40 protein-coding genes and 1 riboswitch (1 of these 41 running past the window's edge) are annotated in these 57,671 nt (G+C 34.6%); of the genes, 9 read left to right on the top strand and 31 right to left on the bottom strand.

Translation table 11 applies throughout. The annotated features are described in order from the left end of the window. The 7 genes from SPD89_RS04420 to SPD89_RS04390 form a co-directional block, all read right to left on the bottom strand. Nucleotides 1–823 carry the 5' portion of an acetyl-CoA C-acetyltransferase gene (locus SPD89_RS04420; RefSeq protein ID WP_336260754.1) on the bottom strand. 353 nt of this gene lie to the left of the window's left edge, so the window shows 823 of its 1,176 coding nt (coding positions 1–823); its start codon is at nt 821–823; its stop codon lies beyond the left edge, outside the window. 55 nt (nt 824–878) lie between these two features. Beyond that, complete coding sequence (locus SPD89_RS04415; RefSeq protein WP_336260753.1) at nt 879–3,278, bottom strand: 3-hydroxyacyl-CoA dehydrogenase/enoyl-CoA hydratase family protein; 2,400 nt, start codon at nt 3,276–3,278, stop codon at nt 879–881. A gap of 176 nt (nt 3,279–3,454) precedes the next feature. Continuing rightward, the gene (locus SPD89_RS04410) at nt 3,455–4,024 is read right to left on the bottom strand and encodes a DJ-1/PfpI family protein (protein WP_336260752.1); all 570 of its coding nucleotides are present in this window, start codon (nt 4,022–4,024) and stop codon (nt 3,455–3,457) included. A 39-nt stretch (nt 4,025–4,063) separates the two neighbouring features. After that, nucleotides 4,064–5,152, bottom strand: a complete 1,089-nt coding sequence (meaB, locus tag SPD89_RS04405) for a methylmalonyl Co-A mutase-associated GTPase MeaB (protein WP_336260751.1) — start codon at nt 5,150–5,152, stop codon at nt 4,064–4,066. Further along, nucleotides 5,149–7,299, bottom strand: coding sequence for a methylmalonyl-CoA mutase (scpA, locus tag SPD89_RS04400; RefSeq protein WP_336260750.1), 2,151 nt, complete (start codon nt 7,297–7,299; stop codon nt 5,149–5,151). The genes meaB and scpA overlap by 4 nt, the downstream gene beginning before the upstream one ends. Further along, nucleotides 7,286–8,998, bottom strand: coding sequence for a methylmalonyl-CoA mutase family protein (locus tag SPD89_RS04395; RefSeq protein WP_336260749.1), 1,713 nt, complete (start codon nt 8,996–8,998; stop codon nt 7,286–7,288). The genes scpA and SPD89_RS04395 overlap by 14 nt, the downstream gene beginning before the upstream one ends. 154 nt (nt 8,999–9,152) lie before the next feature. Further along, nucleotides 9,153–9,359 (bottom strand): cation transporter, encoded by a 207-nt coding sequence (locus SPD89_RS04390; RefSeq protein ID WP_336260748.1) that lies wholly within the window; start codon nt 9,357–9,359, stop codon nt 9,153–9,155. A gap of 466 nt (nt 9,360–9,825) precedes the next feature. On the opposite strand from SPD89_RS04390, the gene SPD89_RS04385 reads away from it, so the two are divergent. Together SPD89_RS04385 and SPD89_RS04380 are read left to right on the top strand one after the other, a co-directional pair. Continuing rightward, nucleotides 9,826–10,191 carry an IS110 family transposase gene (locus tag SPD89_RS04385; protein WP_336260747.1) on the top strand — a complete coding sequence of 122 codons (366 nt, stop codon included), beginning with the start codon at nt 9,826–9,828 and terminating at the stop codon, nt 10,189–10,191. Beyond that, nucleotides 10,160–10,567: a transposase gene (locus SPD89_RS04380; protein ID WP_336260746.1), complete on the top strand. Its 408-nt coding sequence runs from the start codon at nt 10,160–10,162 to the stop codon at nt 10,565–10,567. The genes SPD89_RS04385 and SPD89_RS04380 overlap by 32 nt, the downstream gene beginning before the upstream one ends. 1,277 nt (nt 10,568–11,844) lie before the next feature. Here the strand turns inward: SPD89_RS04380 and SPD89_RS04375 are convergent. From SPD89_RS04375 to SPD89_RS04345, 7 genes are all read right to left on the bottom strand, one after another. Next, nucleotides 11,845–13,266: a PTS transporter subunit EIIC gene (locus SPD89_RS04375; RefSeq protein ID WP_336260745.1), complete on the bottom strand. Its 1,422-nt coding sequence runs from the start codon at nt 13,264–13,266 to the stop codon at nt 11,845–11,847. Beyond that, nucleotides 13,263–15,407: a BglG family transcription antiterminator gene (locus SPD89_RS04370; protein ID WP_336260744.1), complete on the bottom strand. Its 2,145-nt coding sequence runs from the start codon at nt 15,405–15,407 to the stop codon at nt 13,263–13,265. Before SPD89_RS04370 ends, SPD89_RS04375 begins: the two co-directional genes overlap by 4 nt. A 76-nt stretch (nt 15,408–15,483) precedes the next feature. Beyond that, nucleotides 15,484–16,992: a xylulokinase gene (gene xylB, locus SPD89_RS04365; protein ID WP_336260743.1), complete on the bottom strand. Its 1,509-nt coding sequence runs from the start codon at nt 16,990–16,992 to the stop codon at nt 15,484–15,486. Nucleotides 16,993–17,063: 71 nt separating this feature from the next. Further along, the gene (locus SPD89_RS04360) at nt 17,064–18,071 is read right to left on the bottom strand and encodes a zinc-dependent alcohol dehydrogenase family protein (protein ID WP_336260742.1); all 1,008 of its coding nucleotides are present in this window, start codon (nt 18,069–18,071) and stop codon (nt 17,064–17,066) included. A gap of 443 nt (nt 18,072–18,514) precedes the next feature. Continuing rightward, nucleotides 18,515–19,330, bottom strand: a complete 816-nt coding sequence (locus tag SPD89_RS04355) for a carbohydrate ABC transporter permease (protein WP_336260741.1) — start codon at nt 19,328–19,330, stop codon at nt 18,515–18,517. Nucleotides 19,331–19,332: 2 nt separating this feature from the next. Next, complete coding sequence (locus SPD89_RS04350) at nt 19,333–20,232, bottom strand: carbohydrate ABC transporter permease (protein ID WP_336260740.1); 900 nt, start codon at nt 20,230–20,232, stop codon at nt 19,333–19,335. Nucleotides 20,233–20,465: 233 nt separating this feature from the next. Next, entirely contained in the window at nt 20,466–21,863 is a 1,398-nt protein-coding gene (locus SPD89_RS04345; protein WP_336260739.1) for an ABC transporter substrate-binding protein, read from the bottom strand. Between the two features lie 299 nt (nt 21,864–22,162). Between SPD89_RS04345 and SPD89_RS04340 the strand changes: the two genes are divergently transcribed. From SPD89_RS04340 to crcB, 6 genes are all read left to right on the top strand, one after another. After that, nucleotides 22,163–23,080, top strand: coding sequence for a metal ABC transporter solute-binding protein, Zn/Mn family (locus tag SPD89_RS04340; RefSeq protein ID WP_336260737.1), 918 nt, complete (start codon nt 22,163–22,165; stop codon nt 23,078–23,080). Nucleotides 23,081–23,515: 435 nt separating this feature from the next. Beyond that, the gene (locus SPD89_RS04335) at nt 23,516–24,274 is read left to right on the top strand and encodes a metal ABC transporter ATP-binding protein (protein WP_336260736.1); all 759 of its coding nucleotides are present in this window, start codon (nt 23,516–23,518) and stop codon (nt 24,272–24,274) included. A 12-nt stretch (nt 24,275–24,286) separates the two neighbouring features. Then, nucleotides 24,287–25,132, top strand: coding sequence for a metal ABC transporter permease (locus tag SPD89_RS04330; RefSeq protein ID WP_336260735.1), 846 nt, complete (start codon nt 24,287–24,289; stop codon nt 25,130–25,132). Next, nucleotides 25,129–25,542, top strand: coding sequence for a Fur family transcriptional regulator (locus SPD89_RS04325; RefSeq protein WP_336260733.1), 414 nt, complete (start codon nt 25,129–25,131; stop codon nt 25,540–25,542). The genes SPD89_RS04330 and SPD89_RS04325 overlap by 4 nt, the downstream gene beginning before the upstream one ends. 14 nt (nt 25,543–25,556) lie before the next feature. Continuing rightward, nucleotides 25,557–25,940 (top strand): fluoride efflux transporter FluC, encoded by a 384-nt coding sequence (locus SPD89_RS04320; RefSeq protein WP_336260732.1) that lies wholly within the window; start codon nt 25,557–25,559, stop codon nt 25,938–25,940. Next, nucleotides 25,937–26,281, top strand: coding sequence for a fluoride efflux transporter CrcB (crcB, locus tag SPD89_RS04315; protein ID WP_336260731.1), 345 nt, complete (start codon nt 25,937–25,939; stop codon nt 26,279–26,281). The genes SPD89_RS04320 and crcB overlap by 4 nt, the downstream gene beginning before the upstream one ends. 213 nt (nt 26,282–26,494) lie before the next feature. Here the strand turns inward: crcB and SPD89_RS04310 are convergent, their stop codons facing one another. From SPD89_RS04310 to SPD89_RS04230, 16 genes are all read right to left on the bottom strand, one after another. Beyond that, nucleotides 26,495–27,073 (bottom strand): nitroreductase family protein, encoded by a 579-nt coding sequence (locus tag SPD89_RS04310; RefSeq protein ID WP_336260730.1) that lies wholly within the window; start codon nt 27,071–27,073, stop codon nt 26,495–26,497. Between the two features lie 107 nt (nt 27,074–27,180). After that, nucleotides 27,181–29,598, bottom strand: a complete 2,418-nt coding sequence (locus SPD89_RS04305) for a transglutaminase-like domain-containing protein (protein WP_336260729.1) — start codon at nt 29,596–29,598, stop codon at nt 27,181–27,183. A 14-nt stretch (nt 29,599–29,612) separates the two neighbouring features. Next, a complete protein-coding gene (locus tag SPD89_RS04300) occupies nt 29,613–30,503 on the bottom strand; it encodes a DUF58 domain-containing protein (RefSeq protein ID WP_336260728.1) in 891 nt (296 codons plus the stop codon). A gap of 295 nt (nt 30,504–30,798) precedes the next feature. Further along, the gene (locus SPD89_RS04295) at nt 30,799–31,746 is read right to left on the bottom strand and encodes an AAA family ATPase (RefSeq protein ID WP_336260727.1); all 948 of its coding nucleotides are present in this window, start codon (nt 31,744–31,746) and stop codon (nt 30,799–30,801) included. A 12-nt stretch (nt 31,747–31,758) separates the two neighbouring features. Then, nucleotides 31,759–32,442 carry an ECF transporter S component gene (locus tag SPD89_RS04290; RefSeq protein WP_336260726.1) on the bottom strand — a complete coding sequence of 228 codons (684 nt, stop codon included), beginning with the start codon at nt 32,440–32,442 and terminating at the stop codon, nt 31,759–31,761. Beyond that, on the bottom strand, nt 32,423–34,117 hold the full coding sequence (locus SPD89_RS04285; RefSeq protein WP_336260725.1) for an ABC transporter ATP-binding protein: 1,695 nt from the start codon (nt 34,115–34,117) through the stop codon (nt 32,423–32,425). Before SPD89_RS04285 ends, SPD89_RS04290 begins: the two co-directional genes overlap by 20 nt. Next, nucleotides 34,090–34,971, bottom strand: coding sequence for an energy-coupling factor transporter transmembrane component T (locus SPD89_RS04280; RefSeq protein ID WP_336260724.1), 882 nt, complete (start codon nt 34,969–34,971; stop codon nt 34,090–34,092). The genes SPD89_RS04285 and SPD89_RS04280 overlap by 28 nt, the downstream gene beginning before the upstream one ends. 1 nt (nt 34,972) lies before the next feature. After that, the gene (locus SPD89_RS04275) at nt 34,973–35,515 is read right to left on the bottom strand and encodes a DUF4430 domain-containing protein (RefSeq protein ID WP_336260723.1); all 543 of its coding nucleotides are present in this window, start codon (nt 35,513–35,515) and stop codon (nt 34,973–34,975) included. Nucleotides 35,516–35,548: 33 nt separating this feature from the next. Further along, nucleotides 35,549–37,495, bottom strand: coding sequence for a prenyltransferase/squalene oxidase repeat-containing protein (locus SPD89_RS04270; RefSeq protein WP_336260722.1), 1,947 nt, complete (start codon nt 37,493–37,495; stop codon nt 35,549–35,551). 2 nt (nt 37,496–37,497) lie between these two features. Next, on the bottom strand, nt 37,498–39,549 hold the full coding sequence (locus tag SPD89_RS04265; protein WP_336260721.1) for a DUF4430 domain-containing protein: 2,052 nt from the start codon (nt 39,547–39,549) through the stop codon (nt 37,498–37,500). A 92-nt stretch (nt 39,550–39,641) separates the two neighbouring features. After that, entirely contained in the window at nt 39,642–42,878 is a 3,237-nt protein-coding gene (locus SPD89_RS04260) for a DUF4430 domain-containing protein (protein ID WP_336260720.1), read from the bottom strand. A gap of 74 nt (nt 42,879–42,952) precedes the next feature. Further along, nucleotides 42,953–46,420, bottom strand: a complete 3,468-nt coding sequence (locus tag SPD89_RS04255; RefSeq protein ID WP_336260719.1) for an InlB B-repeat-containing protein — start codon at nt 46,418–46,420, stop codon at nt 42,953–42,955. Nucleotides 46,421–46,635: 215 nt separating this feature from the next. Beyond that, nucleotides 46,636–46,826: riboswitch (cobalamin riboswitch) on the bottom strand. A gap of 188 nt (nt 46,827–47,014) precedes the next feature. Beyond that, the gene (locus tag SPD89_RS04250) at nt 47,015–48,133 is read right to left on the bottom strand and encodes a murein hydrolase activator EnvC family protein (RefSeq protein ID WP_336260718.1); all 1,119 of its coding nucleotides are present in this window, start codon (nt 48,131–48,133) and stop codon (nt 47,015–47,017) included. A 438-nt stretch (nt 48,134–48,571) separates the two neighbouring features. Beyond that, the gene (locus SPD89_RS04245) at nt 48,572–49,882 is read right to left on the bottom strand and encodes a C40 family peptidase (protein WP_336260717.1); all 1,311 of its coding nucleotides are present in this window, start codon (nt 49,880–49,882) and stop codon (nt 48,572–48,574) included. Nucleotides 49,883–50,346: 464 nt separating this feature from the next. Then, nucleotides 50,347–51,621 carry an isocitrate lyase gene (aceA, locus tag SPD89_RS04240; protein ID WP_336260716.1) on the bottom strand — a complete coding sequence of 425 codons (1,275 nt, stop codon included), beginning with the start codon at nt 51,619–51,621 and terminating at the stop codon, nt 50,347–50,349. Nucleotides 51,622–52,319: 698 nt separating this feature from the next. Then, the gene (locus tag SPD89_RS04230) at nt 52,320–54,503 is read right to left on the bottom strand and encodes a malate synthase G (protein WP_336260715.1); all 2,184 of its coding nucleotides are present in this window, start codon (nt 54,501–54,503) and stop codon (nt 52,320–52,322) included. Nucleotides 54,504–54,660: 157 nt separating this feature from the next. Here SPD89_RS04230 and SPD89_RS04225 point away from each other — a divergent pair, with 157 nt between their 5' ends. Then, on the top strand, nt 54,661–55,545 hold the full coding sequence (locus tag SPD89_RS04225; RefSeq protein WP_336260714.1) for a LysR family transcriptional regulator: 885 nt from the start codon (nt 54,661–54,663) through the stop codon (nt 55,543–55,545). 485 nt (nt 55,546–56,030) lie between these two features. Here the strand turns inward: SPD89_RS04225 and dprA are convergent, their stop codons facing one another. Continuing rightward, entirely contained in the window at nt 56,031–56,984 is a 954-nt protein-coding gene (gene dprA / locus SPD89_RS04220; RefSeq protein WP_336260713.1) for a DNA-processing protein DprA, read from the bottom strand. Nucleotides 56,985–57,671: the final 687 nt, after the last annotated feature.

The following is a 57,671-nucleotide window of genomic DNA, read 5'->3' as shown; positions in this document are numbered from 1 at the left end:
GGAATTTTAATAGTGGTGTCAATCCTTCAGCAACCGCTTTTTCACGATCCATTAATAAAACTGAAGCCGCTCCATCACTCATTTGCGAGGAATTTCCAGCCGTCACCGACCCAGTAACAGAAAATGCTGGACGTAATTTTGCAAGTACTTCCATTGTAGTTCCGGGACGAACTCCTTCATCTGTATCAAATATAATCGTACTTTCTTCAATTTTATTGTTTTTACCAACGAAACGTTCAGTCACTTCCACTGGTACGATTTCGTCTTTAAATTTATCTTCTTTAATCGCTTGTGCCGCTCGCTTATGGCTTTCTACTGCAAAAGCATCTTGTTCCTCTCGGGAAACGCCGTACCTATTTGCAACTTCTTCTGCTGTATGTCCCATCGACATATAATATTCAGGTGCCTCTTCTACTAATCTAGAATTAGGTTTAATCACATGTCCTGGCATTGGAACTAGACTCATCGATTCCGCTCCACCAGCTAGAATTGTGTCACTTTGTCCTAACATAATGCGTTCAGCTCCATAGGCGATTGATTGAAGTCCAGATGAACAATAACGGTTTATCGTAATTGCTGGAGTTTCTTTCTTCAATCCGGCAAGTCCAGCGATATTATTCGCTAGATTCATCCCTTGCTCCGCTTCCGGTATGGCATTTCCAAAAATGACATCATCAATATTCCCATCATAATTATCTGCACGTTTTAACGTCTCTTTAACAGTTAATGCAGCTAAGTCATCAGGTCTCACATTTTTTAACGTTCCTCTCTTGGCCCTTCCAACAGGAGTTCTTGCCCCTGCAACAATGACTGCTTCCCTCAATCTAATTCCTCCTTCTTCCATCACTAAGGTTTCTTCGATTTGCTAATTATTTACACTAGTTTCTTAACGGTTTTCCTTTTAACAACATATGTTGCATGCGCATTTGAGTCTTTGGCTCACCGATTAAACTTAAGAAAGCTTCTCTTTCAAGATCAAGCATTACTTGTTCATCGATTACTGTTCCTTCTTTTATCCGACCACCTGATAACACATATGCTAATTTTTCAGCAATTTTCATATCATGTTCAGATGCGTAACCACTTAACTGCAGTTGTTTTGCTCCAAGCATCATCGCCGCATACCCTGCATCTCCAACAACAGGAATTTTTTCACGTTTAGGAGCTTTGTATCCTAACTGTGCTAGAGCTAAAACTCGTTGTTTGGCATCGTAAAGTAAATGATCTGGGTTTACACTAATCCCATCATAATTATTTAAAAAGCCATTTTCTCTTGCTTCCTCAGCTGAAGTAGAAACTTTTGCCGTTGCAACTCTTTCAAAGACAGTATTCGCTACTTTTATTAAGTCAAAATCTACTCCTTGAGGCAGATCACGTAACATTTTTAAGTAGAGTTCTTTCATTCCACCGCCTCCAGGAATTAGTCCAACGCCAACCTCTACTAAACCAATATATGATTCTGCTGACGCTTGAACGGAAGCTGCCGGTAGTGTTACTTCTGCACCGCCACCTAATGTCATATTAAAAGGTGCAGTAACGACAGGTTTCTCAGAGTATTTAATTTTCAATGTCATGTTCTGAAACTGTTTAACAACCATATCAAGTTCAAAGAAATTATCATCTTGAGCTTCCATTAGCATAAGCGCTAAGTTTGCACCAACACAGAAATTTGTTCCTTGATTACCAATCACAAGACCTTCGTAATTTTTTTCTACCTCATCAATAGCGCTATTCACCATTTGCACGACGTCAAGACCAAGGGAATTATTCGGTGAAGTAAACTCAAGTAATGCTACTCCGTCTCCTAAATCTACTAAACTAGCGCCAGTATTCTTTTTGATCACTCCATTTGTACTCTTCAGTCGTTTTATATTAATTTCTTTTTTATTAAAATCTACTTGGTTATATTCACCATTATCATAGAAGTAAACATTGCCATTATCTTCTTTATAAAAAGTTTCATTTCCTTCATCAAGCAGTTTTTCGATCCATGAAGGTACGGTTGTTCCTTCCTTTTTCATTCGTTCAACCGATTTACGAAGACCAATTGCATCCCAAGTTTCAAATGGTCCCATCTTCCAGCCAAATCCCCATTTCATTGCATTATCAATTTGGGTGATATCATCAGCTATTTCCCCTAAGAGCTCCGCTGAGTATAGTAAAGTAGGTTTAAATATATTCCATAAAAAGTCACTTGCTTTGTCACCTGGTTGAGATAGAAGTGCCTTTAATTTTTTTCTCGATCCTTTTTGCTGTTTTGCCATTTCAACAGCTGCAGTTTTTAGCTTTTTACGTTCCTCATATTCCATTGTTTCTGGATTTAATTGTAAGATAGTGCTTCCATCTTTACCTTTTTGTTTCAAATAAAAACCTTGTTTCGCCTTAGCACCAATCCAACCTTTTTCATTCATCTCCTGCATGAAGGATGGAATTTCAAAAACTGCTTTTTCTTCCCCCTCCACTTGATCATAAACAGTTTTGGCAACGTGGATAAAAGTATCTAATCCTACAACATCCAATGTGCGGAAAGTTGCACTCTTTGGCCTTCCAATCAATGGGCCAGTTATCGAGTCCACTTCCCCAACAGATAAGCCTGCTTTTGTCATTTCATGAACAGTGACCTGGAGTCCATATGTTCCAATTCTATTTGCTATAAAATTAGGTGTGTCTTTTGCTTCAACTACTCCCTTACCCAAAACATTCTCACTAAACTCTTTCATAAAAGAAACAATTTCATCATCCGTATGTTTTGTGGGAATGATTTCTAATAATTTCAAATATCTTGGCGGGTTAAAAAAATGTGTTCCCAAAAAATGTTTTTTCATGTCATCTGAACAATCTTCTATCATTCTTTCAACTGAAATACCAGATGTATTAGAACTGACAATTGTTCCTTCTTTTCGAAATTTATCTACTTGGGCAAAAACTTGCTTCTTTACTGCTAAATTTTCAACGACTACCTCAACAATCCAATCTACATCTGCTAATTTTTCTAAATCATCTTCCATGTTGCCGACTTCAATTAGATCAAGACTCCTTTTCGATGTTATTGGGGAAGGTTTCTGTTTTAACAATGCTTGTTTATTGTTACTTACAATTCGATTTCGTACAGATTTATCTTCCAAAGTTAAACCTTGTTTTTTCTCCGTTTCCGTTAAATCTCTTGGTACTACATCTAGCATCAAGGTAGGAATTCCTATATTCGCTAAATGAGCAGCTATTCCAGATCCCATCACTCCTGATCCAAGTACTGCAGCACGTTTTATTACTCGACTCATTTACATAATCCTCCTAACATCATTGTTTGAATGAACCCTCATTCACTATTGGTTAAATAAAAAAAGTGTTTCTGTTACTATCATAGACTAAATAAATTATTTTGGCAACGTTTTCAAGTGAAAAAATAAAAAAATCGAGTATTAATTGAATTTCTACCCGATTCTACTAATCTTAATTAACTATTTTCACCTTTACAAAACGAATAAAAAGTATTCGATTGTTTCTTATTTCTAAAAAGATGGAGCATTTCTCCGACTGCTATCGCTAACTCGGCAAAAGCAGTTGGTTTTGCAGTTATGACAAGTTGGTCTTTTTCTAACGGGGTGCCCGTATATATCGATTCTTTAAAAAGCTTTCGATTCGTTTCATACGTCTCTAATTTACAAGTAAATCTTTTTTCTTTAAGAACACCTGCCTGCGCCAAAAATGCCGCCCCCCCACATATCGTTGCAATGGGGATATTGGAAGTATATGCTCGTTTTAATGTTTCTGTCATTACTGTTTCTTCTAATAATTGTGGTACTCCATCTCCACCTGGAATAAGAATAAGGTCATACTCTACTTTTTTAATTTCAGATAAAGAGATGTCTGCCTTTGTTTTCAAACTTCCAATACTTTCTACTTCTTTTCCATCAAGTGAAGCGGTTGTCATTTTTACATCTCCAAATTTTTTAAGCAAGAATAATGTATGAGCAATTTGAAAGTCAGCATATTCCGGGTAAACAATAACCATCACTTTTTTCATTTGTTACACCCTCCATACTTAGATATACGATTTGGTAATTTAATTATTCTTACTAAATAGTTGTTCTAACGCTGAAGCAATCGTTAATTTTCCTTCTCCAATTTTCTGCTCAAGCTCCGATACCTGTTCCTTTTTCCCTTTCTTGCTAAAAAAGTGTTCAACAAGATAGTCATGGATCGTATCATGGAACCAACTTTTTGTTTGCTCCTGTCTTCTTTCTTGCCAGTAATTACTTTTTTCCATTTTACTTTTGAATTCAGTAATTATTTCCCACACTTTATCATGGCCAGTTTTTTCTAACGACGAAACAGGAACTGCAGTAGCTTCCCAACCAGGTGTTGCCGGCTGTAGAAAATGCAAAATCTGTTTATATTCACGAACAGTACGTTTCGCTAGCCGCATATTATCACCATCCGCTTTATGAACAATGATCAAATCTGTTATTTCCATGATCCCTTTTTTCATACCTTGAAGATCATCACCAGCGCCGGTTAATGCAAGTAACATGAAAAAGTCAACCATATTCCGGACCGCAGTTTCACTTTGTCCAACTCCAACTGTTTCAACTAAGATTACATCATAACCGGCCGCTTCACATAATAGCATCGTTTCCCTCGTTTTCCGATGAACACCACCTAATGTTCCGGAAGTTGGAGATGGCCTAATATAAGCATTTGGATGACTAGACAAATTTTCCATTCTCGTTTTATCCCCCAAAATACTGCCACCTGTAACCGAGGAACTAGGGTCAATCGCTAGGACAGCAACTTTGTAGCCTAGTTCACATAACATTAAACCAAACGTCTCTATAAACGTACTTTTTCCAGCTCCCGGGACCCCACTTATCCCAATTCGGATACTTTTCCCTGTATGAGGGAGCGCTTTTTGCAGTAGTGCTTGTGCATGTGTTTGATCTTCACGACGAGTACTTTCAATTAACGTTATCGCACGTGCAAGGTCAAGCATTGAACCGCTAATTACCCTTTCATATAATGAATCAATTTGAACCGTTTCTTTTTTCTTCACAAACCGGCGTCGCTTTGTTCGTTTTATACCGTCATGGGAACTTTTAATCCCTCCCATGACGTTTAATGCAGTCTCTTCTTCGTCTTTGTTATTTGATGTCATTCTTCCACTTCCTCATAACCAAGACTTTTATAAATTTCTTCAATTATTTTTTGTGCAGCCACAGGGATTACTGTACCTGGGCCAAAAATTCCAACTGCTCCACTTTTACGTAGATGTTCGTAATCTTGAGCTGGGATAACACCACCAACGATAATTAAAATATCTTCACGACCTAGCTTTTGAAGTTCCGCTTTTAATTGTGGTACAAGCGTTCTATGCCCTGCAGCGAGTGAACTAACACCAACAACATGAACATCATTTTCTACTGCCTGTGCAGCTGTTTCAGCCGGTGTTTGGAAAAGTGGACCGATATCCACATCAAAACCTAGGTCTGCGTATGATGAAGCAACAACTTTAGCTCCTCTATCATGACCATCTTGTCCCATTTTCGCAACTAACATTCGTGGTCTACGTCCTTCATTTTCCAAAAATTCTTCCGTCATTCTTTTTACTTCTGCAATTACTTCTTGATTTGAAAAGTTTGTACTGTATACACCGCTCACGGATTGAATCACCGCCTTGTGACGTCCAGATACTTTTTCGATTGCGTCACTAATTTCGCCAATCGTCGCCCTAGCTCTTGCTGCATCAACTGTACATGCTAACAAGTTTTCATTTCCAGTTCTGGCCGCTTCTGTTAATCGATTTAGCAGTCTCCCTACTTTCGCTTCATCCCTGGCTGCTCTCATTTTTTCAATTCGTTCAATTTGCTTTTCCCGGACAACTGTATTATCGATATCTAAAATGTCAATCGGCTCTTCTTCATCCAACTGATATTTATTCATGCCAATAATCGTCTCGGCTTGTGAATCGATTTGTGCTTGCCTTTTCGCAGCTGCTTCTTCAATTTTTAGCTTAGGCAGACCCGTTTCTATCGCTTTTGCCATTCCACCTAAATCTTCAATTTCTTCAATATGCTCCCATGCTCTCTTCATTAATTCATCCGTTAATGTTTCCACATAATAAGAACCACCCCATGGATCCGCAACATTTGTCATTAACGTTTCTTCTTGTAAAAATAATTGTGTATTGCGTGCAATCCGTGCGGAAAAATCAGTCGGTAGGGCAATCGCTTCGTCTAATGCATTTGTGTGCAGACTCTGCGTATGTCCCATCGCCGCAGCATTCGCCTCAAGTAACGTTCTCGTTACGTTATTAAATGGATCCTGTTCGGTTAAACTCCATCCAGAAGTTTGCGAATGCGTTCGAAGTGCAAGCGACTTTGGATTTTTTGGTTCAAATGTTTTTATCATTTGTGCCCACATTCTCCTAGCTGCTCTCATCTTCGCAACTTCCATAAAATAATTTTTGCCGATTGCCCAGAAAAATGATAATCTTGGTGCGAAAGAATCAATATCGATGCCAGCTTTCAGCCCAGTTCGAACATATTCTAGCCCATCTGCTAATGTATAAGCGAGTTCAATATCATTCGTCGCTCCCGCTTCTTGCATATGGTAACCGGAAATCGAAATCGAATTAAACTTCGGCATATATTTTGATGTATATTCAAAAATATCCGCAATTATTTTCATCGACATTTCAGGTGGGAAAATATACGTATTCCTGACCATATATTCTTTTAAAATATCATTTTGAATCGTACCAGCCAGCTTTTCAGGTGAGACGCCTTGTTCTTCTGCAGCGATAATATAAAATGCCATGACAGGTAAAACCGCACCATTCATCGTCATCGAAACAGACATTTCATCAAGCGGAATACCGTCAAATAATATTTTCATATCTTCCACCGAGTCTATCGCTACACCGGCCTTCCCAACGTCACCACGAACTCGTTCATGATCCGAATCATATCCACGGTGGGTCGCCAAGTCAAACGCTACAGATAATCCTTTTTGTCCCATCGCTAAATTTCGTCTGTAAAAAGCATTACTTTCCTCAGCGGTTGAAAAGCCCGCATACTGTCTTACTGTCCAAGGTCTAGTCACATACATCGTCGGATATGGACCTCTCGTATTTGGTGCAATTCCCGGATAATCGTTTACATGTTCTAACCCTTCTACATCTTCTGCTTGATACACATTTTTTATGGCTATTCCTTCATTCGTTTCTATCGCTTTTTCCTTAGTAATATTTGCTGAATTTTCTATTTGTAATGGGGTAATTTTACTAAAATTAGGCTTCTTCATGTTTATTCAGCCTCCTATCCCAACGTTGCTGAAGCTCTTCTAATTTTTCCAACTGATCTTGCCCTTGAAATATAAAGCCAGATATACTTGCACGCTTCCATTCCTTTTCCAGTTCTTCATCATATTTGCCAGCTACATCTATCCATTTTCCTTGCGGTAACTCATGGATAAGCTCTTTCATTACTGCCTCTGTTTCCTTTGGAGGAATGCAAATGATTCCATAATCAAATTCATTCGTTTCTATCCATGTTATTGCTTCTTCTACATTGTTAAAAGCTGGACTCATTTCAGTTTTAATTCCTGCGGTCGCTAAGAAACCTGTCACGAAATCCGCACGGGCTTTAAAATCTTTCAACTGTCCAAAAGTGAGTAAGACTGTTTTAGGTTGGCTGTTTGCGAAGTTAATTCTCAAATGTTCATATGGTTCTGCCAATCTTCTTTCAACCTCGATTGGTCCTACATCTTCTGGAACTGTCTCCGTTACATCGGCATAATTATTTGTACCAATTAAAGATTTCTTACGATGACTTACCAGCTTCATTCGTTTATGATACAGTTGGTCTAATTTTTCATCTAATGCTCCACTTGAAACATATGCAGATAATCCTCCGAGACGTTCGATTTCTTGAAAATATGCCCATGCTTTTTCAATCATTTCATTAGTTAAAGTATCAATAAAATACGAACCACCCGATGGATCGAGCACATATTGGACAAACGTTTCTTCTTTTATAACGAGCTGAATATTACGTGCATTCCGTACGGAGGTTGGTGATATATTTGTTAACACATTATGTGGATGAATAGTTAATACATCCGTTCCACCTAGCACAGCGGAAAATGCTTCATTTCCAGCACGAAGCAAGTTCACATAAGGATCTAATTTGGAATATGTACGTAACGAGGCTTCTGAAACAATCGGCACCCGGTTTGGTTTTTCATTTCCGTAAGCTTGAGCAAATGTTTGCCATAAAACACGAAATGCTCTAAGTTTTGCTATCTCCATAAAAAAGTGCGTGTCGATCGCAAAACGAACGGAAAATTGATTAAAAAACTGCGTAAACGAATTAAAATTCTGTGTTTCTTCTGCAGCGATTGCAAGTGTAAGAGCAAGTTCCGTGATATTATCAGCACCACGTTCATGATAAGGAATTGTATTAGCAGAAATTCTCCGAAGTAAATGATATCCTTCAGGTAAAATTGCACTTCCAGTAAAAATACCTTTTACATTTTTTCTATTTTTTCCATCGATAAATGAAAATAGTTTTGTAAATTCGTCCTGCTCGTCCACATCAAAAGCATATAATGGGTAAACTTGAACTAATTTCGATAATTCTTTTAAGTCGTTTTCTTTCCATATTACAGGACGTTTTCCATTATAAACAATTGCCTCATTTCCTTTATTTAAGGATTCTTTCACTTCCGCTAAAAACCGTTTGGAATTAGTTTCATAAGATTGTTGAGCAATCGTCCAATCAGGACTTTCGATTCCTCCACGAATAGTTTGAAGCATTGTGTCGTGCAACTCATTTTCTAGCGCAAACTTTTCTTTCGTATAAAGCGGTTGAATATCGATCCCTTCCAGCGTTTTCGTAACCAATTTTTCAAAAGGAAGTCCACGCAAAGATTGACTAGCAACCTCCCGCCATTCTTCCTCCGTAACCGCTTTAAAAGATGTCGTTTTCATTTCAGTAACCATGAAAAATTCCCTCCAGTCCTACATTTAGTATATCATTCCATTTATAGTGATTGCATTTGGGTTTGAAGTATAAAGACACGACTCAGTAACTTGTTTATTTCATTTAACCTTATAAACGAACCTCTTACGTGCAATATATTGCATTTTAGATTTATTAACGAACGACATCATATCCTTGTTCTTCAATTTTGTCACAGATTGTTTTTAAATCAATCACAGACTGATCATATCGTACGTTTACTTTCCCGGCATCTAGATGAGCTTCAACATGTTCTACTCCATATAATCCTTCAAGAGCACCCGTTACCGACCTTACACAATTTTCACAATTCATGCCCTTTACTACTAGAACTACATTCATGATGCTCTCTCCTTTTTAATCGTTATCTAATAAAGTATGTTCAAACCTACTATGTCTTACCAGACACCGCATTATATGAAAATGGGTATCAGGGGTTGAACAATATATTATTATTCATGTTAATGCATGTCTAAAGTCGTCGCTTTTTTGGTGAAATTAAACCCGAATTCAAAACTGACGTAATACATTCATGAGCACCGCCTATTGTTGTCAAGAGCACGTGTTTAAAAGTACAGGCTTAAGAATGTATGACCTAGCATTATATACAAAGGATGCGATTAATTATGGATGCTATTTTAGAACATGTTGCAGGGCTGAATGTTCATCAAAAGACGTTGTTGCGTGTGTATTATATGGACCATTAAACCGTAGACCAAAAAAGGAAACAAAAACATTTGGAACTACTGTCAAAGAATTACTTAAACTACAAGATTGACTTGCAGAATACAAAGTAACAGATGTTGTGATGGAAAGCACCGGTGTTTTTTGGAAACCAGTTTGGAATATTCTTGAAGGTCATTTCACATTAATACTTGCCAATGCCCAGCGAATCAAGAATGTATCTGGTAGAAAAACTGATGTTTCCGATGCGAATTGGATCGCGAAACTGTTACATGCTGGTCTAATTGAGCCTAGTTTTGTCCCCCCAGTAGCATTTAGAGATTTACGGGACTTAACACGCTACCGTCGCAAATTATTAGGTCATGCAACGTCTGAGAAAAACAGAATCCATAAAATCATGCAAGATGCTAATATAAAACTTAGCACGTATGTTTCCGATGTAATTAGTGTTTCAGGGCGTGCATTACTCGAGATCTATCATCAATGGTGAAGTATTGGAAGTTGACCAAATAAGAACAATGGTAAAAACAACACTAAAGAAGAAAGTGCCACAGATCGTGGATGCTTTAAATAGTCGAATTCGTCTACATCACCGCGAATTAATTCAAATGCATTATGATCACCTTATTTACATCGAAAACCGGATTGAAGAATTAGAAAGCAAAAGTAGTCTATCGGTCATCCCCTATCGTGAAGAAATGAATTTATTAATGACCATTCCTGGTATCAAGAAAGATGCAGCGGCGGGCATCTTAGCGGAAATAGGTATTGATATGGCACAATTTCCTTCCGATGGGAATCTATCATCATGGGGTAGATTCAGCCCTGGTAACAATGAAAGTGCTGGAAAAATAAAGAGCACTTAAATCCTCAAAAGGAAACAAAGGACTAAAAGCCATACTGTGTCAGGTAGCCTGGGCCGCAATGAAAACAAAGGACAGCAGACTTTCCTTTTATTATCGCATAGTAAAACGACGATGGCCGTATAAGGCAAACATGGCACTAGCACACTTAATATTAAGGATTATTTACCAGATGTTGAAAACCAAAACCCCCTAACAAGAACTTGGATGGAATTACCTACCAAATAAAGAAAGGAAGAAAGATTATTTTATCAAAAAACTACAAAACCTAGGCCATGAAGTGGATATTCAAGAAATAGAATCAGCATAAATCAAATTAATTCATAGTCAACTTTTTTTAAAAAATGGGAAATCCCATTTACGGGAGGGTGCTTTTTTGTGTCAAAATCAGGCTTTTCCTCCTTTTTCGTATAAAAAGTCCGGTGAAAATGACACTGCAATAGGGGAGCTTCTGCTAAAACCGCCCATGTCCTGTGGACAACACGAAAGTCATCACATCCTGTGAAAGTCCGCTGCTCGAAACTGTGCCGCCTCGAACTTCCGACGCACAGGACGTGCTAGTGTCGGCGTTGCTAACAGGACGTCAGCGCTTTTAGCCGACTTGATCCTTTTTATCCTTTTTATACGAAAATGGGAGATAAGCTCAATTTTGACACAAAAAAACATCCTCCCTAAAAAGTAAAATTACTTTTTTTGGAAAAAACATTTGATTAATTTGTTATATGATGCTTTTTATCCCCCATTCTGTTTTTTTGATTGGACTTGAGCTTATTAACTACCAAAATGGAAATCTGGACATTATGGATACTTTCTTCCACTAGATACTCCGCCAGGGCATCCCTTAATGCGAGGAATACTAATCGTCGAAAATGTTGTTTCCTATGGTAGAAGTGCTCGTCATAGAAATGTACGATCACCAAGCTCTGTAGTATCTATAATAAACAAAGTAATTAATTATTAAACGCCACACCCCCATTTTCATTCATTGCGGTGTCTAATAAGACATGGGAGTTTTGAACACGCACTAATAGTATTATTCATGAGATATTCCTTATCCATTTAAAGTTTACACATTTCAGAAGTTTAGTTAGAAACATTGCTAGTTCTTTATCCAATTATTGTCAAAAATCTAATTTCCACTTGAAGTCATTATTTTTTCGCTGCTACTTATGTCAAGTAGAACCTTTATCCATAAAACTATATATCATATATATAAAACACATAAAGCTACAACTATCTTCTACAAGAAAACAACTATAGCTTATGTCTAATAATTTAAATCACTTTAATTGTTCAACAAGTCTGTCATAAACATTCATATCTGTAAAGGTACGTAATGGATAATAACTTTTATTCGGTAACAAATTTTTAATATCAGGTAGCAGTCGTTCATGGCAAATAATTAAGTCAGCTGATTCAGGAACCTCATTCATCGAAGAGTTTTCAACAGAAATATACAAATTTGCTTGTTGTAACTTCTTTCTAAGCATTGCTGCCCCCATAGCACTTGATCCAATACCTGCTTCACATACAAAATAAATTTCCTTTATATTTGTAAACGGATCAACAATCTCTTTTACTGTATTTCGATTTTCTGTCAATTTAGTTTGAACTATTTTAGTATTTTTTCTATTAGGTAATTGCTCATTTTTATCCAATTGATAAAATTCAACAATTGTTTCTTGTGTATCTTCTACTGTTGGAGTTTCGGAAACGGTTCTTAATAATAATATACCCATTATAAATGACATAAATGCTGAAAATAATACACCTAAAAAGACAAAAATCATATCTCCCTTTGGAGCTAATCCAATTAAAAGAAAAATACTGCCCGGAGATGAAATAGAAACAAGTCCAACATCAAACCATTGGAATGTGATTACACCGACCACCCCACCTAAAATAAGCGCGATAACTAATCTAGGTTTCATTAAAACATAAGGAAAATATACCTCATGTATTCCACCTAAAAAATGAATGGATGTGGCAATTTTTGCACCTTTTCTCTGCTCCGCTTTCGTACGTATCCAATAAGCAAGTAAAATTCCTAAACCTGGACCAGGATTTGATTCTAATAAGAAAAAAATAGATTTACCAATCTCATTCGCTTGCTGGATACCAAGAGGGGCTAACATACCGAAATTAATAATATTATTAAAAAAGAGAACTTTTGCAGGTTCAATAATGATTGCCACAAGAGGAAGTGAACTAGAGTATATGATATATTCTAGCAGATCTGTACCGATCTCTATGACATTCGAAAACATCTTACCAACGTATAGAAAGCTTAAAAGTGTAAAAATAACTGCGACTATAGCCGCTAGTAAATTACCAATTAATAGTTCATAACCTACGCCAGGAAGTTTTTTAATTATTATTTCATCGATTTTCTTAATGACCCAACCTGCAATTGGTCCAACAATCATTGCACCAAGAATTACAGGTAAAGAACTAGATAGCGTTAACCCAAATACTGCAATAGCCGCGACTGCAGCACCCCGTTGACCCCCAATAATTTTACCCCCGGTATATCCAATTAATACTGGCAATAAAGTATGATAAACTGGATCTACAATTTCAATAATTGTCTCGTTATACCACCAACCATAATCACCAAAAATGGCTCGAATAATACCTATTGCAACTATGATGACGATATTCTGATACACCATTGCACTCAATAACTGAGAAATCTTTCTCATTGGTTTTGTAACTCCTTTACAGAGCGAGTTATTTTTAATTCGAAAGCTTTTGTAAGAACTTCTTCTAGTTTGGCTTTCACACTATCTTCATTACCTGAAGTTATTTCCTCCACAAAAGAGTTATCTATAAAGGAAGCAGGTATTTCACTAATCATTTTCATATGTTCAAGCGGCGCATTGGATGGGATAACTAACAATAGAATCGTCTGAATTTCTACCATATTTCCATCGTCACTTTTCCAAGGAATAGAATGCCCCGTACGAAAAACTGCAACAATTGGATAAGTTACTCCCGCAGATTTGGTATGAATCATTGCAAGTCCATTTAACACAAAACCTCCTAACTCTTCCCGTTTCTTTAAATCTTTCGTTACGAGGCGATGATCGACTATATCGTTCACATCCTCTAATAAGGAAACGACACTTGTAATAATATCAGAACTTTCTCTTACATTATTAAAAAATTTAAAATTTTTCAGTATTTGTAGTAACCCTTCCCCATAAGTTGCAAGAGAAAGTAATGAATGGGTTTCTATTGAATTATTATTTTGAATTATAGGTAACCTTTCAATCTTTATATGCTCTTGATTTATTATTGAATTTCTAATTTTAGCAATATCTTCTTTCTTTAAGAAAGGACTTACTACTACCATTTTTTCTTTTTCTACATATGGCAAATTAACCGTGGATATTATTATATCTATTTCATAATCTTCTTTTAACCAATCGGAAAGTTCATTTACTGAAACTACTGCTTCTACTTCAATACTCTTAATCTCTGAACGAATTTTTGTCGATAAATACATTGAAGTACCAAGACCACTTGCACATACAACGATTGCTTTATATTTTTCCTTCAATCCTTCTTCAATTCGGAGTAAGGATGCACCTATATGCATTGCTAAGTAACCAACTTCGTCTTCTGGAATTTCATATCCAGTTTTTTCAGTTAAAAGCTCACAAGCTGTTGCACAAGCTGTAAAAACTGCTGGATACTGTTCTTTAATTTTTTCTAACATTGGATTATGAATTTGTAAACCAAATTTTAATCGATTAAAGACAGGAACAAAATGTGATACTAACCCCTCAAATAAAAGTTGGTCTCCCTCAAAGGATTCATCTAAATAAAACTCGACAGAGCGAATAAAACTTTGTGTTAGTTCTATCCAGGTAAACTCTTCATTTTGGTCTGTTATCATATCTTGTTTTTTAGTAACTTTAGCGCCGGCTAAATGTAAAGAAATATAATTTACTTCAATTTCAGGAAATGTTAAAGATGAAACTTGCTCTAAATGTTTTACTATTTTTTTTGCAAGAGAAAGGGTTTCATGATCAAATGGTTCCCATTTACCTAAGTTCGTATTTTCAATAACTTTCCCACTTTGAATTCTCTCCATTGCCAACATGATATGAATCATTAAATTCACATAGTTTCTATCCGTTAGTATGAATTCCGGTTGTTCATTCAAAATATCATTCAAAACACGATCTACATCTAGAATTTTATCAGTTTGTACAAACTTTAGTAATCGATTTCTAATAACTGATCCTAATTTTCCATACATTGATTCGACAGTTTTCTTTTCATGAAATAGTTCGATCCAATCTTCAAAAGTAATATCTTTGTGGAGTAGACGAGATAATAGTGTTCTCCGTTGTTGCTCTGACGCATTAATATAAATACCTATACCTGGTTCTCTGTGAATCATAACTCCACCCGCTTCTAACCAGATACGGATTTTATCTAGGTCAAAGGCAATTGTAGCGATAGATACATCATATTTTTTACTAAAAAACTCTTGTTTTAACGGAGAATTTGCAAGTAATAGATCATAAGTGATTCCTTCCTGCCGTTCTTCAGGAGTATAGGCAGACATTATTTTTGCTTTTTTGATTTGAGCTTTTAGTCTTTTTATATTTTCTTCCGACCCTTGCAAAATAAGTCCAGAACCAAATTTTCGGGTAACCTTAATATCAAGTTGATCAAGAGTCATTGTTAGAGATTTAATTTCTCGTTGAATCGTTCGAGTGCTTAACTTAAAGAAATCAGCTAGTTGTTTATAGGTAACTGGTTTATTGCTATTTAATAAAGTACGCAACAATTCCTTTTGTCGTGAACTTAAAACAATAGATGCCTCCAACCTTTTTCCCCCTTAAATAGGTTTACTGCTCATTTAAATGTCATCAATAATTTACAATTTACATACTAAATATAATCTAACGATTTGACGCATGTTCATATGAAAAGGTATCTTTTAACTTAATATAAAGGTCCTTATATATTTCGTAACCTTCTTGATATCTTTTTACATTTGCATGATTCACTAACGTTTCTTCACCTTTTTTAAAAAAATCTGGAAAGTCACAAGGACTATTCCATAAACCTACACCTAACCCTGCTAATAATGAAGCACCGAAAGCAGGACCTTCTCTTTCTTCAAAAACCTTGACCTTTCGACCCAACACGTCTGCCAAAACTTGTCGCCAAATTATATTTTTACTTGCTCCACCGGTAACATATAATGTGTCTATTATAACATTACATTGTTTTATTAATTCATAACAATCTTTTAAACTATAAGACACACCTTCAATCACAGCTCTAGTGAAATGATCACGAGTATGATTATAACTCATTCCAAAAAAAACTCCTCTTGCATGAGGATCATTATGTGGCGTACGTTCTCCGTTTAAATATGGAAGATAGATTAACCCTTCAGACCCTGCTTCAATTTTATGAATATCTTCGAGTATTTGATCATACGTACCTTGTGAAAAGGTACTCTTAAACCAATTTAATGACATACCTGCTGATAATGTGACCCCCATTGCATGCCAAGTATTAGGAAGACAATGACAGAATAAATGTAATGTATGTAACGCTTGTTCCTCTTTAACCGGAGGCAATTTTTTCAGTGGAGCAAAAACAGTTCCAGATGTACCTATACTTATTACTCCAGTACCTTCTTCGTATATACCGTTTCCAAGTGCTGCTGCAGCATTATCACCAGCACCTGCGATTACTGGAGTTCCTTCTAATAATCCAGTAATGTTTGCGGCTCGTTTAACAACCCCACCAACGACCGTATTACTTTCGTGCACTTCCGGCAACCATTCAAACGGAATATCCAGTGCTTCTATTATTTCATTTGACCACTCTCGCTTCTCTACATCAAAAAGAGATGTACCACTAGCATCTGATACATCAGTTGAAAAGATTCCACTAAGTTTATAAACGATATAATCCTTAGTTAACATGACATGACAAATGTTATTATATCGTTTTGGCTCATTTTTCTTAATCCACTGTATCTTAGGTGCTGTAAATCCGGGTAAAATAGCATTCCGTGTAATAAATTTTGATTTTTCTTTACCTATTATTTGCTCTATTTCTATACATTCTTCTTGAGTTCTCACATCATTCCATAATATTGAATTCCCTAATTCCTGTTTATTTTCATCTAATAGGACTAAACTATGCATTTGACCAGATACACCAATCCCTTTTATTTGCTCTGGTTGTATGCCTTGATTCCATATTTGTTGCAGGGATTTTATAACAGCATTCCACCACTGCCTCGGATCTTGTTCAGTCCATCCAACTTGTGGAACAATAAAATCATAACTACAATTCCCTGTTACAATAAGATTACCATGTTCATCTATTACGATCGCTTTTGTTCCTTGTGTTCCAATATCTATTCCCATCAACAATCTATTTGCCATTATTTTTCCTCCCGATAAATAATATAAAAGAAAAAGCCACACAGTATTGTGACTTTCAACATGTACGTATTTTATAATTTAATTTGAACTTTAAAATCATTAGGGTCTCTCGATCCTTTTAAAAAGTCTATTGCTTCCTCAAGTGTGATTTCTTTTGAGATTAAATGCTCTACATCAATTCTACCTTCTTTTACCCAATGAAAGGCAGGTAAAAAAGTATAGTTAATTGCCATTGACCCGATAATTGTCCAATCTTTATTGTAAATTTTAAACGGTTCAATTGCTACCTTCGCATCTGGTGCTGTCACACCGAATTGTAAATACTTCCCTGTTGCACCAATATAATTGAATGCTTGTTCAATTACTTTTGGAATACCAGTAGCATCTATAACAACATCAAAACCATCTGGATACTTTTCCGCACTTATTTCAGTTTCAATATGTTCGCTTAATACACCTTTTGTCGCACCCCACTCAAGTGCCATATTTAACTTTTCTTGCGAAACATCTACAACGACAAGTTCTGAAGCCCCAGCCATTTTCACTGCTTGAACGAGTTGTTGCCCCATTGCGCCGGCCCCAAATATAATTACTCGATCTCCAACCTCTAGATGTAGACGATTCATACCATGAACGACACATGCCATTGGCTCAATAAATGCTGCCTCTTTAAATGACATGGAATTAGGAATTTTTACAACATTTCTACTTGGAACTTTCACGTATTCTGCCATACTACCATCTGTTGTATTTCCTAATGCGCCCCAATTTTCGCATTGGTTACCACGATTCGTCAGACAGTATTTACATTGACCGCAGAATAAGGAAGGGTCTGCTGTCACTCGTTCACCCTCCTTAAAATCCTTTACATTTTCACCAACTTCATGAATTAAGCCTGAAAATTCATGACCAGGTATGATTGGATATGGGGAAAGAAACTCTCCTTGGTATATATGAATATCGGTACCACAAATACCAATATTTTTAACTTTTATTGTAACCTCATCTAGTCCTGGCTTTGGATACGGTACTTCTTTAACTACTGCTGTATACGGTTTTTCTATAACTAAAGCTTTCATTTATTCTACACCCCATTTTAATAGTTTAAATTTCTATCTAAAAACTTTAAGAAGATGTTCAAAAAGTCCGGTAAAAATGACACTGCATTAGGGGAACTTCGACTAAATACCGACACGTCCTGAATCGAACGTCAAAGTCACCACATCCTGTGGAAGCTCGTTGGCTTGTTTTCCGCTCCTTGAAAAAGGAAAGCACTTTTTCTCCGTGCTAGAAGCGTTTCCTTGGAAAAGAAGATCACTTTTCCTGCGTACCAGATCTTTGCTCATGTATCTAAATGAAGCAGGGGATCTTCCGTTAAACCGCCCACGTCCTGTGGGCAACACGGAAATCATCACATCCTGCGAAAGTCCGCTACTCGAAATTGCGCCGCACAGGACGTGCTAGTGTCGGCGTTGCTGACGGGTCCTTTTTATCCTCCTTTTTGAACACGCACTTTAAGTGTTTATCCTTTTACCGCTCCCATTGTAAGTCCTCTAACTAATTGTTTTTGTGTAAACCATCCCAAGATTATAACTGGCAGAATAGAAATGGACGCAGCGGCACACATTTTAGCCCAGAATAATCCTTCTTGTGTCATATAGGACGACATATAAACAGGTAATGTTGCTGCTTTTGTGTAACTTAAACTAACTGCAAAAAAGAATTCATTCCAGGCAAATACCATCGATAAAAGTACTGTTGAAATAAGTCCAGGTCGAACAAGTGGTAAAACTACTTTAAAGAATGATTGGATACCCGTTGCCCCATCAATTTGTGTAGCTTCAATAATTTCATAGGATACATCGTTAAAGAATGAACGCATCATCCAAATAATTAGTGGGACATTCATACCAGCATAAAGCAATATTAATGCTACTAATGAATCTAACAAATTTAAACTTTTAAACACTAGATATAACGGAATAATTATCCCTGCTATAGGCAAAAATCGTGTTGAAATAACCCAAAATAAAATATCTTCTTTTCTCTTTATACGATACATCGCAAGTGCAAATGCTGCGGGAACCCCTAGTAAAACTGCAATTAAAGTAGATGACAGTGTTATAATTGTCGAGTTAATGAAAAAGTCTCCCGCTCCCATATTCCATACCATCTGAAAGTTTTCGAATGTCGGTTTAAAGAATAAAGTAGGGGGTATATTGATTGCCTCATTTTCTGTCTTAAATCCAGTTATAAATATCCACAAAACTGGAAAAAAATAAATAATCGCCGCTATATAAGTAATAAATGTAAGTCCACCTGATATAATTTTTTTCATTATCATTGTTCCTCCTTGAACATGCGACGTAAAACTTTTATCATGAACATCATCATAATAATGGTTAAAATTACTGTAATCACACCAACTGCTGAGGCTCTACCAATATCCCAGTTTTGAAATCCTGTTCGATAAACGAAAAATGATAAGTTAGTCGAAGCAAAACCTGGTCCTCCAGAAGTCGTTACATAAATCTCTCCAAACACCTGCAAAATAAACATTAACCCTAATAGAACGACAACCTCTATATATCTAACTAAATGCGGAATGGTTACATTAATAAATTGTTGAATTTTATTAGCACCATCAAGTTGTGCTGCTTCGATTAACTCTCCAGGTAAAGATTGTAATCCTGCAAGTAAAATAAGCATAAAAAACGGGGTCCACATCCATGAGACAATTAAAATAATTGATAATAGAGGATGTTGGGATAACCAGTCTATTGGTGTTTTACCAAACACTTCAGCAAAATAAGATGAGAATCCAAAGTTTGGGTTATAAACTAGCGTCTTCCAAATAATCGCCGATACAGTTGGCATGACAAAAAAAGGTGTAATGAACATTGTTCTAACCAAATTTTTCCCAAAAAAATGTCGATTCATTAATAAGGCCAAGGCAAATCCTAATATGAAACAAATAATAAGAACAGTTAACGTTAATAAAGCTGTATTTTTTAATACTTGATAGAATCCGGGGTCAGTTAATACTTTTTTAAAGTTTGATAGTCCCGTAAATCGTATCCCTTTATCAGGTCGCATTATATTCCAATCTTGAAAGCTATAATATATTGTAATTAGAAAAGGGATCTGCGTCATTATAATAAGAAATATAGCGCTTGGTAAGATCAACCTTTTGATAGGGGGCTGATTCAAGTTTCTTCTCTGTTCTGTGGATATTTTCATACTCATGCCTCCTCGTATTAAACTTTTGAATTTAGAAATATCTTATATAAAATTATAAAAACCGTTGAAAGGCTCGCTTTCTTTAGGCGCTAGCCAACGTATAGGCTCACCTTTTCAACGATTTTATAAACTAACGATTGCTATAGAGTTTACAATAATCCAAATTTCTTTTGATAATCATTTTGTTAAATTCATATCTCAGCACTTTTTTAAGGCACAGTCGATTTATATTACTACTTATATCCACCTTCTACTGCTGCATCTTCAGCTAATCTTTGTGCTTCTTTCATAGCATCTTCTACGGACTTATCTCCTGCAATTGCCGCTGCAATTTGTTGACTTACTTCAGTTCCGAGTGATTGGAATTCAGGTATAGCAACATATTGTGCTCCAACATATGGTACAGGATCGACTGTAGGATTATCATAATCCACACTTTGAATACTTTCTAATACCATATCAGCGAAAGGAGCCGCTTCTTGATAGTTTGGATTCTCGTAAGTTGAAATACGTGTGCCGGATGGTGCCACTACCCAGCCTTTTTCTTCTCCTACTAACTCAATATACTCTTTACTTGTAGACCATTTAATAAATTCGAATGCTGCTTCTTTATTCTTACTTGCCGATTCTATAGCTAGAGACCATGCATAAAGTCCACCAGTGTTTTCTTCTTTCACTTGAGTGGGTGCAAACGCATAACCAATTTTTCCTACTACATCAGAATCATCAGGATTATTTAAAAATCCTGCTGCTACTGTTGCGTCATACCACATTGCTGCCTTACCAGTAGACATAACAGTTAAAGCTTCAGTAAATCCAGTACTTGTAGCGCCGGGCTGTCCTGCATCATTTAACAGATCAACATAGAAGTTAATTGCATTTACTGTATTTTGACTATCTAGTTGTGCATTCCAATCCTCATCATAATAGGAACCACCAAATGCGTTAATTACTGTAGTTAAAGGTGCCATCATTTCCCCCCAACCTGGAAGTCCACGCAAAACAATTCCAGGTGTACCCGTTTTTTCTTTAATCGTTCTAGCTATCTCACCGACTTCTTCCCAAGTTGGATGAAGAGGCATTTCTACGCCTGCTTCTTCAAATATTTCCGTGTTATAATAAATCATTGTGCTTTCGCCGTAAAAAGGTAATGCGTATAAATTTTCTTCAAATGTTAATGCATCTCTCATCGTTGGAAAAATATCTTCTAGGTCATAAGTTTCTCTTTCCTCATCACTTAGAGCTTCCATTTGCGGGCTCAGTGACTCAATCCATCCATTTTGAGCCCAAATCGGTGTGTCATAAGTACTAATGGTTACAATATCAAATGCTCCGGCTCCAAGAGCAACATCTTCTGTTACTTTTTTACGCAAATCATTCTCTGGCAACACAACAAATTCAACCATAATTCCCGTTTCTTTTTCAAAATATTCTTTCGTTAATTCTTGCATTATTTTCATATCTGGGTTGTTTACTGTTGCGACAGTTAAAATAGTTCCATCAACAGACTTATTCGATGCTTCATCAATATTTTCTTCATTCTTACTAGTATCCTCTGAAGAACCACATCCCGTTAAAGCTAGTACAAAAATAACTATGATCGAAAACAAAAATACTATTCTTTTCTTCATTCTTATTCCCCTTTTTATTTTGTCTGCGCTTACAAGATTAATTATAGCAGACAAAAACGGCATGAAATCTCCAAGATGATATAAGTTTGTCGTATTTAAGGTGTGACAAACTTTAAAATTTTATAATTTATTTTAATTTGTTACTTTTTTGGTCTATAAAATCAGGTACGAGTATATACTCTAGTTTCTATCGATAATTTTTAAATAATTGTGATTTTTTTACGGTTCTTTTCATATACTTTTACAAATCGGAACCATTACGATATACTAATATCATTCTATTTAAGGAGGAAATTTTTTTGAAAGGTAAGGCAATATTATTAGCACCCTTGCTCGTTATATTATTAGCAGCTTGTAATTCAACAAATGAAACTAGAAACGATCAATTAATGATTTATACATCAATTTATCCAATTCAATTTGTAGCTGAAGAAATTACTGGTGATGAAGCAGTTGTTAAATCAATTTATCCTCCAGGAGTTGATGCACATACGTATGAACCTACTTCAAGAGAAATTACAGAGATTGCAAATGGTGATGCGTTTATCTATCTAGGCTCTGGTATGGAAAGTTTTGCAGAAACTGCGGCGGACGCCTTACAGTCCCAGGAGATTCTTTTTATAGAAATTGGAGAGCATGAACATTTATTTGCGAAAGATGACCATGATAACCACGGACATGACCACGATCACGGTGACCATGATCCACATATTTGGTTAGATCCGCTTCGTATGGTAGAAATTGGTGAGATAATTAAGAACGAGCTTGTTTCATTAAACCCTGAAAAAGAAGATGAATATATAACTAATTTTGAAATATTAAAGAAGAACTTGACTAAACTAGATGAAGATTTTACAGCAACCCTTAATGCAAAGGATAATAAACAAATTCTTGTCTCCCACGCCGCTTATGGGTATTGGGAAGAACGGTATGGAATTGAGCAAATTCCTATTAATGGATTAACCTCAAGTGACGAACCTTCTCAAAAGGATTTAGCTGAGATTGCGCGACTTGCTGAGAATGAAGATTTAACATATGTTATTTATGAACAAACAGGATCGAATCGTTTAGCATCTATTATTCAAGAATATATTCACGCAGAAAAATTGACTATTCATAACTTAGAAGTGTTGACTGAAGATGATATTGCAGAAAATGAAAATTACCTTTCTTTAATGGAGAAAAATTTAGAAGTGCTTAACCAAGCGACAAAATAAGCTCGAACCGTGGTTAATACGAGATTCCCGTGGTTAAATGCGGAAGTTCGTGGTTAAATCACAAATTGCGTGGAAAAAGGATTGCTTCGTGGTTATTTTAAATTTCCCGTGGTTAAACGCAGAACTTCGTGGTTATTTCGAGATTCCCGTGGTTAAATGCGGAAGTTCGTGGTTAAATCACAAATTGCGTGGAGAAGGGATTGCCTCCGTGGTTATTTTGAATTTCCCGTGGTTAAACGTAGAATTTCGTGGTTATTTCGAGATTCCCGTGGTTAAACGCAGAACTTCGTGGTTATTTCGAGATTCCCGTGGTTAAATGCGGAAGTTCGTGGTTAAATCACAAATTGCGTGGAAAAAGGCTTACTCCGTGGTTATTTCGATATTCCTGTGGTTAAATTGCATATTGTGTGGATAAACGTTAAGGAGGGAAATTATTTGTCAGATTCCGTTATTAAACTAGAAAATATCTATTATTCTTATGGAGAAAAGACTGTTTTACGAAATGTTAATCTTGATATTAAACGTGGAATGTTTATGGGGATGGTTGGTCCAAATGGTGGGGGAAAGACTACTTTAATAAAAATAATTTTAGGTTTATTAAGACCGGATCATGGATCTATATATTTATTAGATGAACCAATTGAAGCTTTTAAAGATTGGAATCGAATTGGTTTTGTGTCCCAAAAAGCGAATACATTTAATAAGGGCTTTCCAGCGACTGTATTCGAGGTTGTGGCAATGGGATTAACAGCTAAAGTTGGCTATTTTAAATTTATGAGAAAAAATCATAAAGAAAAAGTGTTACAAGCCATTGACCAAGTTGGTATGGGAGAATATGCATATCAAAACATTGGAAACCTTTCTGGTGGTCAACAACAACGTGTCTTTATTGCACGTGCACTAGTGAGTGAACCGAAGTTATTAATTTTGGATGAACCGACTGTCGGAATAGATTACCGTAATGTCGAGCGCTTTTATGAATTGCTTCATGAATTAAATGTGAAACAAAACATTACAATGTTACTTGTTACCCATGATACAGGTGCAATGACGAAATATGCTACAAATATCGTTTGTTTGAATCAAACACTACATTTCCATGGAAAGTCCGAAGAATACTCAGCCCTATCAGCGGAATATTTATCGGAAATTTACGGTCATCCAGTACAAGTAATTGTACATGACCATGATTAAAAGGAGGTAGCTATGTTAAGCGACATCATTCAATTTGACTTTTTACGCCATACTTTTTTAACTGGACTCTTAATCGGGATTATTGCACCACTCTTAGGGTCATTTCTTGTTGTCAGAAGACTTTCTCTTTTGGCAGATGCACTTTCACATGTAACACTTGCAGGTATTGCTTTTGGATTATTCATTGAAAAACAGCTGACACTTCCTTTAGGGCCTTTATACAGCGGGATGGGATTTTCCGTAATTGGAGCAATTTTAATCGAAAAATTGCGCTCCGTCTATAAAGCTTATCAAGAAATTGGTATTCCAATAATCTTAAGTGGTGGAGTTGGACTAAGTGTTATTTTTATTTCATTAGCTAATGGATTTAATACAGATTTATTTAATTATTTATTCGGCTCTGTTTCAGCAGTAAGTCGTAATGACTTTTTTACTATACTAGGAATTTTTATCTTTATTATTCTAATGATTGTCATTTTTTACAAGGAATTATTAACTCTTTCTTTTGATGAAGAGCATGCTACAGTCTCAGGAATTCATTCGAAACGAATTCATTTTCTATTTATCGTATTAACAGCACTTGTCATTGCTGCATCGATTCGAATTGTCGGGGTATTATTAGTATCCGCTTTAATGACATTACCAGTAGCCAGTGCAATGAGAATTGCAGTAAGTTTTAAACAACTTATCCTCTTCGCTATTATTTTTGCCGAAACTGCTGTTATAATTGGATTAATTACTGGTTATTATTTAAGCATTCCTCCTGGTGGGACAATCGTAATGGTTGCAATCATAATACTTTTGATTACATTAGTATTTAAACGGTTATCATTTCATAAAGGAGTGGTAGAAAAATGAATAAACAAGAAGCTATTTCCATCTTACAAAAACAAGGGTTTAAAATGACTAAACGTCGGGAAGATATGTTAACTTTTTTTGCAAAAGAGGATAAATATCACACAGCTAAAGATTTATATAAATATATGGAATTAAATTATCCAGGGATCAGTTTTGATACAGTTTATCGAAATCTTAATTTATATCATGATTTGGGTATCTTGGAATCTACTGATCTAAATGCTGAAAAACATTTTCGTATGAATTGTGGTAGCCACCATCATCACCATTTTATTTGTAATACTTGCGGTAAAACAAAAAAGATAAATATGTGCCCAATGGATGATGTGGAACAACTGCTTTCAAAATATAAAATTGATGGTCATAAGTTTGAAGTTTACGGACTTTGTCCAACATGTCAGCCGGTATAAAGGGGCGTTTTCGTGTGAAGGCATATCTTGCAGTTGGTATTGGTGGAATAATCGGTTCAAGTTTAAGGTATCTAATTTCTTTACTTATTAGTGTTGCAAGTTTCCCCTGGTCAACTTTGATTGTCAATGTGACTGGGGCTTTCCTGTTAACCTTTATTTTATTTCACCCTTCAATTAAAGCAAAATTATCTCCAATTATTTTTACCGCCATAACTACAGGGATAATTGGATCCTATACAACGTTTTCAACGATCACGGTAGAAGTAGTTATGCTCTTAAATTCAAATTATGTTCTCTCTATCATTTATCTCTTCGCTACAATTTTTGGTGGATTATTCTGTAGTTATCTCGGATTTAGGTTTTCCTATCGTTTATCTACAGGATCGATTGAAAAATGATTATACAAATCCTTCTCGTTGCCACCGGAGGCTTTTTCGGTAGTATGTTGCGCTTTTATATTTCGAATAAATGCCATAAACATTTTATCGGTACATTGATCGCTAATGTTTCTGGATCCATACTTTTAGGTATTCTTTTAAAGTATCATTTAGAAAATGCTATCCCTAAGTCTGTTTGGCTCATATTAGGAATAGGATTTTGCGGTGCATATACTACTTTTTCAACTTTCGGTAATGAAACAATTCAATTGATGGAGGCGAAACAATTTCGATCAGCTTTACTTTATGTCATCAGTACATTTTTTGTTTCCATTGGAATCGTTTGGTCAATCTTAATCTAGCAAATCATCCATAGATTCAAACTCAAATTAATTAATACATTAATTATACTGCGTAGCAGAATAATTTTAAAAAGGGATAACATTATGAAATCGTTATCGCCTAATATATTCATAATGAAAAACAACGGCTAAATGTAACCGTTGTTTCAAGTCTTACTTTTAATTTTTCTATTATTACCATTTCCCTAAAACTTGATAAGAAATAAACAGATTCTATTTAAACTCCCCTTGGAACACGAATGTATCAATCGGATTACGGTCTGAAGGTTTTTCACGCTTTTCAAGATGTTCCGGTAATTCTACATTCGGATCATAATAACCTAATGCAAAAATTGCTTGAACTTCATATTCTTCTGGAACTTGTAAAACTTCTTTCGCTTTCTTACGATCAAAACCACCCATTCCATGTGTAATTAATCCTTGACGGGTAGCTTCAAGTGTTAAATACCCCCATGCAGTCCCTGTATCAAAAGCATGTGTAATATTTGGATCTCCTTCTTCGTTTCGTGTCGTTTTAGAAATAATCGCCACAAGGACGGGAGCATTTTTACACCATACTACGTTATTTTCATTAATAAAGCTGAGAAAATTACCCCGGTCGGCTTCTGTCTGTGCATACACAAATCTCCACGGTTGCCAGTTTGCCGCAGATGGTGCCCAACGAGCTGCTTCAAAAATACTGTTTAGTTTTTCTTGCTCTACGGACTTCTTGGAAAATGCTCTAGAAGACCAGCGTTTTAAATAAATTGGATTAATATTGTGATCTGCTTGTCTGTATTTTTCTATTTCCACTAACTCAAAACTCCTTCACCGTTTTAATAAACTTATCATATGCAATCACTATTTCTCAACAGTTCTGCTCGCCTACTTAATTTGAACTTATTAATAAAGAACATCGTCTAATAAACAAAATCCCAGAACCTCATTTTCATTCGCTGTAAAAAATTTTTTGACTCCGTAATACGAAATAACGTATCCTTTGTAAAACCTATCAAAAATTGACGATTTTCCTCTGTTATCTCTTTACCACTATACATAGCTTTTTGATATATATGTACTGCCTGTTTATATTTCATAACATATTCTTTTCCATATTTAACATGTAATTCTTTCTCAAATGTATGAACAGAGCCGCCAAATTCCTCAAGACCGTCGTACTGTAATAAATAAAGTACATAGGAAAAAATTTTCTTAGCAGCAACATTAACAGGTGATTGTTGAAATGATTTCTTTAGCCTAAATAATTTATACCTCCTATTGGTAAAATAACCGATTATTAATAAACTTGCGATTACTAATATAATATACAGATATAATTTGTAATTACTCCAAATAGATTTATTTTTTTCTCTATTTAGATTATTTTTATTTTCTTTTTGTTTATCAGATACTTTTTGGGACGAATCATCTGCTCCACCACCAGCTTCTTTTCTAGACTGCGTATCTTTTTCGTTCTCCCCTTTTGGATATTCCGATAAATCTGTTTGTTCCATTACATGGTAATAAGGTGGTGTGACTTCTATTGGAATCCACCCTATTTCATCTAAATAAATTTCCGTCCAAGCATGAGCATTTTTTCCTGTTAACTCTATCTTTTCGAAATTATCTTTACCTTCTATATCTTTAGGGGTTACCAAATAACCTTCTACATATCTGGCGGGTATGTTAAGATAACGAAACATTAATGTCGCTGCTGTTGCAAAATGTGTAGCATATCCTTCTTGTGAGTTTTCCAATAAATGTACGACGAAATCTTGTCCTTCTGGTAAAGGTGTAGGATTTACTTTATATGTAATCGTTCGATATAAATATGTTCGTACAAACTCAATTGCTTCTTCGTAAGAAACATGGTTTTCGTCATCGCTTGATGTAACCTCAATATGACCTTCCAGTATGTTTTGGATATTGCTAGGTAATTTCGTAAAATGTTGATAGACATATTCATTATAATGACTCTCGTTCTTTACATAGTGATCTATTGTTTCATTCGCATTTTGTTGATAGATTACATTTGCAAGTGAAGGGTACTTAACGAGTAATTCACTGTTTATTTCGTATCGATATGATCGATCTCCAAAAAATTGGCTCGAGGAAATCATACTGTAATCAGATAAACGTACGTTTTCAAATTGCTCAGCGTCTGAACTTAGTTCATATGGAGTATAAAGAAACTTACTATGACCATTTAAATTGTTAATAGTAACATTAACCTTTTCTCCAATCTTTTTATTTTCTTCATTCATACTATTGATCGTGCTTAGTTGACTTAAAGGATTAAAACCTTCTTTATTCAACCAATAATATAATCCTCTATTTTCATAATACGTTTTGCTGTCTAAATCGCTCCAACGTTCACTCGTATAATTAGAACCGACAAACCCTCTTAAATAAAGAGAGGCAGGCTTATCCATTATTACTTCTAACGCAGGCTCATTAAAAAATTGTATCTCTCCTAATTGAGTAAAATCACCTTTAGTAAATGTGTTCGTTTTATCCTTTTCAAAACGGAAGTCATCTATTTTTGTTTGAAAATAATTTCTTACTTGGTCAATATATTTATTTTTTTGATAATCTGTCGTTGATTGAATAGAAAATATAAGAAAAATGGAACACGAGAATAATAATAGGATAATAAACGAGTCCAAATATAGCACTTTACCTCTTTGATCGCTAAAGAATTTATCATCTCGGAGCGATTGTATATACGATTTTAATAAAATTAATATACTAATTAATAGTAAAGCTATATTTAAAAATAAATTAACGTGTATATTTCCTACCACCTGAATGCTTATAACACCCATGATAATGGCAAAATGGATAAATAATTTATTATATTTCACGATCATAAATAGACTGATTGAAACAAATAATGACAGATAAATCCAAATAATATTTGCAAATAATTCTTTTGAATACCCTGTAAGTTCAATCTTATATTCTGGTAATATTATTCCACTATTTTTTCCAATGCTTTGAAAAATATCATTTAGTATAACTAAAAAACCGTCTATCACGTTATTTTTAGCGAATAATAATAGAAAAATAAAACTAATTAATACAATTATATTAACAATAAACCTTGTTCTCTTTCCAATATATAAAAGGATAATTACTATGGATCCAAGAATAAGGGTTACAAGCTTTATGTTTTGAATAGAAAACATAGATAAAAAAGTAATTTCTATTACAATAAATAATACTAACGTTAGTACTATATCCATCGTTGTTAGCATTTTTAAATCTTTTATATTGCTTTTATTGTGCTCAACTGATAACTCTATAGATCTATTCATGACGTTATTCTCGTTTTTCATCCTTTTAAAGCTCCTTAAATCGGTAGTTTCCGTAAGTCCTCTTCTAATGTATATGGTGTAATATGGATTGTATCTTCTGTATTCCGCAAGCTTTTCTCTATATGATGTGATGTACACCGAATCGTTATCATATGAATACTTTCATCTAGACTTTCCCTATTTGGCTCAGATGATGTAATGTAAATTAATTGTGACACTCTTATATCATATGTATTTTGTAAAAAGGTAGCTATACTCGATTGATGGTCAACTTTAAATGATATCGATAACAGATCTTGTAAATGGTCATTAAGTTGGTCTAGTGAATGAATTTCTTTTCGTCTAAATAAATTATATTTACGATCAAACCAGCCGAAATAATGCGTTTGATCACTCTTGATCATTGCTTTTGATATCGAATAAAACGCTTCAATCATCGCATCTATTTCATTTGGATGAACATCACTTACCGCAGTTTCTAACAGAATAAACTGCGATGATGTAATCACTTCGCTCATTTCTTTGACTAATAATTCATCTAACTTACTAGAAAGTTTCCAATGAATTTGTTTCAAATTATCTCCCAGCACATACTCTTTAATTGCAATAATATCGTTTGCGTCTATCCCTTTCGTATGATCTGTACTAAGCGAATATTCACTTATGATGGATTCCCGACTGTTCCCTAAAAGGTCTATATCATAAGTACCCGGTAAAACAAATAACGCCGTTTGTTCATTCAACTGTTTAGACAGAGAAAAGACACCAAAATAATCGTACAACGTGATACCGGTAACTTTTACATTCATCTTTCCTACATATTCACTTCTTAAATGAATTGGTATTAACTGATATGATTTCCCTCTAACTGTTGTATAAAAATAATCCTTATATTTTTCATCAACCAATGGATTATAAATTTCCAAATGACATTTCAGCTTGGAGATTGGTAGAAGGCTCCTATTTTCCACCCGAATATTTAGTAGTCCTCTTTGTCGTTTGTACATAGAGATTTTATTATCGACTTTAGTAAAGATCTTATTTTTAATAATAAAAAGTATCGTGATAGAAAAAATAAATAATACTAGTGTGATAACAATAAGAAGAAAAGCAAAATAGGAATCGCTAAATATGTACATAAAAATAGCAAAACATAGTAAAATCGTACTCAGTACCCTTGAACGGATCATATGAACCACCTTTACTTTATATAGATAAATCTTAAATATTTAAACTATGTTGTAAATCAGGGGTTTTTTCATTTTTTAAAATCTCTAATAATATTGATTCTGAATTTTTTCCGGACATTTGTGCTTTTTGTTCTAAAATAATTCGATGATTACACGTATCAATGAACATATCAATAACATCTTCCGGAATAACATAATCACGTCCAGAAATGTATGCATTCGCTTTTGCTATACGACTAAGGGCTAAGGCCCCACGCGGACTAACTCCTTGGAGAATTAGAGAATGATTTCTTGTTGCTTCCGTTAAAGATGTAATATATTTTAATATTTGCATGGAAATGTGTAATTGATGCACCTCTTCTTGCATAGTAATTAATTCATCATTTGTCATGACAACAGATACTTTATCAAGAGGTTGTTCCATTTGACGTTCTTTTAAAATTTCTACTTGACTATCGAAATCTGGATAACCAATACTTGTTTTAATCATAAAACGATCTAATTGCGATTGGGGTAAAGCTTGAGTACCATAGGATCCTAATGGGTTTTGTGTCGCAATTACATGAAAAGGTTTCGGAAGCGGGTAGGTGTTTCCATCTACTGTTACATTTTTTTCTTCCATCGCTTCAAGTAGTGCAGCTTGAGTTCTACTTGTTGTCCGGTTAATTTCATCTGCTAACAATAAATTACACATTACTGCTCCTTCTTTAAATACAAATTCCCCTTCATGTTTACTAAACATTGTAAAACCTACAATATCGGATGCAACGACATCTGGTGTAAATTGAATTCGGTTAAAATTAAGCCCCATTACTTTACTAAATGCTAATGCTAAAGTAGTTTTTCCAACTCCCGGTATATCTTCAAGTAGCACATGTCCTTCTGCTAAAATAGCTGTAAATACTTTTTTAGCAATGGCATCTTTTCCAATAATCACCTTTTTGATTTCATCAATCACTTGATTCGCTTTATTCCTCATGTGTAAACACTCCTAAATACCATATTTTGTTTTAATTCTAGTTAACTTATTGCCAATTGGTTTTATTGTGAGTAATAAAAAGACAACATTTGACACTGCGTACGTAAACATAAATGGAATTGATAAGCTCACAACTGTTAGATATCGTTTTATATTGAATGTTCCATCAATCGAAATAACTGTCCATATATCCATTAATAAAGAAAAAATCACTCCAGAAAACAATCCAAAAAAGATTAACGTCAAACGATTCTTTTTAAGCTGTTGCCGAATGAAAGGAATACCGGCAATCAAACCAATGATGCCCCATGAAAACATTTGAAATGGTGTCCAAGGTCCTTGTCCGAAATATATATTTGATAGTAAAGCAGTTAAAGCACCAACGAGAAAACCTGCTTCAGCTCCAAATGAAATTGCCGTCAAAATAACAATTGCTGTAACAGGTTTGAACCCTGGTATTGCAGAAAATATAAAACGGCCAACAACCGATAAAGCGACCATTACTGCCAATATAACCATACGTCTTATATTTGTATCTTTGTTTTCAAATGAAAGAAAGAAAGGTATCAATGTTAATAAAACGATAACAAAGGAAATAAACACATAACTTCGATCTTCAAAAATAGTTACTCCAATCAAGATTGTTAAAGGAATGAGGATCATGAATATGATGTAATTAATCCATTGTTTTTTCATATATTTTTTCCCCATTTTGCTTACAAATTGAAATAATATCTTTATATGTGATTGTATTAGCATATAAATGTCGTGACATACGACTTGCTGCTGTCGTATAATAATTATTTGATGAAAAAAATTCAACCGGTGAATCCATAGAAATGATACCCCCATCAAAAAAAAGTCCAACACGATCTGAAATCATAGCAGCAAATTCAACATCATGTGTAACAATAATGATTGTTAATCCTTGCCGTTTTAATTCCTTTAAAATAGTAAGTAATGTTTGTTTTGAAAATGCATCGATTCCTTTTGTTGGCTCATCTAATAATAAAATTTTGGGCTGCAATAAAAGAATTTTTCCTAAGGCGCATATCTGTTGTTCCCCACCACTAATATCATAAGGATGTTGATCTAATAGATGAGTTATTTCCAGTTTAGTAGCGATTTCGTCTGTTAAACGATCCAATTCTTTAGTTGTATAGTTAAGAACGTTGGCGATTTCTTTATAATCTTCACGTAACGTCGCCTTTAAAAAAACCGTTTGTGGATCTTGTGGTAAAACTGCTATATTATGTTTATATAATTCATTTCCTTTATATTTTTGAATCTTTTTATGATTGATTAACACATTTCCGCGATAAGTTCGATTTTGACCGGAAATAACTTGTAATAGGGTTGTTTTGCCTGAACCATTTCCTCCTAAAATACTTATTATTTCGCCACGATGTATGTGCAAATTAACTCCCGATAATATATCGGGTAAATCACGCTCATAACGGAACCAAGCATTTTTTAATTCAATTACTATTTCCGATTCTTCATTTTTTTCCATAATCGGCAATGCTTGAATATCGTCTTTATAATGAATACTTAAAAAGTCACGGCCTTCTTTTATTGTTAATGGACTCTTGCCATCTGTATCTAGACCATAAAATACTTTCATTGGCGTTGGTAAAGCGTGTAGCATTGGGTGTTCCTGATCTAGTTGTTTTAAATATTTACCAAATTCACTCGGTTTTTCAGTTATGATGATTCGACCTTTTTCTAACAAAACTACATTGTCTGCTAGTGGTAACACTTCTTCTAGACGATGTTCCACAAGAATAATCGTTAAACCTAAATCACTATTTAGTTTTTTTAACGTAGCAATAAAATTTGTTGCCGCAATGGGATCAAGTTGTGCTGTCGGTTCATCTAAAAGAAGAACATCTGGTTGCATAACCATGACAGATGCTAAATTGAGTAATTGTTTCTGCCCACCAGATAATTTTGTAGTTTTTTTACGGAACCATGGATGGATTCCAAAAAAATTCGCTATTTCAGCTACTTTACTCCGAATAATAGAAGTAGGAATACCGATATTTTCTAGACCAAATGCGAGTTCATTCCATACTTTATCTGTCACAATCTGTGTTTCGGGATGTTGCATCACATAGCCTATTTTACTTGCCGCAGTTCGATCATCAAGTGCTCCTAACTTATTGCCTTTATAATAAATTTCACCTGTTTTTTTTCCATGTGGTGTTAATTCTCGTTTTAACATTTTTAATAATGTTGTTTTGCCTGATCCTGACTCTCCAAATACAACGACAAATTCCCCTTGTTTAATAGACAAGTTAATGGATTCTAAAACAGGTTTTTCTTGTTTTGGGTATGTAAATGTCACATTTTTGATTTTAAATATTTCCACTGAATAATCTCCTTTACTTCGATGAGCGAAGGTAAAATCATGAGTATGAGAATAAGTACAAATTGACAGATATTTTGAATAGATAATGGAATCTTCGTTATAATAGGATAATAGGTAAAATGATTGCTATCTTTAACATACAAAAACATAATTGAACCAAAAATCAGAAGTATGAATGTAAGCATGATGATATCTCTTACATACCAGTAAAATAATGAAAAATTCGTTCTGCCTTTTAGACCATAACCTTGAGCTTTCATCGCGTCTGCCTGCTGGATAGAGTTTTCTAATGCCCATGTAATCAAACTATTAAATAAACGAATTCCGCTCAACACTCGATCGCTTATACTTTTACTTGTATAAAGTCCTAGTGTTTTTTGTGTTTGATTTACTTTTTTTATCTGCTCTTTAAAAAGAGGAATAAATCGTAATGCTATTGAAATAATGAGCGATAATTTGGGAACAATTTTTCCAAACAAATAAATAAATTTATCCGATGTTATGATATCGTTGTATGACTTGCTCCAGAAAATAACTGCAACTAACATAGTTGCAACAGCAAAACCATAAATAATCGCTTCTAACGTGACTGGATTATCATTTAAGAAAAATAATATTGTTTCTCCTTTATGAACAAAAATAGGATTAGTTATGGCAATCAACAAAAAAAAGAGAGCATAAAAACAAATATCTCGCCAAAAAACTCGGATTGGATTCATTAAAGCAAATAAAACTAACGAACCAAAAAGCGAAAGGCCAAGTATAAAAGGATGCATCATAAACATAGTAAGAATAATTACCGCAACATAATAAACGAATATAACAATCGGATGAAATGATGCAAAACTTTTCATGCTAGTTGCTCTCCTTCCTTTTCTCTATAAATTCATTCCTTACGTCACGACCTAAATCACACGTATATAATAGTTCAATCTCATCTCCATCCTCTAATACATATTTACTAACACCATAATCCGGAAATTCTCCATTTACTGCATACATCCAACCACTTGATGGCCCTACTGAAAACTCATATAAATGATTTATTCCTTGAATATAAACGCTATTATAAATATTTTCATTTGCCCCTTGATATTCCATATGAATTTGATTGTAGCGTACCGTTCGCTGTAAAATATCAAAAACAGTTTCATTCGGTCTTAACACATATTCTGTTCTTTCCAAAATCATTCCATCGTGTGGTACATATTTTTCCGATCGTAAGACCGGGTCTAGCCGATCCCAATTATCTAAAATAGTGCTAGCATTAATTTGAATAAATACTGTTTCAGAATCTTCAGTTATGTCATCAATATGTGTTAAATAATATTCCTCTACAGATTGTATCTTTGTACCATTTATGATGATTGCGATAAACAGTACTATAAAAGCAATCATCAAAAAATCTTTACGTACTGTTATCGCCTCCTTCTAATCTTCTATCATCTTTTGTTGTAACTTTTCACGCCTTCTTTTTCTAATATGCTTGATATAAAAGAATCCAACGACAATAATTATTAAGCAAACCCCTATCATGATGTAACGAGCACGAATTAAACTATTAATTTCCGTTTCTGCTTTTTCAACATCTTCATAGTTTTGTATTTTTTGTCGGTCATAAGTACTTAATGCCTCATATCGTTTGACGATGTCATCGACTTTTTCTTTATCTTTTATTCCAATATCGCTAAAAGGATACAGGTAATCTAGAATAGCTTGATTGATCAACTCTATTTCATTTTCGATCTCTTCTATTTTTTTCTTTTTATCAGTAAGTTCATCCAATAATTGCTCATAGTCTCCTTTATTGCTCGCATGTTCTAGTTTTTCAATATACGTAACAACATCTACATAATATTCTGTTGTAATTTTATCTGGTAAATTACTAACTGAGACTGCATCATTTTCCGTAAAAACAATGTCAGATGCATGTATTTTCCCATTATCAAATAAAGATACAATGGTTCCTTTTCCTTCTTTATTAATTCCAATATGCTCCGTTATTGGTTCTGATGTATTTTCAATTCCTAGTTTTTCCATTGCATCCGCTAATTTATAATAATTAAATACGTACGATCTTTCTTCAATTGGAACGTTTAAATAATCGTTAAATATTTGTTTTATCAGATGAATATCTGCTTCATGTGGATCATCTGGTATTGTTTCAATGGATTGTTTGATTGATTCAATTTGTTTTTTTAAATCATTATCCATCTCTTCCCTAAAATCATATAATGTCCGAAAATTTTCATAATACCGTACTAATGCAACTAAAGCATACATAACTTGTTCACTTGCCATCGTATTTGATTCATCAGGAAGTGAACTTGGGTTTTTAGGATCAAATGATTCAGAATGAATGAATCCCCCATCTTCCATCATATACTTTGATATTCCATGAATTACTGTATTTCCGTTTTTAATAAAACGCTCGTCTTTCAGTGGATCAATTCCTAACGAGGTTAAAGCAACGATTACTTGGGCTGTACTTTCAGAGTTAGGAGTTTCCCAACTTTCAAAGTCTCCACCATCAAGCTGTAATTCAGATAATGTTTCAACTGCTTCATTTATAACATCACGCACTTTTTTCGTTACCTGTTTATCACGTGCTTTTTGATGATATGTATAGGACTCTTCACTGTTATAATAAGGTGCCAATGCTTGAATGGCCATCGCCGTCATATCCGGATCGGAAGTTGATTTACTTAATGAAAATCCTCCGTCAGTTAATTGCATTTTCAATATTTCAATAATCATCGATTGCCGTGTGTCATATGCTTTTTCGGGAACGAAATACCTCATACTATCTAGCGTTATTAATCCCCAGATCCAACCATTTAACCCTTGAGCACCAAGTGACCGCGTTTTTCCTCTATTATAAGTTCCTTCAGCAATTAAATTGATCGGTTTGCCTGAAGAATCATTTCCCATGTTTGTAGGATCCCCACCGGAAGCTAAAATTGCTAATGAAATCCGGTGCCATTCAGTTGCTTTTGAGTCACTTAATTTATTTTCTTGTTTATATCTTTTTTCTACGACTTCACGTATGACTGCTAAATAACTTTCATAGTCATCTTCATAGCCGCTCCTTCCCATACCAAGAGGGTACCAATCTCCTGTCGTTTCCCCGGCATTTTCCAAAAAAGTATTATTTAACAATGGGGCATTTATATTTGTATTAATAGTCATTTTCTTCCACTGAATAATACCTTCAATAAGCTCTAAAAACAGATCACTATCCAATTCTTTCACATCGTTTGTATCAGCTATTGTTACAGAACGAAATGATGGAAAAGTAAGGAAGATCGCTAATATTAATATTATTATTTTATTTAGCCAATGTAATAAACTATTCTGTGTTATAAATTCTCTATTCATCTTCACCATTCTTTTCCGTAGTTCGTTCCCGGCATGCCGCCACCAATATCTGCACCATACGCTAAAGTAAAACGAATTCTGACGGCTTGTCCATCTTCAAAATAATAATCAGCAAACCCTACATTTGGATAATTACCATCAACACTATACATCCATCCTGAACCACTTGAAAAATCAAATTCCCCTAAAGAATCGGTTAAATAATCATCCGGTTCGAAGCGGCTCATATCTCTTTCGACTAGCTCTGCTAGATCATCCGGAATAACTGGATTTGTAACTAAACCAGGTCGATAAATGGCTGATAAATAAAATGAATTTTCGTGTGAACCAGTATAATCATAATTGATACCATGCTTTTCAAATAAGCGATCGATGACATGCGAACCACGATCACCTTGATAGATTTCCACTTGTTCGGGTGGAATGATATATCCTAATCCAATAGTTGTTGCTTCTAGACTAATAGTTACTGTTCCAATAACACCATCTGTAATATCACCATACACCGTCAGTTGACGTGTCGCTTGATTACCTTCATTATCTAGCGCTGTAATTACAATATTGTTTTCACCATTTTGTACCTCTAACGTGAAACTTATTTGATCAGAATCCGGCCAATCAATTTTTATATTAGTTCCGTTATTTGTTGCGTTAATTTTCCCATTTCCTGCGGTAATCGATTTGCCGTCATAGGTTGTACCTCTGACGTGAAATGTTTTTGTCGAACCTTTTAATGTTTGACCATCTTTGATATCAAATATTTCAATCGTTGGTGCTTTCTCATCTATTTCTTCGTCTTCTTCATCTTCATCTTCATCTTCCGTATCTGTAGTTCTTGAGAGATACGTAACGATATATGTTTCCGAGAGTGTTTCAACACCCTTCTTAGCTACTAGATTAAATTCATTTTCGCCTTCGATCAAGGTTACAGCATATGTTCCCGCAGCATTTTCTTCTATAACTTTATCATTGTGGCGGATGGTTACATTTATTTTTTCATCTCCATCAAATGCTTCCGCCGTAAACGAAAAGTTAGGGTCATCTACCGTTTTATTTTCTAAATCTGTTTTTATCGATAAGTTTGGTTTCTCATAATAAACAGTATATGTTTCTTGTGCTGCCTTGCCTTTATACTTTGCTGAAATTACTATTTCATTTTTACCTTCTTGTAAGTTTACTTCATATTGACTCTTTTTCTTTTCTTCTACCTCTACTTCATTTAAACTAACGACTATTGGTACAGAATCACCAGCTAGTTCAGCATTTGCTTTAAACTGTAATGTTTCACGCTTTACTTTTTTATCATCTAAATCTGTTGTAATAATAATATCTTCTTTATTAAAGATTACGAGGTAACTTCTAAAAACAGTAAAGCTTACCCCGTCTTTATCTTCATATGTAACACTAACTTTAATCTTATTATTGCCCTCCGCTAGAGTTGCATGAACAAAAACCGGTTTGTTATAATCTTCTGTTATCGATTCTATACTTGCCTGAGGCGAATTAATGCTTACATGAACATCTTGAACATCAAAATGATGGTCAAGTTGTTCAATGGAAAATGAATATTTTTCTTCCGTAACGACTTCCCAATCTTTGATCGACGTTATAAAGTATTCATTTTCAACAAGACTATCGTCATCAGTTACTTCTATGTTGGAGGAATCTGGATCTGATTTCGTACCCCCACCTAGACCATTACTATGTTCCCCATCTTTAGTGGCATCCTTGTGAAGTTCACCTTTTTTTTCTTTTTCTGCTTTACTTTTTGTTACGTCTTTTTGTTCTTTATCTTGATTTTTTTCTTCTTCATTACCATCATTAGGTTCTTCAGCCGCATGAACTAGTTCTTGATAGCCACCCATCAACGGAATCTTAGAACTGTTTTCAGCTGGTTCTTCAAGAGGGTTTTCCGGAGGCAATACATCTTGTTGATATATTGCTAAACCAAAATAAGTTGTAAAAAAACTTACAATGATAAAAGCTATTATTACTTTAAAGTAGGTCTGTTGTTTAAGTGCCAAATGTTTCAATTTAGAAATAAGTTTTTTCATGTAAATTACTCCATTCTTAAACAGAATTACTAGCATATAAAGTTAAGCCCTAAAAGTCGTGATTTCCTCACGACTTTTAAAGCTAATAGCATTTACATAGAACGTTTCCTGCGAACAACGAGTACTATACCACCAAAGAGTAAACAGACTAAACCTATAAATACTGTAGTAAATATATTTGTAGCTGTTTTAGGAAGTTCCTTAGAACTCTTTTCTTTTTCTAGTAATTTTTCTTGTTCTTTTGGAGTATTATTTGTTTGTGAAATGGTTTCTTCACTAGGCTCTTTTGCGTTTTCTGTTTTTTCGTTTAGGTCTTTTTCTTCGTCTTCTTTCTTTTCTTTATTTGGATCTTTAAGTTCGTCTTTTGTCTGGTCTTTACTTTGATCTTTCTTTTCGTCTTTCAATTCTTCTTTTTCCTGTAATTGATTTATTGCTTTTTCTAATGATTTAATTGCTTCGTCGAGTTGCTTTTGGTCAATATTAGTAGACAGTAATAACTCTTGTGCTGCTTTTACCTTTAATTTTAATGCTTCTACACTATCTTCTGTTTTAGTAGTTAAATCGATTTGTTTAGTTTGTTCGATTAGTTCTTCCAAAAACGATGTATCTATTGTTGGTGTTGATTCAAGTTCTTTTAAAATTGCTTCCGTTTGAATAAGTTGACTTAAATTCGTAACAAATACTCGTTGTTGCTCTGATAAAGAATCATAAGCCGAACGTGCCTTTGTAATTGTCTCTTTATCTTCTAAAGTTATCTCATCTAATGAAGGAAGAACTTCTATCATTTCCTCAACTTTTTTTGCTGCTGCTTCATCGTGAGCTTGTTCTTCTTCTAACTCTTGGATTCGTGCTTCTAATGCTACTAATTTATCCTTGTTAGTTACTGATTTTTTCTGTTCTTCTGTTAATAAATTATAGGCTTCTCGTGCATCCTCTACGGATTGTTTATATTCTAATGTGATATTTGCATTGTCTGGAAGAGACTGAATTAGTAAAATCACTTCATTTACTGCTTGTTCATCCTGGGATAATTGTTCAAGTTCCGCCATTTTTGCTTGTAGTGAATCTAAGAATTCCTTATTCGGAACCAACTCTTTTTGTGTATCTGTTAATGAATGGTACGCCTGTAATGCCTCTTCAACAGACTTTTTATCTTCCGATGTTAATTCTTCTAATGCTGGCAAACTGTTGATTTTTTCTTCCACAGACTTTGCTGCAATTTCATTTGCACTGTTCTCTTCTTCCATTTTTTTAATTTTTTCCTCTAAAAGATTTAATCGATCTAAGTTGGACACCAAGCTCTGCTGAGTTTCCGTTAATGAATCGTAAGCTGTGCGGGCGGATTCGATTGATTCTTTATCTGAAAGTGATAATTCTTCATCGGTCGGCAGTGCGTCGATTTGTTCTTCTACGGCTTTTGCTGTTTCTTTATCCAATTCCGACTGTTCTCGTTCAGCTAATTTCGACTCTACATTCGATAATTTTTCTTCATTTGATACTAGTTCTTTTTGAGAGTCTGTTAACGATTCGTAGGCTGAACGGGCGGATTTGATTGATTCTTTATCTGAAAGTGATAATCCTTCAACGCTCGGCAGCGCGTCGATTTGTTCTTCTACAGCTTTTGCCGCTTCTTTATCCAATTCCGACTGTTCTCGTTCAGCTAATTTCGACTCTACATTCGATAATTTTTCTTCATTTGATACTAGTTCTTTTTGAGAGTCTGTTAACGATTCGTAGGCTGAACGAGCGGATTCGATTGATTCTTTATCTGAAAGTGATAATTCTTCATCGGTCGGCAGCGCGTCGATTTGTTCTTCTACGGCTTTTGCTGTTTCTTTATCCAATTCCGACTGTTCTCGTTCAGCTAATTTCGACTCTACATTCGATAATTTTTCTTCATTTGATACTAGTTCTTTTTGAGAGTCTGTTAACGATTCGTAGGCTGAACGGGCGGATTTGATTGATTCTTTATCTGAAAGTGATAATCCTTCAACGCTCGGCAGCGCGTCGATTTGTTCTTCTACAGCTTTTGCCGCTTCTTTATCCAATTCCGACTGTTCTCGTTCAGCTAATTTCGACTCTATATTCGATAATTTTTCTTCATTTGATACTAGTTTTTTTTGAGAGTCTGTTAACGATTCATAGGCTGAACGAGCGGATTCGATTGATTCTTTATCTGAAAGTGATAATTCTTCATCGCTCGGCAGTGCGTCGATTTGTTCTTCTACGGCTTTTGCCGCTTCTTTATCCAATTCCGACTGTTCTCGTTCTTTTTCTGCAATGACTATATTTTCAAGTGCTGTATTTACTTCTTTTTGATCAGCATTAACTTTTTGAAGAACATTAATGGCTTTATCGTAAGCTTCTTTCTGTATGTCAATAGAGAGATAGTCTTCTTTATTTTCTTTACTGTTTATTTCAGCAATTTTTTTCGTGAGAGCATCTTTTGTAACAGGGTCAAAAAAGTTATTATCCCATCCGCCTCCTAAATCGCTTCCTAAAGCAATAGTATATTGAACACGCATCACATCGCCATCGCTTAGATAGTAATCAGCAAAACCAACGTTAGGGAAAATATTATTAACAGCATACATCCAACCCGAAAAAGAATTAAAATCAAATTCTCCTAACTCTCCTGGATAATAACTAGTTTCATCGTAATCACCGTTAAGTTTCTCTTTTAAAATATCTGGAATTTTAGGATTAGATTTATAAATTTGATTTTCTCCGTCTAATAAATATGACAAATAAAAGGCATTCGTTAAAGTTCCTGTATGATCATAATCAAATCCATTTTCCTTTAATACTCGATCTAATGATTCAGCAGCGTTTTCTCCTTTTATAATATCTACCGGAATAGGCTCGATAATATATCCTAGTCCAATTGTAAATCCTTCTAATGTAAACGTATATGTACCAATGACTTCCCCATCTTCGGCAAATTCACGATTTATTTTATACTGTAAGATATATTCTTCATCGTTATGAACAACTGTTATTTTTACTTTGTTTTCTCCAAGTTCCAAAGCTAATGTATAACTTGTTTTTTCTGTATCGTCCCAGTTAATGGAAACGGGTTGTCCATTGTTCGTAACTTGTATTTCCCCAGCACTTATTTTATTTCCGTTTTCATCCTTTGCCCACAGATCGAATGTTAATTTGTCTGCTTTTGTGACTAGACCATCTTCTAAATTAGTTGTTAGAGAAACATCTAAGTTTTGTTCTTCCCCATTTGTGGATTCAGCCAGTACTGGTTCATTTATGAAAGTTGTCAATAACAGAAATGCAATAAGGAGAATAGAGAAAATTCTTTTTATTAAGTTTTGCAATAATAGAACCTCATTTCGTAAGATACTTGAGAGATTCTAAAGCCGAGTAAACTCGACTTTAGAATCTTCCTTTTTTATGCAGTCTTTTTTCTGAAATAGTAGAGTACACTTCCTAATCCAATAAGTAGCATTCCAACTAATAAAATAGTAAACGTATAGGTCGCTGTCTTTGGTAGTTTACTTGATTTCTCTGGGTCTCCTGATTTCCCCTCAGGCTCTTCGTCGGAGCTACCAATTTTATTATTATTCGCACTCTCACCCTTTGCTTTATTGACGTCTTTCTCATCTGCTTCTTTACCGGTTTTTTTACTATTTCCGTTATCATTTCCTAGTTTATTAACTGCTTCATTTTTTGATTCTTTAGGTTCTGATGGCTCTGTTGGTTCCTTATCTTTTTTTGCTTCTTCTAATTCTTTCATTTTATTTTCTAATGCAACTAACGTATCGATATTTGAAACAAGCGTTTTTTGATCTTTGGTTAGTTTTTCGAATAAAGATCTTGCATCTTTTACAGCAGCCTTATCTGAAAGTGAAACCTCATTTATTGATGGAAGAGTATTAATCTTTTCTTCTACTTGTTCAGCCGCTTTTTTGTCTGTCTCTAATTTCAATAGTTCCGTTATTTTCAATTCTAAGGCGTCTAATTTTTCTACGTTTGTTACTAAACTCTGTTGTTTCTCTGTCAATGCATCGTATGCAGCTCTAACTGCTTCAACTGATTCTTGATCAGTTAATGATAGTTCTTCAACTGTTGGTAAAACGCTAATTTTCTCTTCTACTTCTTGTGCCGCTTCCTTATCTGCTTGTTCTTTTGCCTCTTCTAACTCTTTAATTTTTGCCTCTAGTTGAAGTAATTTTTCTTCATTTGTAACTAATTTTTTCTGATCCTCTGTTAGTTGATTAAATTCTTCTCTAACTAAAGAAATTTCATCTTTATCTTCTAAGGTAATATCATCAACTTCAGGAAGAAAATCGATGCTATGCATTACTTCATTTGCGGCTGTTTGATCAGCTAATTCCTTTTCAAGCTTTTCTAAATTTACTTCGACTTGTTCTAATTTTTCAAGATTTTGGACTAGTTCTTTTTGTGCTGTAGTTAATTGATCGTAAGCTTCTCTTACATTTTGGATCGCTGCTTTATCATCTAAATTCACATCTTGCGGTACAGGTAAGCCTTTGATCATCATTTCAACTTTATTTGCAGCAATTTCATCTTTTTCCTTTTGTTCCAACTCAAACCATTTAGCCTCAATCGCTTCAAAAAGTTCTTTGTTTTCCATACGTTCCTTTTGTGCTGGTGTTAAGCTATAAAAGGCCGTTCTTACTTTGTCTATTTGGTCTTTATATTCTAATGTTAACTCTTCTAAACTTGGCAATTGCTCAATCATTTGATCAACTGCTTGTGCCTTTTCTAAATCGTGGGCAGCCTGTAAATGCTCTATTTCCGTTTCTAAAGCATTTAATTTCTCAATATTTGTTACAAGCTGTTTCTGTATTTCAGTTAAACTATTGTAAGCTAACCGGGTCTCTTCAACTGCTTTTTTATTATCTAGTGTAATATTTTCAATTTCAGGTAACGCATCAATCAAGTCTATTACTTTATTTGCGGCGGTCTGATTTTTCGCTTCCTCTATTAATATAGATAGTTTTTCCTCTAACTCTAGCAGTTTGTTACTATTGGAAACAAGTTCCTGTTCTTTATTCGTTAATTGATTGTAAGCATCTCGCGCTTCTTCCACTTTCTCTATATCTTCTAAAGTTAATTCATTAACTGACGGTAATTGAGCAATCATTTCTTCAACTGCAAGAACTGCCTCTTCATCAACATCCGTTAATTCTTTCCATTTTGCATAGAATGTCTTGTCCCCATAATTACCAGTGGAAATACTTGTTACCTTTTCTCCTTCAAATGAAGGATTATCATACCATCCTTCAAATGTATGACCTGACTTTTCTATATCTTCTGCACCAGGAAGTATTATTTCTTCTTCAACTGTATAGGTTTTTGCTATATTTTCATTCACAAATTTACCATCATTTAATTCATAAGTAATATTGTATGGAATTGCCTCGTATTGCGCATAAAGCGAAATATCACGATCTGGCATAGATAATTTTTCACCAGAAGTATAAATTGTACCGCTTCCATCGGCTTTACTATTCCAATTTACAAATTGTCTACCCTCAATCGGTTCTCCTTCTGAAATAGTAATAATTTCATAAGGATGAACCGTAAATTGTTTGTCTAATTCCTCCGTTATTTCATACTTGATCTGTACGTCTCGGGATTTCATTTCAGTATGTAGTATCCCACCGTGTCTTGGCATCATATCGGTCATATCATATAATGGATTCTTGCTTTTTATAAAACGGTCATACGCAATTAACCCGTATAGGGATTGATCCGTAGCCATTGCATTTACACCATAGCCGGATTCCCCTCCATCGAATCCTGTTGTTACGTGTTTGAATCCGCCTACCCCTCGTTCGGAACCACTTCCATCAGCCCAAAACGTTAAAAGAGCATCGATCATATTGTTTGTTTTCACGCCGTCCTGAATCGATCCGTCGCCTTTATGAAAACTAACATTTTTATTTATTGCGTTTAAATCTAAATTATCTGTTAGAGGGTCAATACCTAAAGCGGTTAAGGCAACAATGATCTGCACCGTACTTTCAGCGTTTACATTCCCAAAAGCTTTAAAAGCTCCATTGTCAGCTTGGATTTCAGATAAGGTATAAATTCCTCTTTCAACTGCTTTTTCAAATTCTTCATATGTAGTTTCTGCATCAGTTTTATTATATTTTTCTGGATTTTTATAATAAGGTGCCAATGCTTGTAATGCCATTGCTGTGATGTCCGGGTCTGGTATGGTACCCATCAACGCCCATCCACCAGTCGTTCCATCTGCTTGCTTAATCTCGAGATTTAAAATATAATCAATCATTTTTCCATATGTGTTGGCATCACTCATCTTATACGGATAAAAATCATAGTTTCCTGTATTCATTGCAATAACTTCCCATATCGGTCCATTTATCCCTTGGCGATAGGAAAATCTGTGGGATGCAGATAATTTATCAATGAAATCATAACCTGAAACATTCGTAATATCGTAATCTAATGCTGATAATGCTAAAATTAATCGTGACCATTCTGTTGATTTATTTCGATCTAAATTTCCTTGCTTTAATGTAACATAATCTTCAATTCGTTTTATATAGTTGTTAAAATAATCATCAGGTATATGAGAAACATAGTCATAACCGGTATATTTACCTCGTAATAAATTCATCACGGACCATTCCCCTGATATTGTACCCATGCTTGGTTCTTGAACTGTTTCAAGCGTATACCTTGCCGAAGCATTAATATAAAATCCAATATCCGGAGTTTCATCTTCCCATATACGTACTCCATAATCGTAGGAATGATCATTTGGGTCATGGGCTACCGCCCCTACATGATGTGGCATAAAACTAAAGATAAAACTAAAAATAGTTAACGTAGATATAAAACGCACTAAAAAACCTTTTGACATTTAAGTATCCCCTTCCTTTTTTTGTAAATGGTGTACCAACAATCACTAAAATCCCCCCATTTGGAAAAATTTATCACCAAAAAACTCTTACCTCAAGTAAAGAGATAAGAGCATAAATATGTATGTGGAATATACAAGTATTAAACTCTCTGAAACTAAGTTTTATATATTGTGTAGAATTCCAATTATGCAAACCCTTTAACCTGGAAGGTATTATGTGCATCATCGCTTTGGCAAGTCTCCTGACTTATGGATCATTGCTTATCTTTTACCTTCCCAGTGTAGTACCAGTGGTATCGTTAAAGACAGCTTCCCCATTTACAGTGGCCGGTCCGTTCAGGATTTTCACCTGATTCCTTTTTAATTTTTTTCGTATCACAAAAAAACCAAAACATAATCTATTAAATTATTTATTACTATAACACTAAGTATAGACTAGAAAATGTTGCGTGACAATACGCTCATCGCATAATGTAGATATTCTAGTATGTAAGGCGAATTTTTGAAAGTTAACAATAAAAGAACATTATGTAATTTTATGTCCAATAAAAAAAGATTTGTTCCATTAAAATAAGAACAAATCCCTTAACTTTTCTAATTTAAATATCCCACAGGATTTTGGAGCGAGCCATTCACATGGACTTCAAAATGAAGATGGATTCCAGTAGAATTTCCTGTAGCTCCCATAATTCCAAGCTGATCTCCTTTAGAAACTTTCTGACCAGATTTTACATTAATCGACGCCATATGACCGTATAATGTTTTTAGCCCATTTCCGTGATTAATAATTACTGTATTACCATAACCATTCATTGTACCAGCTGTTTCAACCGTTCCACTTTCAGCCGCAAATATTGGCGGGCTAGTACTACGGTCAGTTCGCGCAATATCGATTCCTTTATGCATTTTACCCCAACGCTGACCCATATGGCTGGAAATGTATCCGCCTTGTGTAGGCCAACCTAAAGTTCCTGTACCCATTGCCTCAGGAGTAACACTTTCGGAAACAGGAATTGCATCTTGAGCGTGAATTTTATTTTCTAAAGCAAATAATTCCTCATCTTTAAATTCTAGTTTTTGAACTAATTCATTTAATTCATCCTTTTTTACTTCTAGTTCTTCCTTCATCTGGATTGCTTGTTCTTTCTGTTCTGTAACTAATTTTTCAATTTCCAATAACTCTTCTTCTAGTTTTTCTAACTCTTTTAGTTTCATCTCTACTTCTCTCTTATCTTTTTCTTGTTCTTCTATTAAGTCGGCGTCAGAATCTGTAATGGTTGTCACTGCATTAAGTCTGCTGATGAAATCAGTAAAATCTTCCGCACCAAAAAGTACCTCTAAATATGTAGTATTGCCGCCATTTTTCTGATAGGATTTGGCTCGTTCTTTAAGAAGAGTAAATCTTTCTTCAATTTTATCTTCTATTATTTTTATTTGTTCTTTTTCAGAATCTATCTCGTCTTTTACTTCTTGGATTGCTTTTGTATTTTCTTCTAACGTCTGATTCAGTTCTTTAATTTCTTTATTTTTTGATTCTATTTCTACTAAAACTTTTGCGACTTCTTCTTCAGCTTCCGTCAAATCTGCTTTAATTTCTTTTCTCTCTTCCTTAATTTCAGATAAATCTTTTTCTGCAAATGATGTTAACGGTACAATAGTAAAGCTATAAGTAAACATCACGAGTACTCCTAGTAAGACTATTACTTTCTTCAAGACTTTTCCGCTCCCTCATTTGTATAACTTTATCTATGTCTAGTAACTTCTCTATTTAATTGTTTCACGAATCAAATTATAACAGTTTAAGATAACAGAGAGGTTTTAATAAAATTACATTTATATCACAAAATATGTTTAATTATTACAAAATAGGTAACAAAAATCGATAAAATAATTATCATATCCCGTTTACTAACCACCTTTTATGGTGGGTCAAAACTTGAGCACACTCTCAGAATCTATTAGAACTGCTCGTCACGGTAAATTAAATGTTTTCAAAAGGAATATGAGCCCTAAGAAATTACCTGTTTCACAAATAAATTGAAAGACATGTTCGTCTATAGTGCTGGTTGTTTAAATTATGCCTAATCTTCATTCTACGCATTAAAAAACGCATCGCTAGTTTTGACTAACGATGCGTTAATATTCTTTAAGTTATTTAACTCTTCTAACGATACCATCAAAATTGTTTTTCCAGTATCCACTGTTCATATCAGCAATTGCAACACCTGTACTATTTTGAGCACCTAGGAATTTACCACCACCGAGGTATATTCCAACATGACCGCCACCTCTAAATATTACTAGGTCACCTGGTTTTGCCTGACTGTACGGAACTCCTGTACCCACACTTGCCATTGCACTTGCTGTTCTTGGTAAGTTTACACCTTCTTGTTTATAAGCCCAATGTACAAAACCTGAACAATCAAATCCACCTGGGCTTGTACCTCCCCAAACATAAGGAGTACCAATTACTGAACGTCCGGCTGCAATAGCAGATCCACCTCCACCGGTATATGCTACTTTTGGTTGGCTAGTTTTAGAACCGGATGAACCTCCGTCACTATTACCGCTATTGCTTGTACTATTATTACTTGTACTATTATTACTTGTACTATTATTATTTGTACCGGTATTGCTTGTACCATTATTGCTTGTACTATTATTGCTTGCGCTATTATTACTTGTGCTATTATCACTAGTAACAACGTTATGACCAGTCTCATCTGAATTTTCTGTAGCAGATGCCACTTCTTGTGTAACTGGTGCAACCATGCTAGCACGAATTTCCGCTTCTAGATTCGCTAACTCGCTACTTTCGGATTCCAACTTGGCTTTATCTTTTTTAAGCTTTTCTTCTTTTTCTTTTAGTTTTGTCTTGGCTGCTTCTTCTTGTTCTTTTTGCGCTTCAATTGTTTCGTGCTGTTCTTCTAATTGTGCAGCAAGTTCTTCTTGCTCTTTAAGCTTTTCCTCTACGGCTTTTTTATCTTGTTCATTTTCTTCTAATAAATCCATATCAGCCTTCGTTATGGTCGTAACTGCAGAAATGCGACTAACAAAGTCACTAAATCCTTCTGAACCAAGAACAACTTCCATATAATCTATTTGTCCGCCATTTTCCTGATAAGAAGCGATTCTATTTTTTAGAATCTCATTTCTTTGTTCAATTTTTTCATTTAATTCATCAATTTCATTGTCTAAATTAGTAATCTGCTCTTCTGTTTTATCAATTTGTTTTTGATTTTCTTCTAAAGCATATTGTAATTTTGAAATCTCCTCGTTAATTTCTTTGATTTCATATAAAATATCTGCAATTTTTGATTCCGCTTTGGAAAGTTGTGATTTTACTTCTTGTTGTTTATTCTGAACGCTTTGTAATGTTTCAGCATGAACTTGCTGACTAAAAAATGCACCACTTAAAGTAACAACTGCAACTGCTCCAATTGCAACTACCTTTTTCTTCAAAATTATTCCCCGCTTCCCTTATGACCGTTCTTTTTTTAAGTACGTAATAAATAATCGAAATATGTTAGGTCATAAATTATTAATGTATATTATGTAATCTATTAATCTTTTAGTCGAATAATAGTATAGCACTATAAAATGACAAGCATGTTTTAAAAATGTTACAGTTATATTTCAAAGTGTTGTTTTATTGTTACATAATTAGGAAATTCAGATTATGATTAAGTTCTTTATAGTGAAAAATACTTACACATAATAATTATTTGATGAACGAAGGACCTTTGATGAATCATGACAAGTTCTTTCCTAAGATACCAAGGTCGATAGCAATTAAATAGAAATGAGCAAACATGAATTGCCTTTTGTCAAAAACGGACAATATATTTCTTTCTTTACAAATTTACAATAATCATACTCATCAAAAAATCTATCCTGAAATGGATAGATTTTTAGTAAATTATTGATTAAAATTGTTCTGCTTCAGTAGATCCGGCAAGAGCAACAGTTGAAGATTCTCCTCCAGCAATCACTTGTGCAACTTCATCAAAGTAACCTGTTCCAACTTCTCTTTGGTGACGAGTAGCTGTGTATCCAAGTTCTTCAGCCGCAAACTCTTTTCCTTGAACGAGACGTGAGTATGCTCCCATTCCCTTATCTTTGTACTGTTGTGCAAGTTCAAACATGCTGTAGTTTAATGTATGGAATCCAGCCAATGTTACAAACTGAAACTTATAGCCCATTTTTGCAATTTCTTTTTGGAAGTTATCCATTTCTTCTTCTGACATATGTCTCTCCCAGTTAAATGATGGAGAACAGTTGTAAGCTAATAGCTGATTTGGGTATTTTTCATGAATTGCTTCAGCAAAGCGGCGAGCTTCCTCTAAATCCGGCTCCGCAGTTTCACACCAGATTAAATCTGCGTAAGGTGCGTAAGCAAGTCCTCGAGCAATCGCTTGATCTAAACCAGCTTTTGTACGGTAGAAACCTTCTACTGTACGCTCTCCGGTTAAGAATGGTGCATCGTATTCATCAACATCACTTGTAATTAAGTCAGCTGCATTCGCATCCGTTCTAGCCATAATGATTGTTGGTGTACCCATAACATCAGCTGCAAAACGTGCAGAAATTAAGTTTTTGACAGCAGTTTGGGTTGGTATTAATACTTTACCACCTAAGTGACCACATTTTTTTTCAGATGCAAGCTGGTCTTCAAAGTGAACGCCTGATGCTCCAGCTTCAATCATAGATTTCATTAATTCGAATACATTTAAATGACCACCAAAACCAGCTTCCGCATCCGCAACGATCGGTGCGAAATAATCATTTTTTACTTCTCCTTCAGAGTATTCCACTTGATCCGCGCGTTGCAGAGCATTGTTAATACGTCTTACAACTTGTGGAACACTGTTAACCGGATATAAGCTTTGGTCAGGATACATTTCACCTGCTTGGTTTGCATCTGCTGCAACTTGCCAACCACTTAAGTATATTGCTTTTAAACCAGCTTTCACTTGTTGTACAGCCTGGTTTCCTGTTAAAGCGCCTAGTGAATTAACATATTCTTCATTATTTACTAAGTCCCAAAGTTTTTTAGATCCTTTGTTAGCTAGAGTATATTCGATATCAATTGAACCACGTAGACGAATAACATCTTCGGCACGATATGGTCGCTTAGTACCTTCCCATCTCGGATTCGTATCCCATTCTTTTTGAAGTGCTGCTGCTCTTTCTTTATACATATGACTTTTCCTCCTTAAGATTAGAAAACTTATATATTTGAAGAGGCTGGAACAAGATTTTTACTATTCAGATCAACTAATCGGAAATATATCCTGAAAAAATAGTGCTTTTTTTAGAGTTGATCGTATTCGTTATGCTCCAATCTCAATCAAGCAAAATGAACTAATTGTTATATTACAGTTATTAAAAAACATTGATTATTACATAACATATTATTGTATTTTATTAATCTTCTTTCTTAGATAAGCAATAGTCACACTCAAGTGTATAACTCTTATTAGAAACGTTTTTACCACACTCAGGACAAGTTGCTTTGTCATGTTTCTCCCTCATGTCTACACCTCCAATTATATAACAGTATGTCGTTTATTGAATCTGTTATAATACAGTATAGTTGGTTTTTAAAAAAATGCAAGTGTTTTTATAAAAAATTTAAAGTTTTTTATTTTAATGCCCTAAATATAATGTTGACGTTTTTTTAATTTCATAACTTTATATACTAGAAGAGTGAGTTTGAGGAGTTAGTATGCTAACGGCAAGATGAATCTTATTTTCAATTTAACAAAACAATTAGAACGTCTAAAGGTTCGATAACTAATTTGGTATAAATACTATCTACACGCTGTTACTATCACCAAAAAAAGAGAAGACATAAATAGCCTTCTCCTTTCGACTGCCCTTTTAATACCTATATGGTTCAGTTTGTTACACCGATTTTTTTCTTAAATTCTATTCGGCGCTTTTGTAAAATTGGTTCTGTGTAACCATTCGGCTGTTCGGTTCCTTTAAATACTAAGTCACAAGCAGCCTGAAATGCAACAGATTCTTCAAAGTTTGGAGCCATATTACGATATAATTCATCGCCAGCATTTTGTTTATCCACAACTTGTGCCATACGTTTTAATGTTTCCATTACTTGTTCTTCACTGCAAATACCATGGTGTAACCAGTTTGCGATCATTTGACTGGAAATTCTAAGCGTTGCACGGTCTTCCATTAACCCCACATCATTTATATCTGGTACTTTCGAACATCCAACACCCTGTTCTACCCAGCGAACAACGTAGCCAAGCATTGTCTGAGCATTATTATCAAGTTCAGCTTGTATTTCTTCTTTCGTCCAAGCAGGACTCTGTTCAACAGGAATTTGTAAAATATCATCACGATAATCTTTATCTGTACCTTTTGCAATCAATTCATCTTGTACATCACTAACATTGATTTCGTGATAGTGAAGCGCATGCAATGTTGCTGCTGTAGGAGATGGGACCCAAGCGGTATTTGCTCCAGCTTTTGGATGACCGATCTTTTCACGAACCATATCCTCCATCTTGTCAGGCATCGCCCACATACCTTTACCGATTTGAGCTTCATTTTTAAATCCTGCACGTAATCCAATGCTTACATTATTTTTCTCATAAGAAGAAAGCCATGTGGCATTTTTCATATCTACTTTACGAAGCATTGGTCCAAGTTCCATTGATGTATGAATTTCATCACCTGTTCTGTCTAAGAAACCTGTATTAATAAAAATCGCCCGTTCTTTAACCGCATGAATACAGTTCTTTAAGTTTAGACTTGTACGACGTTCCTCATCCATGACCCCAACTTTTAATGTATTTCTTTCTAAATCAAGCATATCTTCTACTCTTGCAAATAATTCATTAGTAAATTTAACTTCTTCAGATCCGTGCATTTTAGGTTTTACAATGTAAATAGACCCTTTTTTTGAGTTAATATATTTTCCTTTACCTAGTAAATTATGTTTAGCTACTAAACTAGTAAAAACAGCATCCAAAATACCTTCATATGCGTCAGTTCCATCTTCATTTAATACAGCGTTATTCACCATTAAATGTCCAACATTTCTCACAAGCATGAGAACTCTACCGGATAATGTCACTTCTTCTCCATCTGTTGTTTTGTAGATGCGGTCTTCATTAAATGTCCGCTCGATTGTTCGATCACCTTTTTTAAATGACGTGGAAAGCTCTCCGCGAATTAATCCTTTCCAGTTACGATATACATCTACTTTATCTTCTGCATCAACAGCTGTTACAGAATCTTCACAATCCATAATACTTGTAATTGCTGATTCAATTATAATATCTTTTACTCCAGCATTATCCGTTTTTCCGATTGGATGGTGCGGATCGATTTGGATATCAATATGAAGTCCATTATTTTTTAATAAAATGGAAGAAGGTTCGCTTTCTTCTCCTTGAAACCCTATAAACTTATCTTCCTCTTTTAAACCGACAGTTTCTCCATTAGAAAGAACAATCGCAAGCTTCCCATTTTCTATGCCGTATTTTGTTGCATCTTTATGTGAACCGGATGTAAGGGGTACACTAGCATCTAAAAATTCTCTACTTTTTTCAATTACGATGTTTCCACGAACTGGATTATATGCTCCTGATTTTTCTGCCCCATCTTCTTCACTAATTACATCTGTACCATAAAAAGCATCGTACAAGGATCCCCAACGTGCATTGGCAGCATTTATCGCATAACGTGCATTATTAATTGGCACGACAAGTTGAGGTCCAGCGATTTGAGAAATTTCATCATCTACATTTTGCAAATCAACTTTAAAATTTTCAACTTCCGGCTCGAGGTATCCAATATCCTCTAAAAACGCTTTATACTTTCCCGGATCAAACGCTTTATTCTCTTTATGCCACGCATCAATTTGGTCTTGTAATTGATCACGTTTCTCTAATAACGCTCTGTTACGTGGGGTGAAATCAAGTAACAGTTTTTCAAAATCATTCCAAAACTGTTCTATATCAAGTCCAGTTTCAGGAAGCGCTTCTCTGTTAACAAAGTTATACAATTCTTCAGCAACCTTGATACTACCAACATTAACGTAATTCGTCATCATACATCCTCCTGTCAATTTTTCCTTCTTGTTGCCAACTATTATATAACAGTTTAATATATTATTACAATACATAATTCGAATACCTACTATTCCATTTAGTTATAGCTGTTGTATAATAGGTTTATCAAGTGAAATTTTAGGAGGATTAACATAATTGGATATCCGGCATTTGGAATATTTTATTGAGGTGGCGAAACATTTAAATTTTACCAAGGCAGCTACTGCATTACATGTATCACAGCCCTCTTTGAGCAAAACAATTAAGGGGATTGAGGAAGAGTTAGGCGTACCACTTTTTTACCGTTCGTTTCGACAGTTAGAAATGACTGATGCAGGGAATGCGCTACTGCAAAATGCAAAACATGTTCTCCACGCTTATGAAAATTTAACGTCAGAATTAAACGATGTTATGGAGCTTAAAAAAGGAGAAATTAAAATAGGAATCCCACCGATAATAGGTGCGGCTTTTTGCGCTAAGATCATCAGTCGCTATATCGATTTATTTCCAATGATCGATGTATCATTAAGTGAAGTTGGCTCCAAAAAAATAAAAAGTGGGGTTTGTGATGGCACATTAGATATTGGCTTTGTTTGTAATAAACCTTTAAACAAAAAAGAAGTTGACATTATGCAAATAGTTAAAGATCCGTTAATGTTAGTAGTTCATAAACAACATGCTCTAATTGAAAAATCCGAGATAAGTGTTAAAAATATCGAAGACGAATCTTTTATTATGTATCGACAAGATTTTTCCTTATTCGACAGCATTATTGACGCTTGCTCCCAGTATGGATTTTACCCTAACATCGTTTGTGAGAGTTCTCAAAAAGACTTTATTTTAGAAATGGTAGAAGCTAAGCTTGGCGTTGCATTATTACCTAGTCAAATATGTAACAAAATAAACAATAAAAATATTGTCGCAATTCCATTTGAAAAACCAGATATTCATTTAGAGCTCGGAATGATTTGGAAAAAGAATAATTACTTGCCATTTTCCGTTCGCGAATTTGTTACAGTCGCAAAGGAGTTTGATTTTTAATTAAAGTAATTATTGATTCAATAATTATGTAAACAATTGGGAAATTTCCTTTGACGGAATACTTTTATACACTTCCTTTTACGATAATTGGGATTGCCGTACGGACATTCGCCAGGAAATTACTTAGTTAATCAACCTCTTCGTTTTTCTAAATAAAAATCCGCCTCTTAACACCAAGCGGATTTTTATTGTCTTTAATTGTTATGAAATTTTAAATTTTCAACCATTTTTGTTCCACTTCCTCTACTGGTAGAGGTTGATCAAAGAGATACCTTATGGAGAAAGATTTTATCCAAAAAAATTAACTTCATTTCGAATTTTAGACAATAAAAAACTACCAAGTTGTTTATGAGTATAAACAGTGCAAGTTAATTTTTTAATAAAACCTTATTTATAAGTAAAGGAGCCCACCTAAATAATAGATATGGGTTTGATTCTCACTAAATTTATCCATCGAATAAATTTAGTTGTTCCAAAGTTATATCTTAACGTTGTATTGAACTCACTTTTTCAAAACGCTCATCATGTTCATTATCTAGCCTTGATTTGTAGTCCAATAAGTTGTTGTGAATCGTTTGATACGATTCTTTATTTTGTAAAACAGACACACCAGCTTTAATTAATTCTATATTTCCTTGAATTGCATTTTCGTTTTCATCTTGTTGTAAAGGGGGTGGAGTAAATAAAAATCTATTTTGTTTCCTTGAGAACTCTATAGTATGTTGAGTTCCGCTTTTTGTTGGTGTTTGTACCGGACAAACACCTAATGATAAACCACTTTGAATCCTATCCCTTTTCACAAAATACCCTCTCATATTCGCTTGCCCAATCGGAGTTTCCGATAGCCATAATCCATCCCGTTCCAAAATTTCTGTTGCAAGTTTTTTATTTTCCGCTGGATAAATCTGGGTCAAGTTCCCTGCTAAAACGGCAATTGTTTTTCCATTTTTTGCTTCTAATGCTCCTTTATGAGCCACTGTATCGATTCCTAACGCAAGTCCACTTACGATATTATACCCCATTTCAGCAAATGTTTTTGCAATTTTATATGCAGCTTTTTTCCCTGTTTCAGTTGGTTCTCTTGTTCCGACGATAGCGATGGTTTGTTTTTCTTTTAACAACTCAATATTTCCTTTTGCATACAAAACAGTTGGCGGATCTTCAATTAAGCGTAAATACTCAGGATAGTAGTCACTCGAAATTGGAATAACTCTGATATCCATTTTTCCATGTGAAATAATTAAATTTTCAGCGCTTTCTTTAGCAATCTTAATATTTTCCGGCGATAACAATTTGCTTATATTTTTCTTCTTTATCATCTTTATTTGTTCACTAATATTTTCAACGTTTAAATCAGGGTAATTTTCGTATAGTTGTATTAACGTTTTACTGCCTACACCTTTGATACAACTGAGTGTAAGCCAAAAAAAATCATTCAATTGCTTCACTCCTACTACATTTCTAATTCCATATTGTTCCCAACTCATTTATTAAATGAATTAATTGGTTCTAACAACAAAAAATGTTACACCTGTCGCAAAAACCAATCCTATTATCGTTGGCGATACTAAATACATCGTTAAAAAATAAACGAAAAAAAATAACAGATATGCAATTAAACTTAGTCCTCTCCATAATCAGTAACTCTCTATCACTTCTGGATTTATAATAAACTCTTCCGGATCTTCTTCCATATCTACTTCAAACTCCCTACCATTTACATCTATTTTAATAATTCCATCTTTAATATCATAATCTCCGTCCTGTATATCTTCATCTATATAAAGACATGTAAAATTAATATAAATGAATCAACTTCCCCATCTTTTGACATTTTCGGCATCGCCAAAGGATAACCTACATTAATCCCATTTACATCATAAAACTTCCATCTCGTACCGGTAAATATTGGATCCCTGTTTCCAATTTACTTGAAGGTGAAATTAATGTCACCATGCGAATCCTAAATGGGTTCGTGCAGTAAAAGGAAATAAAGAGTATAAATATACTTTCCTTCATCTACCTGTAATTTAAAAGTTGTATTATGCTTGTTCATTACAAAATTATTCAGCGCACTGATGGGATTCAGCGGTTTCAGTCTATAATTCAGCGATCTGACCGATTAT

It is taken from the genome of Pseudogracilibacillus sp. SO30301A, assembly GCF_037072025.1.
GTDB lineage: Bacteria > Bacillota > Bacilli > Bacillales > Amphibacillaceae > Pseudogracilibacillus.
This window is presented reverse-complemented; position numbering and strand designations above follow the sequence as displayed.

Excerpts from the sequence above, each read along its gene's own strand:
- SPD89_RS04415 (WP_336260753.1), bottom strand. The coding sequence starts at position 3,278 with ATGAGTCGAGTAATAAAACGTGCTGCAGTACTTGGATCAGGAGTGATG.
- SPD89_RS04410 (WP_336260752.1), bottom strand. The coding sequence starts at position 4,024 with ATGAAAAAAGTGATGGTTATTGTTTACCCGGAATATGCTGACTTTCAA.
- meaB (WP_336260751.1), bottom strand. The coding sequence starts at position 5,152 with ATGACATCAAATAACAAAGACGAAGAAGAGACTGCATTAAACGTCATG.
- scpA (WP_336260750.1), bottom strand. The coding sequence starts at position 7,299 with ATGAAGAAGCCTAATTTTAGTAAAATTACCCCATTACAAATAGAAAAT.
- SPD89_RS04395 (WP_336260749.1), bottom strand. The coding sequence starts at position 8,998 with ATGGTTACTGAAATGAAAACGACATCTTTTAAAGCGGTTACGGAGGAA.
- SPD89_RS04390 (WP_336260748.1), bottom strand. The coding sequence starts at position 9,359 with ATGAATGTAGTTCTAGTAGTAAAGGGCATGAATTGTGAAAATTGTGTA.
- SPD89_RS04385 (WP_336260747.1), top strand. The coding sequence starts at position 9,826 with ATGGAAAGCACCGGTGTTTTTTGGAAACCAGTTTGGAATATTCTTGAA.
- SPD89_RS04375 (WP_336260745.1), bottom strand. The coding sequence starts at position 13,266 with ATGAGAAAGATTTCTCAGTTATTGAGTGCAATGGTGTATCAGAATATC.
- xylB (WP_336260743.1), bottom strand. The coding sequence starts at position 16,992 with ATGGCAAATAGATTGTTGATGGGAATAGATATTGGAACACAAGGAACA.
- SPD89_RS04360 (WP_336260742.1), bottom strand. The coding sequence starts at position 18,071 with ATGAAAGCTTTAGTTATAGAAAAACCGTATACAGCAGTAGTTAAAGAA.
- SPD89_RS04355 (WP_336260741.1), bottom strand. The coding sequence starts at position 19,330 with ATGAAAAAAATTATATCAGGTGGACTTACATTTATTACTTATATAGCG.
- SPD89_RS04350 (WP_336260740.1), bottom strand. The coding sequence starts at position 20,232 with ATGAAAATATCCACAGAACAGAGAAGAAACTTGAATCAGCCCCCTATC.
- SPD89_RS04345 (WP_336260739.1), bottom strand. The coding sequence starts at position 21,863 with ATGAAGAAAAGAATAGTATTTTTGTTTTCGATCATAGTTATTTTTGTA.
- SPD89_RS04330 (WP_336260735.1), top strand. The coding sequence starts at position 24,287 with ATGTTAAGCGACATCATTCAATTTGACTTTTTACGCCATACTTTTTTA.
- SPD89_RS04325 (WP_336260733.1), top strand. The coding sequence starts at position 25,129 with ATGAATAAACAAGAAGCTATTTCCATCTTACAAAAACAAGGGTTTAAA.
- crcB (WP_336260731.1), top strand. The coding sequence starts at position 25,937 with ATGATTATACAAATCCTTCTCGTTGCCACCGGAGGCTTTTTCGGTAGT.
- SPD89_RS04305 (WP_336260729.1), bottom strand. The coding sequence starts at position 29,598 with ATGAAAAACGAGAATAACGTCATGAATAGATCTATAGAGTTATCAGTT.
- SPD89_RS04295 (WP_336260727.1), bottom strand. The coding sequence starts at position 31,746 with ATGAGGAATAAAGCGAATCAAGTGATTGATGAAATCAAAAAGGTGATT.
- SPD89_RS04290 (WP_336260726.1), bottom strand. The coding sequence starts at position 32,442 with ATGAAAAAACAATGGATTAATTACATCATATTCATGATCCTCATTCCT.
- SPD89_RS04280 (WP_336260724.1), bottom strand. The coding sequence starts at position 34,971 with ATGAAAAGTTTTGCATCATTTCATCCGATTGTTATATTCGTTTATTAT.
- SPD89_RS04275 (WP_336260723.1), bottom strand. The coding sequence starts at position 35,515 with ATGATTGCTTTTATAGTACTGTTTATCGCAATCATCATAAATGGTACA.
- SPD89_RS04270 (WP_336260722.1), bottom strand. The coding sequence starts at position 37,495 with ATGAATAGAGAATTTATAACACAGAATAGTTTATTACATTGGCTAAAT.
- SPD89_RS04265 (WP_336260721.1), bottom strand. The coding sequence starts at position 39,549 with ATGAAAAAACTTATTTCTAAATTGAAACATTTGGCACTTAAACAACAG.
- SPD89_RS04255 (WP_336260719.1), bottom strand. The coding sequence starts at position 46,420 with ATGTCAAAAGGTTTTTTAGTGCGTTTTATATCTACGTTAACTATTTTT.
- aceA (WP_336260716.1), bottom strand. The coding sequence starts at position 51,621 with ATGTATAAAGAAAGAGCAGCAGCACTTCAAAAAGAATGGGATACGAAT.
- SPD89_RS04230 (WP_336260715.1), bottom strand. The coding sequence starts at position 54,503 with ATGACGAATTACGTTAATGTTGGTAGTATCAAGGTTGCTGAAGAATTG.